Source organism: Kocuria sp. CPCC 205231 (genome assembly GCF_040980965.1).
Lineage (GTDB): Bacteria > Actinomycetota > Actinomycetes > Actinomycetales > Micrococcaceae > Kocuria > Kocuria rosea.
This window is the reverse complement of record NZ_JAVKPP010000013.1, coordinates 57,672-114,653: the sequence shown is the minus strand read 5'-3', so window position 1 is coordinate 114,653 and position 56,982 is coordinate 57,672. Positions and strand designations below refer to the sequence as shown.

General features: G+C 73.9%; 52 protein-coding genes and 2 pseudogenes (2 of these 54 running past the window's edge). 40 read left to right on the top strand and 14 right to left on the bottom strand.

Going from position 1 to position 56,982, the window contains the following annotated elements; genetic code table 11:
* Positions 1-632, bottom strand: partial view of a hypothetical protein gene (locus RF640_RS14080; RefSeq protein WP_232035298.1) — the 5' portion only. 64 nt of this gene lie to the left of the window's left edge; 632 of the gene's 696 nt are visible here — the first part of the coding sequence; the start codon lies at positions 630-632; the stop codon falls past the left edge of the window.
* Positions 633-872: 240 nt separating this feature from the next.
* On the opposite strand from RF640_RS14080, the gene RF640_RS14075 reads away from it, so the two are divergent.
* The 4 genes from RF640_RS14075 to RF640_RS14060 all read left to right on the top strand — a co-directional run bounded on the left by RF640_RS14075 (position 873) and on the right by RF640_RS14060 (position 5,841).
* Entirely contained in the window at positions 873-1,568 is a 696-nt protein-coding gene (locus RF640_RS14075) for a FadR/GntR family transcriptional regulator (protein WP_109222697.1), read from the top strand.
* Between the two features lie 185 nt (positions 1,569-1,753).
* Entirely contained in the window at positions 1,754-2,806 is a 1,053-nt protein-coding gene (locus RF640_RS14070; RefSeq protein WP_368828187.1) for an asparaginase, read from the top strand.
* Between the two features lie 56 nt (positions 2,807-2,862).
* Entirely contained in the window at positions 2,863-4,266 is a 1,404-nt protein-coding gene (locus RF640_RS14065; protein ID WP_017832251.1) for an aspartate ammonia-lyase, read from the top strand.
* 42 nt (positions 4,267-4,308) lie between these two features.
* On the top strand, positions 4,309-5,841 hold the full coding sequence (locus RF640_RS14060) for an amino acid permease (protein WP_232035299.1): 1,533 nt from the start codon (positions 4,309-4,311) through the stop codon (positions 5,839-5,841).
* A 37-nt stretch (positions 5,842-5,878) separates the two neighbouring features.
* Here RF640_RS14060 and RF640_RS14055 read toward each other — a convergent pair whose 3' ends face one another.
* Both RF640_RS14055 and RF640_RS14050 read right to left on the bottom strand, forming a co-directional pair.
* Positions 5,879-6,421, bottom strand: coding sequence for a hypothetical protein (locus RF640_RS14055; protein WP_368828186.1), 543 nt, complete (start codon positions 6,419-6,421; stop codon positions 5,879-5,881).
* 262 nt (positions 6,422-6,683) lie between these two features.
* Positions 6,684-7,076 (bottom strand): glyoxalase/bleomycin resistance/extradiol dioxygenase family protein, encoded by a 393-nt coding sequence (locus RF640_RS14050; RefSeq protein WP_017832254.1) that lies wholly within the window; start codon positions 7,074-7,076, stop codon positions 6,684-6,686.
* Between the two features lie 36 nt (positions 7,077-7,112).
* Between RF640_RS14050 and RF640_RS14045 the strand changes: the two genes are divergently transcribed.
* Positions 7,113-7,907, top strand: coding sequence for a hypothetical protein (locus RF640_RS14045; RefSeq protein WP_109222668.1), 795 nt, complete (start codon positions 7,113-7,115; stop codon positions 7,905-7,907).
* A gap of 76 nt (positions 7,908-7,983) precedes the next feature.
* On the opposite strand, the gene RF640_RS14040 is transcribed toward RF640_RS14045, so the two are convergent.
* Positions 7,984-8,286, bottom strand: a complete 303-nt coding sequence (locus RF640_RS14040) for a hypothetical protein (protein WP_126350178.1) — start codon at positions 8,284-8,286, stop codon at positions 7,984-7,986.
* Positions 8,287-8,448: 162 nt separating this feature from the next.
* Between RF640_RS14040 and RF640_RS14035 the strand changes: the two genes are divergently transcribed.
* From RF640_RS14035 to RF640_RS13990, 10 genes are all read left to right on the top strand, one after another.
* Complete coding sequence (locus tag RF640_RS14035) at positions 8,449-9,756, top strand: MurT ligase domain-containing protein (RefSeq protein WP_368828185.1); 1,308 nt, start codon at positions 8,449-8,451, stop codon at positions 9,754-9,756.
* Positions 9,757-9,767: 11 nt separating this feature from the next.
* Entirely contained in the window at positions 9,768-10,490 is a 723-nt protein-coding gene (locus RF640_RS14030; protein ID WP_336649448.1) for a glutamine amidotransferase, read from the top strand.
* A gap of 141 nt (positions 10,491-10,631) precedes the next feature.
* Positions 10,632-11,393, top strand: coding sequence for a YebC/PmpR family DNA-binding transcriptional regulator (locus RF640_RS14025; RefSeq protein ID WP_035928571.1), 762 nt, complete (start codon positions 10,632-10,634; stop codon positions 11,391-11,393).
* A 26-nt stretch (positions 11,394-11,419) separates the two neighbouring features.
* Positions 11,420-12,016, top strand: a complete 597-nt coding sequence (gene ruvC, locus RF640_RS14020) for a crossover junction endodeoxyribonuclease RuvC (protein ID WP_232035300.1) — start codon at positions 11,420-11,422, stop codon at positions 12,014-12,016.
* Positions 12,017-12,106: 90 nt separating this feature from the next.
* Positions 12,107-12,751 carry a Holliday junction branch migration protein RuvA gene (gene ruvA, locus RF640_RS14015; protein ID WP_176338222.1) on the top strand — a complete coding sequence of 215 codons (645 nt, stop codon included), beginning with the start codon at positions 12,107-12,109 and terminating at the stop codon, positions 12,749-12,751.
* Positions 12,752-12,753: 2 nt separating this feature from the next.
* Entirely contained in the window at positions 12,754-13,875 is a 1,122-nt protein-coding gene (gene ruvB, locus RF640_RS14010) for a Holliday junction branch migration DNA helicase RuvB (RefSeq protein WP_052133035.1), read from the top strand.
* Positions 13,876-13,981: 106 nt separating this feature from the next.
* Positions 13,982-14,434 carry a preprotein translocase subunit YajC gene (gene yajC / locus RF640_RS14005; RefSeq protein WP_095650942.1) on the top strand — a complete coding sequence of 151 codons (453 nt, stop codon included), beginning with the start codon at positions 13,982-13,984 and terminating at the stop codon, positions 14,432-14,434.
* 90 nt (positions 14,435-14,524) lie between these two features.
* On the top strand, positions 14,525-16,366 hold the full coding sequence (gene secD / locus RF640_RS14000; protein WP_368828184.1) for a protein translocase subunit SecD: 1,842 nt from the start codon (positions 14,525-14,527) through the stop codon (positions 16,364-16,366).
* Entirely contained in the window at positions 16,366-17,385 is a 1,020-nt protein-coding gene (gene secF / locus RF640_RS13995; protein ID WP_368828183.1) for a protein translocase subunit SecF, read from the top strand. The genes secD and secF overlap by 1 nt, the downstream gene beginning before the upstream one ends.
* Before the next feature lie 251 nt (positions 17,386-17,636).
* The gene (locus RF640_RS13990) at positions 17,637-19,922 is read left to right on the top strand and encodes a bifunctional (p)ppGpp synthetase/guanosine-3',5'-bis(diphosphate) 3'-pyrophosphohydrolase (RefSeq protein WP_229587174.1); all 2,286 of its coding nucleotides are present in this window, start codon (positions 17,637-17,639) and stop codon (positions 19,920-19,922) included.
* A gap of 17 nt (positions 19,923-19,939) precedes the next feature.
* On the opposite strand, the gene RF640_RS13985 is transcribed toward RF640_RS13990, so the two are convergent.
* Together RF640_RS13985 and RF640_RS13980 are read right to left on the bottom strand one after the other, a co-directional pair.
* A complete protein-coding gene (locus RF640_RS13985) occupies positions 19,940-20,536 on the bottom strand; it encodes a type IV toxin-antitoxin system AbiEi family antitoxin (RefSeq protein WP_368828182.1) in 597 nt (198 codons plus the stop codon).
* 91 nt (positions 20,537-20,627) lie between these two features.
* Positions 20,628-22,082, bottom strand: coding sequence for a DUF349 domain-containing protein (locus RF640_RS13980; RefSeq protein WP_244915754.1), 1,455 nt, complete (start codon positions 22,080-22,082; stop codon positions 20,628-20,630).
* A 325-nt stretch (positions 22,083-22,407) separates the two neighbouring features.
* Here RF640_RS13980 and hisS point away from each other — a divergent pair, with 325 nt between their 5' ends.
* Positions 22,408-23,766: a histidine--tRNA ligase gene (hisS, locus tag RF640_RS13975; protein WP_368828181.1), complete on the top strand. Its 1,359-nt coding sequence runs from the start codon at positions 22,408-22,410 to the stop codon at positions 23,764-23,766.
* Between the two features lie 15 nt (positions 23,767-23,781).
* Here the strand turns inward: hisS and RF640_RS13970 are convergent, their stop codons facing one another.
* Positions 23,782-25,080, bottom strand: a complete 1,299-nt coding sequence (locus RF640_RS13970; protein ID WP_368828180.1) for an APC family permease — start codon at positions 25,078-25,080, stop codon at positions 23,782-23,784.
* A gap of 144 nt (positions 25,081-25,224) precedes the next feature.
* On the opposite strand from RF640_RS13970, the gene aspS reads away from it, so the two are divergent.
* Positions 25,225-27,027, top strand: coding sequence for an aspartate--tRNA ligase (gene aspS, locus RF640_RS13965; RefSeq protein ID WP_368828179.1), 1,803 nt, complete (start codon positions 25,225-25,227; stop codon positions 27,025-27,027).
* A 167-nt stretch (positions 27,028-27,194) separates the two neighbouring features.
* On the opposite strand, the gene RF640_RS13960 is transcribed toward aspS, so the two are convergent.
* The 4 genes from RF640_RS13960 to RF640_RS13945 form a co-directional block, all read right to left on the bottom strand.
* Positions 27,195-28,454 carry a winged helix-turn-helix domain-containing protein gene (locus tag RF640_RS13960; protein WP_368828178.1) on the bottom strand — a complete coding sequence of 420 codons (1,260 nt, stop codon included), beginning with the start codon at positions 28,452-28,454 and terminating at the stop codon, positions 27,195-27,197.
* A 123-nt stretch (positions 28,455-28,577) separates the two neighbouring features.
* A complete protein-coding gene (locus tag RF640_RS13955) occupies positions 28,578-29,870 on the bottom strand; it encodes an amino acid permease (RefSeq protein WP_251355845.1) in 1,293 nt (430 codons plus the stop codon).
* Positions 29,867-31,105 (bottom strand): glutathionylspermidine synthase family protein, encoded by a 1,239-nt coding sequence (locus tag RF640_RS13950; RefSeq protein WP_095650952.1) that lies wholly within the window; start codon positions 31,103-31,105, stop codon positions 29,867-29,869. The genes RF640_RS13955 and RF640_RS13950 overlap by 4 nt, the downstream gene beginning before the upstream one ends.
* The gene (locus RF640_RS13945; RefSeq protein ID WP_152609280.1) at positions 31,105-31,533 is read right to left on the bottom strand and encodes a hypothetical protein; all 429 of its coding nucleotides are present in this window, start codon (positions 31,531-31,533) and stop codon (positions 31,105-31,107) included. The genes RF640_RS13950 and RF640_RS13945 overlap by 1 nt, the downstream gene beginning before the upstream one ends.
* A gap of 323 nt (positions 31,534-31,856) precedes the next feature.
* Here RF640_RS13945 and RF640_RS13940 point away from each other — a divergent pair, with 323 nt between their 5' ends.
* Positions 31,857-32,483 (top strand): maleylpyruvate isomerase N-terminal domain-containing protein, encoded by a 627-nt coding sequence (locus RF640_RS13940; protein WP_368828177.1) that lies wholly within the window; start codon positions 31,857-31,859, stop codon positions 32,481-32,483.
* Between the two features lie 75 nt (positions 32,484-32,558).
* Here RF640_RS13940 and RF640_RS13935 read toward each other — a convergent pair whose 3' ends face one another.
* Positions 32,559-33,158: a hypothetical protein gene (locus RF640_RS13935; RefSeq protein ID WP_176338212.1), complete on the bottom strand. Its 600-nt coding sequence runs from the start codon at positions 33,156-33,158 to the stop codon at positions 32,559-32,561.
* Between the two features lie 55 nt (positions 33,159-33,213).
* Between RF640_RS13935 and dtd the strand changes: the two genes are divergently transcribed.
* Positions 33,214-33,666 (top strand): D-aminoacyl-tRNA deacylase, encoded by a 453-nt coding sequence (gene dtd, locus RF640_RS13930; protein WP_017832278.1) that lies wholly within the window; start codon positions 33,214-33,216, stop codon positions 33,664-33,666.
* Between the two features lie 21 nt (positions 33,667-33,687).
* On the opposite strand, the gene RF640_RS13925 is transcribed toward dtd, so the two are convergent.
* Positions 33,688-34,992 (bottom strand): cation:proton antiporter, encoded by a 1,305-nt coding sequence (locus tag RF640_RS13925; RefSeq protein ID WP_368828176.1) that lies wholly within the window; start codon positions 34,990-34,992, stop codon positions 33,688-33,690.
* 181 nt (positions 34,993-35,173) lie between these two features.
* Here RF640_RS13925 and RF640_RS13920 point away from each other — a divergent pair, with 181 nt between their 5' ends.
* Entirely contained in the window at positions 35,174-36,664 is a 1,491-nt protein-coding gene (locus RF640_RS13920) for a replication-associated recombination protein A (RefSeq protein ID WP_368828175.1), read from the top strand.
* A gap of 9 nt (positions 36,665-36,673) precedes the next feature.
* On the opposite strand, the gene RF640_RS13915 is transcribed toward RF640_RS13920, so the two are convergent.
* Positions 36,674-37,630, bottom strand: coding sequence for a sugar-binding transcriptional regulator (locus RF640_RS13915; protein ID WP_035928524.1), 957 nt, complete (start codon positions 37,628-37,630; stop codon positions 36,674-36,676).
* A 68-nt stretch (positions 37,631-37,698) separates the two neighbouring features.
* Between RF640_RS13915 and RF640_RS13910 the strand changes: the two genes are divergently transcribed.
* The 20 genes and pseudogenes from RF640_RS13910 to RF640_RS13815 all read left to right on the top strand — a co-directional run.
* Complete coding sequence (locus RF640_RS13910; protein ID WP_176338210.1) at positions 37,699-39,498, top strand: glycerol-3-phosphate dehydrogenase/oxidase; 1,800 nt, start codon at positions 37,699-37,701, stop codon at positions 39,496-39,498.
* Between the two features lie 112 nt (positions 39,499-39,610).
* Positions 39,611-40,393 carry an MIP/aquaporin family protein gene (locus RF640_RS13905; RefSeq protein ID WP_031282381.1) on the top strand — a complete coding sequence of 261 codons (783 nt, stop codon included), beginning with the start codon at positions 39,611-39,613 and terminating at the stop codon, positions 40,391-40,393.
* 55 nt (positions 40,394-40,448) lie between these two features.
* Positions 40,449-41,972 carry a glycerol kinase GlpK gene (glpK, locus tag RF640_RS13900; RefSeq protein WP_035928520.1) on the top strand — a complete coding sequence of 508 codons (1,524 nt, stop codon included), beginning with the start codon at positions 40,449-40,451 and terminating at the stop codon, positions 41,970-41,972.
* Positions 41,973-42,333: 361 nt separating this feature from the next.
* On the top strand, positions 42,334-42,966 hold the full coding sequence (rpsD, locus tag RF640_RS13895) for a 30S ribosomal protein S4 (RefSeq protein WP_017832285.1): 633 nt from the start codon (positions 42,334-42,336) through the stop codon (positions 42,964-42,966).
* Positions 42,967-43,158: 192 nt separating this feature from the next.
* Positions 43,159-43,587, top strand: coding sequence for a DUF948 domain-containing protein (locus RF640_RS13890; protein ID WP_031282383.1), 429 nt, complete (start codon positions 43,159-43,161; stop codon positions 43,585-43,587).
* On the top strand, positions 43,584-43,955 hold the full coding sequence (locus RF640_RS13885) for a hypothetical protein (RefSeq protein WP_052133033.1): 372 nt from the start codon (positions 43,584-43,586) through the stop codon (positions 43,953-43,955). Before RF640_RS13890 ends, RF640_RS13885 begins: the two co-directional genes overlap by 4 nt.
* Positions 43,955-46,651, top strand: coding sequence for an alanine--tRNA ligase (gene alaS / locus RF640_RS13880; RefSeq protein WP_035928515.1), 2,697 nt, complete (start codon positions 43,955-43,957; stop codon positions 46,649-46,651). Before RF640_RS13885 ends, alaS begins: the two co-directional genes overlap by 1 nt.
* Positions 46,648-47,340: a Holliday junction resolvase RuvX gene (gene ruvX, locus RF640_RS13875; protein WP_229588678.1), complete on the top strand. Its 693-nt coding sequence runs from the start codon at positions 46,648-46,650 to the stop codon at positions 47,338-47,340. The genes alaS and ruvX overlap by 4 nt, the downstream gene beginning before the upstream one ends.
* On the top strand, positions 47,337-48,560 hold the full coding sequence (gene mltG, locus RF640_RS13870) for an endolytic transglycosylase MltG (protein WP_052133031.1): 1,224 nt from the start codon (positions 47,337-47,339) through the stop codon (positions 48,558-48,560). The genes ruvX and mltG overlap by 4 nt, the downstream gene beginning before the upstream one ends.
* Positions 48,530-49,444: a shikimate dehydrogenase gene (locus RF640_RS13865; protein ID WP_368828174.1), complete on the top strand. Its 915-nt coding sequence runs from the start codon at positions 48,530-48,532 to the stop codon at positions 49,442-49,444. Before mltG ends, RF640_RS13865 begins: the two co-directional genes overlap by 31 nt.
* A gap of 63 nt (positions 49,445-49,507) precedes the next feature.
* Positions 49,508-50,704, top strand: a pseudogene (aroC, locus tag RF640_RS13860) (chorismate synthase); the annotation flags it as partial.
* Between the two features lie 128 nt (positions 50,705-50,832).
* A complete protein-coding gene (locus RF640_RS13855) occupies positions 50,833-51,444 on the top strand; it encodes a shikimate kinase (protein WP_368828173.1) in 612 nt (203 codons plus the stop codon).
* Entirely contained in the window at positions 51,441-52,556 is a 1,116-nt protein-coding gene (gene aroB / locus RF640_RS13850; protein ID WP_109222648.1) for a 3-dehydroquinate synthase, read from the top strand. The genes RF640_RS13855 and aroB overlap by 4 nt, the downstream gene beginning before the upstream one ends.
* A 77-nt stretch (positions 52,557-52,633) precedes the next feature.
* The gene (gene efp / locus RF640_RS13845; protein WP_017832295.1) at positions 52,634-53,197 is read left to right on the top strand and encodes an elongation factor P; all 564 of its coding nucleotides are present in this window, start codon (positions 52,634-52,636) and stop codon (positions 53,195-53,197) included.
* Positions 53,194-53,604: a transcription antitermination factor NusB gene (nusB, locus tag RF640_RS13840; RefSeq protein ID WP_031282389.1), complete on the top strand. Its 411-nt coding sequence runs from the start codon at positions 53,194-53,196 to the stop codon at positions 53,602-53,604. Before efp ends, nusB begins: the two co-directional genes overlap by 4 nt.
* A gap of 71 nt (positions 53,605-53,675) precedes the next feature.
* Positions 53,676-53,837, top strand: a pseudogene (locus RF640_RS13835) (ATP-binding cassette domain-containing protein); the annotation flags it as partial.
* Positions 53,838-53,890: 53 nt separating this feature from the next.
* Positions 53,891-54,448, top strand: a complete 558-nt coding sequence (locus RF640_RS13830) for a hypothetical protein (protein WP_368828191.1) — start codon at positions 53,891-53,893, stop codon at positions 54,446-54,448.
* Positions 54,449-54,470: 22 nt separating this feature from the next.
* The gene (gene pyrR, locus RF640_RS13825; RefSeq protein WP_017832300.1) at positions 54,471-55,094 is read left to right on the top strand and encodes a bifunctional pyr operon transcriptional regulator/uracil phosphoribosyltransferase PyrR; all 624 of its coding nucleotides are present in this window, start codon (positions 54,471-54,473) and stop codon (positions 55,092-55,094) included.
* A complete protein-coding gene (locus tag RF640_RS13820; RefSeq protein WP_017832301.1) occupies positions 55,091-56,089 on the top strand; it encodes an aspartate carbamoyltransferase catalytic subunit in 999 nt (332 codons plus the stop codon). The genes pyrR and RF640_RS13820 overlap by 4 nt, the downstream gene beginning before the upstream one ends.
* Before the next feature lie 6 nt (positions 56,090-56,095).
* Positions 56,096-56,982, top strand: partial view of a dihydroorotase gene (locus RF640_RS13815; RefSeq protein ID WP_017832302.1) — the 5' portion only. 430 nt of this gene lie beyond the right edge of the window; 887 of the gene's 1,317 nt are visible here — the first part of the coding sequence; the start codon lies at positions 56,096-56,098; its stop codon lies beyond the right edge, outside the window.

Here is a 56,982-nt window from a genome sequence, read left to right as displayed (position 1 = left end):
CCGGGCTCGGGCGCGTCGTAGTCCCGCCACCGCCCCCGCGAGCTGTGCGCGCTCCAGAAGCGGTCGTCGAAGATGACGTACTGGACGTCCAGGTCCTCGGCGTGCGCGACCAGCCAGTGGGCCAGCAGCCACCCCTCGCGCCGGTTCTCCTCGGTCACGGGGCGGAAGAAGACGTCGACGGCGCGGCCGTCGTAGTGCGTCGACTCCTCGCCGTGCCCCTGGCCGACGCCGCCGGGGGCGAACCCGCCCAGACTCTGCTCTCCGAACACCTCGGTCATCGCTGCGCGCACCCGCTCGGCGCGCGGGGTCAGGCCGGTTGCGGTCAGCTGCTGCTGCGGCAGGTCGTCGGCCGCTGAGCCCCGGCAGCTCAGGCTCGCGCCGGCGTCCTCGGGCGGTCCGTCGGCCAGGCGCCGCAGCACCGCCGGGTCGAGGCCGGAGGTGTCCGGGGCCTCCACCCCGCGGGCGGCGAGCGCCACCGCGGTCGTGGCCCGCTTCGCCTCCTCGCGGTCGAGCCCGACCGCTCCGTCCGCGGTCTCGACGACGCACTCGGCACCCCAGGTCAGCCCGCCGTCTCCGGTGCGCAGGCCGCTGATCAGGCCGGGCCCGAGGAGCACCAGTGCTCCCGCCAGCATCCCGAGCACGAGAAGCAGTGCGAGGAGCGAGCGCAGGGGGCGGCTCCGGTCCCGGTCCCGGTGCGCGGTGCCGGCGGTTCTGGTGGTTCTGGCGGCGATGATGCACCTGCTTCCGCTCGGGGTGTGGGGATGCCGGCTCCAGCACAGCAGGCGGACCTGGCGAGAACCTGCACGAGACGTGCAGGAAACCGGCTCGTGGCCCCTTGACAGCCCGGTGTGATCCGTATCATGCTGGACCACATGAACCTGTCAGACAGCCGGACAGCCGGACAGCCGGTGGAGCGCTTCAGTGCGGCGGAGGCCGTCTTCAAGGACCTGCTCGCGCAGATCCGGGAGGGGCGCCTCGCCGTGGGGGAGAAGCTGCCCTCGGAGGCTGCGCTGGCCCAGGGGTACGGCGTGAGCCGGTCCGTGATCCGCGAGGCGCTGCGCTCCTGCGCGGCGCTGGGCCTGACCGTCAGCCGCACCGGCAAGGGGACGTTCGTCGTCTCCCAGCGGGTGGCCGAGGACCTGGCCCTGGGCGCGTACTCGGCCCGGGACCTGCACGAGGCCCGGCCGCACATCGAGGTCCCCGCGGCCGGTCTCGCCGCGCGCCGCCGCACCGAGGAGGACGTGCGCTTCCTGCAGGACGTCGTGGCGGCGATGGCGGCCGAGGACGACCCCCAGGCCTGGGTCGAGCTGGACACCAGCTTCCACGCCGCCGTCGCCCGGATCAGCCACAACCGGGTGTTCGAGAAGGTCATCGCCGACATCCGCGAGGCGCTCTTCCACCAGTCCGAGACCCTCAACGTGGTCGCGGCCCGCCAGAAGCGCTCGGACGAGGAGCACCTGCGCATCTTCCACGCGATCCGCGACGGCTCGGCCGACGAGGCGGAAGCCGCCATGCAGGACCACCTCGCGGCCGTGCGCGGCGCCCTCGGCGCCATCACCGGCGAGTAGCCCGCCGGCCGCGTCCCGGCCACTGTTCCGGCCTCCCGGCCTCCGCTCGAGCAGGCGCGGTCCTCGCCCTGCTCGTCCGTCGTCCTGCCCTCGACCCTGCCCTCCGTTCCGCGCGGGGCGCCCTCCGGCGCCTCCCTCCGGCGCGCGCCCCCGCTCGCACCGATCACCTCCAGCAAGGACCCAGCATGACCACCGCAGCCCTCGAGGCACCTCTGTCCACCGCCCGCCCGCAGCACGTGCCCGTCGCCGAACAGGTCCGCGACGGCGTTGTCGAGAGCGTCCACCACGGCTCGCTCGTGGCCACGGACGCCGCCGGGCGGATCCTGCTCGAGGCCGGAGACCCCCTGGCCCTCTTCTACCCCCGCTCCTCCCTCAAGCCGCTGCAGGCGGTGGCCATGCTCCGCGCCGGCCTCGAGCTGCCCGGGCCCCTGCTGGCCCTGGCCGCGGCCAGCCACTCCGGGGCGCCCCGGCACCGGGACGGCGCGCGCCGCATCCTCGCCGGCCACGGCGCGGACGAGACCCCCCTGGAGAACGTGCCCGACCTGCCGTATGGACCCGCCGAACGGGCCGCCGCCCTGCGCGCCGGCGAAGGGCCCACCCGCCTGGCCCAGAACTGCTCCGGCAAGCACGCCGCCATGGTCGCCACCTGCCGGGTCAACGGCTGGCCCGTGGCCGGCTACACCGGCCCCGGCCACCCGCTGCAGCTGCTGATCGCCCAGGTCGTGGCGGAGCTGACCGGCGAACCGCTGGGGCCCGGCAGCACCGACGGCTGCGGCACACCCCTGCACGCCGTCACCCTCCGGGGCATGGCCACCGCCTTCGCCCGGCTGGCCTCCGCCGCCCCGGGCACGCCCGAGGCCTGGGTCGCGTCCGCCATGACCGGGCACCCCGAGCAGGTGGCCGGCGAGGGCCGTGACGTCACGGAGCTCATGCGCAGGGTCCCCGGTCTGCTGGCCAAGGACGGCTTCGAGGGCCTTCAGCTCGTGGGCCTGCCGGACGGGCGCGGTCTGGCCGTGAAGATCGCCGACGGCGCCGACCGCGCCCGGATGCCGGTGACCGTGCAGGCCCTGCAGCGGCTCGGGGTGGACCCCGCAGCGCTCGCCGGCCTGGGCCGGGTCCCTGTGCTCGGCGGGGGCCGCACCGTGGGGTCGCTGCACGCCGTCGCCCTCGCCGCCGCCCGCTGTCCCTCCGCTCCGAGAGAGACCGCCCCTCGTCCCGCTGACCCACCGTCCCGCTGACCCACCGTCCCGCTGCCGTCCACCACCCCGTGACACCCGAGAGAACCGAGAGAACCATGACCGCTCCCGCCTTCCGCACCGAGCACGATCTGCTCGGCGACCGCCAGGTCCCCGCCGACGCCTACTGGGGCGTGCAGACCCTGCGCGCCGTGGAGAACTTCCCCATCACCGGCCTGCCCCTGGGCGGCCACGCCCACCTGGTGCGGGGCCTGGCGGCCGTGAAGCTCGCCGCCGCCCGCGCCAACCACGAGCTCGGGCTGCTCGACACCGCCCGGGCCGACGCCGTCGTGGCGGCCTGCCAGGAGATCCTGGACGGGCGCCTCCACGAGCAGTTCCGCGTGGACGTGATCCAGGGCGGCGCAGGCACCTCCTCCAACATGAACGCCAACGAGGTGATCGCCAACCGGGCCCTCGAGCTGCTGGGCGCCGGCAAGGGGGAGTACTCCCGGCTGCACCCCAACGACCACGTCAACCTGTCGCAGTCCACCAACGACGCCTACCCCACGGCCGTGAAGATCGCCACGATCACCGGCGTGCAGGAGCTGCTGGCGGCCCTGGAGGTGCTGGAGGACGCCTTCGCGGCGAAGGCCCGCGAGTTCCGCACCGTCGTGAAGATGGGCCGCACCCAGCTGCAGGACGCCGTGCCCATGACCCTGGGCCAGGAGTTCGGCACCTACGCCGTGATGATCCGGGAGGACCGCCAGCGCCTCGCCGAGGCGAGCCTGCTGGTCCACGAGATCAACCTCGGGGCGACGGCGATCGGCACCGGGCTCAACGCCCCGGACGGCTACGCCGCCGCGGCCTGCCGCCACCTGGCCGCCGTCACCGGCCTGCCGCTGGTCACCGCCGTCGACCTCGTGGAGGCCACCCAGGACGTCGGGTCCTTCGTGCACCTGTCCGGGGTGCTCAAGCGGGTGGCGGTGAAGCTGTCCAAGATCTGCAACGACCTGCGGCTGCTCTCCTCCGGGCCCCGGGCGGGGCTGGGCGAGATCACCCTGCCCGCCGTGCAGTCCGGCTCCTCGATCATGCCGGGCAAGATCAACCCGGTGATCCCGGAGGTCGTCAGCCAGGTCGCCTACGAGGTCATCGGCAACGACGTCACGATCACCATGGCCGCCGAGAGCGGACAGCTGCAGCTCAACGCCTTCGAGCCGATCATCGTCCACAGCCTGCACAAGAGCGTCGCCCACCTCCGGGCGGCCTGCACCACGCTCACGGAGCGCTGCGTGCGCGGCATCACCGCCAACGAGGAGCACCTGCGCGCGTCGGTGGAGCACTCCATCGGCCTGGTGACCGCGCTGAACCCTCACCTGGGCTATGCCACGGCCACCGCGATCGCCCAGGAGGCCCTGGTCACGGGCGCCGGCGTCGCGGAGCTGGTGCGCGAGCGCGGTCTGCTGACCGCCGAGGAGCTGGGCCGCATCCTGCGCCCGGAGCGCCTCGCCAACCTCACCGTCTGACCCGTCCACGAGCTCTTCCGCCACCACCCAGGAGACCGAGCCATGCCCCCTGTGTCCGTCCACCACCCGGACCGGCGCCACGCCACCCCGGCCCAGCCACCGACCGCCGCCCTCGACGTGCTCCACGCGGAGGACGAGGGCTACCACAAGGGGCTCAAGCCCCGGCAGATCCAGATGATCGCGATCGGCGGCGCCATCGGCACCGGCCTGTTCATGGGCGCCGGCGGGCGGCTGGCCAGCGCCGGGCCCGCCCTTGTGCTCGTCTACGCGGTCTGCGGCTTCTTCGCGTTCCTCATCCTGCGCGCCCTGGGCGAGCTCGTCGTGCGCCGCCCGTCCTCGGGCTCCTTCGTCTCCTACGCCCGGGAGTTCTACGGCGAGAAGGCGGCGTTCTTCACCGGCTGGCTGTACTGGCTCAACTGGGCCATGACCGCGATCGTGGACATCACCGCCGTGGCGCTGTACATGAAGTTCTTCGCCCGGTACTGGGCTCCCATCGGGGACGTCCCCCAGTGGCAGTACGCCCTGGCCGCCCTGCTGCTCGTCCTTGGGCTGAACCTCGTCTCGGTCAAGGTCTTCGGCGAGCTCGAGTTCTGGTTCGCCCTCATCAAGGTGGCCGCGCTCTCCGCCTTCCTGGTGGTCGGGATCTGGCTCGTGCTCTTCGGCACCCCGGCCGACGGCCAGGAGGTGGGCCTGTCCCTCATCGGCCAGAACGGCGGGCTCCTGCCCAACGGTCTGCTGCCGGCGGTCGTCGTGATCCAGGGCGTGGTCTTCGCCTACGCGTCCATCGAGCTGATCGGCACCGCGGCCGGTGAGACGGAGCACCCCGAGAAGGTCATGCCGCGCGCCGTGAACACGGTGATCGTGCGCATCGCGGTCTTCTACGTCGGGTCGCTGACCCTGCTGTCCCTGCTCCTGCCCTACACCGCCTACAAGGCCGGGGAGAGCCCGTTCGTGACGTTCTTCGGCTCCATCGGCGTGGCCGGCATGGACACCGTGATGAACCTCGTGGTGCTCACCGCGGCCCTGTCCTCGCTCAACGCCGGGCTCTACTCCACGGGCCGGATCCTCCGCTCGATGTCCCTGGCCGGATCGGCCCCCCGCTTCGCGGGACGGATGAACCGGGCCGGCGTCCCGTACGGCGGCATCGTGCTGACGGCGGCGGTGGCCGTGCTGGGCGTGGTGCTCAACGCCCTCGTGCCGGCCCAGGCCTTCGAGATCGTGCTGAACCTCGCCTCGGTCGGCATCATCAGCGCCTGGGCGATGATCATGCTCTGCCACCTCCGGCTCGTCTCCTGGTCCCGGCAGGGCAGGGCGGAGCGCCCCGGCTTCCGGCTCCCCGGCGCGCCCTTCACCGGCTGGCTGACCCTGGCGTTCCTCGTGACCGTCGTCGTGCTGATGGCCTTCGACTCCCCGATCGGGACCTGGACCGTCGCCTCCCTGCTGCTGCTCGTGCCGCTGCTGGTCCTCGGCTGGTACCGGTGCCGGGACCGGGTGCACGAGATCGCCGCGGCCCACGCCGCCGTCGCCCGGACCGCCCCGGCGGCCTCCGAGGAGACGGGGCCGCCCGTCCGGTAGGGCCCCGCCCCGGGGGCGCGGCATCCGCGCCCCCGGCTCACGGACGTCCGGCCCCCCGGCTCGCCTCCGCCCGGCCTGCGGCGATCTGGGCGGCCCAGCGCACCCGGAAGGGCCGCCGATCCGGGTCCGTCGTCCCCGGCGGCTCGACGGCCGGCTCCGCGGCCCCGGTGTCCGCCCCGGCGGTCTGCTGCCGGGGCCGAGGGGAGGCGTGGCGTCGGGCGGCCGCCACCGCCTCGGCGCGGCGCTGCTCGGCCTCCGCCGCGGCGCGCTGGTCCGGCGAGCGCATCGGGGTGCCGTCCTGGTGGGTCCAGGTGCGCAGGCGGGCGGCGAACCAGGCGCCTGGGTTCTCGATCCCGGTGACCGAGTCGTGGGTGTAGCGCACGCCCTGCGGGGTCCAGTCCAGGGCGTGCAGGACGTCGGCGACGGTCCACCCGGCCTCGAAGTGCGGCCCGGCCACGGCCACGGCGTAGGCGGTGGTGATCCGGCGCAGCACCAGCGCGTGGTGCTGCAGCTCCAGTCCGGCCCGCCGGAGCACCTGCTGCCGGTCACGCCGGGTCGGCGCCGTCGTCGTCGGCCGCACTGCCGCGTGGACCGGCCACAGCGGAGCTGTCCGCCGGGCCAGGGCGGCCTTGACCTCCCGCCGCTGCGCGTCGGCTCCGGCAGCGGGCCGGGGCGCGGCAGGGGCCCTCGAGGAAGGCTCCGCGCGCACGTGCGGGGAAGGGCCCGACCCCTCCGGGGGAACCGGGTCGACGTCGCGATCCACTGGCGTTGCCTCCTCTGCCGAATCGTCGGTGGTGTTCTCCGGACCAGGGGCCGGCCCGTGGGCAGGAGCCCAGGATCCCTCAGTCCGCACCGGACTGGACGACCAGCAGCATCGTGCCCTCGGGATCACGGACGTAGGCGACGGTCTCGCCCCACGGCATGGCCTCCGCATCGACAGGCACGGCCGCACCGGCCCGGCGGGCGGCGTCGAGGACGGCCGGAAGGTCCTCGACGTAGACGCACAGGTCCACCGCGTGGCCGGTCGCGGGCAGCGGGGTGTCGCCGTACCGTGCCGCCGTGGTGCCGACGCCCAGGCCCAGCTGACCGTCTCCCACCCGCAGGACGAGGAAGACCGGCTCTCCCGTCCCGGGGAACCGGTACGTCTGCACGGCGTGGAACACCTCTTCGTAGAAGGCCCCGGTGCCGACCAGATCCGCACAGTTGACGATGGGGAACAGCTCCTGCCCGGTCATGGTCCGACAGTACCGGGATGTGCTCTACTCGGTCGCATGAGCGGTGACTCCCTGCCCGAGGTCCCCACGGCCGACGACTTCCGCGCACTGGCGCGCAGCTCGCCGTGGCGGTTCACCACCGTGCACTTCACCCACCGGCGGCAGCGGGACGCCGGGAGCACTCCGGACGGCGAACCGGTCGAGGCCTGGCTCGACCGGCGGCTCGGCCGTGTGGTCGTCCGCTCCTCCGGGGGCGTCGAGGTCGCCGAAGGGCCTCCCTACGGTGCGGCGGTGAGTCTGGTGACCTGCGACGACGACGCGGAGGGCGCCGTTCCGTCACCGCCGCCGCCGGAGCCGGAGGTGGTGCTGCGCCCGGACGGTCTGGTCGCCCGGCGCCCGGAGGACTGGCACTTCGACCACGGTGATCCGATGTGGCAGGACTACCGGTGGACGGCCATGCTCGACCCGGCCGAGCTGAGCCGGGGAGTGGACGTCAGCGAGGTCGTCGCCACGACACTGCGGGGCCGCCTCACCTGGTCGGCCGCCTGCCGGCCGCTACTCGGTGCCGGCGAGGACAGGGAGAACGGCTACACCCCGCGGTGCGGGTGCTGCCCTCTGCTGGACAGTGCCGCCAGCCGGATCCACGAGTACGGCCGTGAGGACCCGACCCTCACCAGCGGCGACCTCGCCACGGTCTACCGCGTGCACCTCGACGTGCAGACGGGCATCGTCGTGGACATCACCCCGCTGGACGGCCTCGACGGCACCGGCCTCAGCAACGAGCTCCACGCCGTCGACGCACCGCTGGACCCTCCGCCGCAGGGACCGGAGCAGCCGGGCCGCCCTGCCTGAGGCGGCCGCCGTCGAGGACCTCGTGGACCGGGCCTGACCCGAGGGCACGGCGCGGCCGAGGGCCTCGACCCTCCGGTCACCGCCGCGAGGCGCGCCGGCCCAGGAGCCAGCCGGCGCAGAAGGCCCACAGGACGAGCCCGGCCACCACACCGGCCCACCCCGCCGTGGCCTCCGGGGTCACCAGGGTCATGGCCGGGAACGCCGCGTCGCCCGGCGAGGCTTCCGCGAACCACCCGAACGACGCCTCCGCCGGGTGGAGCAGCACCAGCAGCGCCCCGCCCAGCACCAGGAGACCGCCGAGACACGCCAGGACCACCCACCAGGGCGGCATCCGGCGAGGCGGAACGGACGGAGGGACGGCGGGGCCGGCGGCGTTCATGGTCCGACCCTACGGCCGGTGCGCCGCCCGTCCACAGCACCCCGCCGCGACACCGTGTCGTGCGTCGTCGTCGCCCGTCCCCCCTGCGGCCTGGGGGGACGCGCGGACCGCCCGCCCCAGGCGCACCCGGGTGCCCGCCGCCGCCGGGGCGCAGACCATAGGATGGAGCGCATGTCCAGACCCCACGTGCGCCTGCTCGGCCAAGGCATCCGGTACCTGACCACCCTGCGCGGCGGAGGCTCCGCCTTCCCCGGCCTCGTGATGGAGCGGCTGCACCCCGGGTTCGTGGCCGAGGAGCTCGCGAAGCTGCCGCACGGCGTGGTGCTCATCAGCGGCACCAACGGCAAGACGACCACCACCAAGATGGCCGTCCAGCTGCTGCGCTCGCAGGGCTACAGGGTCTTCACCAACCGCACCGGCTCCAACTTCGTGCGCGGCGTGGCCGCCGCCCTGCTCGGGGAGATGAGCCTCACGGGCCGCCTCGACGCGGACGTCGCCGTGCTCGAGCTCGACGAGGCGCACGCCGTGCACTTCGTCAAGCAGGTCAAGCCCCGCCACGCGCTGCTGCTCAACGTGATGCGCGACCAGCTCGACCGCTTCGGCGAGATCGACACCACCCGGCGGATGCTCGCCCAGATCGCGGCGGCCACCACGGGCACCGTGGTCCTCAACCGGGAGGACCCCCGGATCGTGTCCCTCGCGGAGCACGTCCCCAAGGGCACGCAGACCCGCTGGTTCGGGCTGTCCGCCCCGCTGCGGCCCATGTTCCCCTCCGACGACGACATGCGCTCGGCCGGCGGTCCCGACGCCGAGGCCGACCACGAGGCGGAGCTGGCGCCCCGGCCGGCCGCCGACGTGGAGCTGACGTCCTTCGAGGCGAACCGGGTCCGGCTCACGGTGGGCGGGGAGGCCGTCGAGACCACCGTGGAGCTCTACGGCGTCTACAACATGTACAACGCGGCGGCCGCGCTCGCGCTGGCGCTCGCCGTGGCCGGCCCCGACGCGGACCGCGCCGCGCTGGTGGACGAGCTCTCCCGCGTCACCCCCGCCTTCGGCCGCGGGGAGACCATCACCGTGGACGGCCGGCCGCTGCAGCTGCTGCTCGTGAAGAACCCCGCCGGGTTCCGCCTCTCGCTGGCCTCGGCGCGGCCGGGCGACTACGCCACGATGATCGCCATCAACGACGAGTACGCCGACGGCCGCGACGTCTCCTGGCTGTGGGACGTGGACTTCCACTCCCTGCGCTCCGGCGGCGTGGACGTGGTCTCCGGCACCCGGGCGTGGGACATGGCCCTGCGCCTGGACTACGACGAGGTCGCGGTGCGCGAGGTGGTCCCGGGCCTCGGCGACGCCCTGCGGCGCTTCGTCGCCGGGGCCGGGGACCGGCCGATGCGCGTCTTCTGCACCTACACGTCCATGCTCGAGCTGCGCCGGGAGCTGTCCCGCGTGGCCGAGGTCGCCGAGATCTGAGCGGAGCCCCCGTGACCGACCGCACCGTCCACCTCGTCCAGCTCTACCCCCGGGACATGAACATCTACGGGGACTGGGGCAACACCCTCACCCTCAAGCGCCGGCTGGAGAAGTACGGCTACGCCGTGCGGCTGAGCGACCACAACCCCGGGGACCCGTTCCCGCCCGACGCCGACCTGCTGGTGGGCGGCGGCGGCCAGGACTCGGGGCAGTTCCGGGTCCAGGAGGACCTGCAACGGATCGCCCCCGAGCTGCGGGCCATGGCCGCCGACGGCGTGCCCATGCTCGCGATCTGCGGCCTCTACCAGCTCTTCGGCCACGAGTTCCGCACCGGCGCCGGCGAGACCCTGCCCGGCATCGGCATCCTCGACCTGACCACGGTGGGCGGGCCCACCCGCCTGATCGGCAACATCGTGCTGGAGTCCCCGGAGTTCGGGACCGTCGTCGGCTACGAGAACCACTCCGGGGTCACCCGGCTCGGCCCGGACCAGACGCCGCTGGGACGGGTGCTCAAGGGCGCGGGCAACAACGGCGAGGACGGCACCGAGGGCGCCCGCGTGCACCACGTGGTGGGCTCCTACCTGCACGGGTCGATGCTGCCCAAGAACCCCGCCGTGGCCGACCACCTCATCCGCGCCGCCGTGGAGCGCCGGCTCGGCGTCTTCGACGCCGCACCGCTGGACGACACCCTGGCCGAGCGGGCCCGGGAGGTCGCGCAGGCCCGGCCCCGCTAGGGCCCCGGCCGGGGCGGCGCGCACCCGGTAGAATGGACCGGGACTTCTCCGGCCCGTCCCGGCCACCGCCGGGGCGGGCCGTGCCGGGACGACGCACGACGCGTCCCGGCCGACCGCGAACGACTTCCCGAGGAGGGACGCATGTCAGGACACTCCAAGTGGGCCACGACCAAGCACAAGAAGGCCGCGATCGACGCCAAGCGGGCGAAGGCCTTCGCCAAGTACATCAAGGGCATCGAGGTGGCCGCGCGCATGGGCGGGCCCGACACCGCGGGCAACCCGGCGCTGGACCTCGCCGTGTCCAAGGCCAAAAAGAACTCGGTGCCGGTCGCGAACATCGACCGCGCCGTCAAGCGCGGCGCCGGCCTGACCGGTGAGGTCGTCGACTACACCGAGATCCTCTACGAGGCCCGCGGCCCGCAGGGCACGGCGCTGTACATCGAGTGCCTCACCGACAACAAGAACCGCGCCGCCTCCGAGGTGCGCGTGGCCGTGACCCGCAACGGCGGCACCATGGCCGACTCCGGCTCCGTGGCGTTCCTCTTCGAGCGCAAGGGCGTCGTGGAGGTCACCCGCACCGACGGGCTGACCGAGGACGACGTCCTCATGGCCGTCCTGGACGCCGGCGCCGACGAGGTCGTGGAGCAGGAGGACGTCTTCGAGGTCGTCTCCGAGGCCACCGACCTGCCCGCGATCCGCGCGGCCCTCGACGAGGCCGGGCTCGAGTACAACAACGACGACCCGCAGTTCCGCCCGAGCATGCTCGTGGAGCTCGACGCCGAGGGCGCCCGGAAGTTCCTGCGCCTCGTCGACGCCGTCGAGGAGCTCGACGACGTGCAGAACGTCTACGCCAACGCGGACATCCCCGCCGAGGTCCTGGCCCAGCTCGACTCCGAGGACTGACCACGGCCACGCAGCGGATCCTCGGGGTGGACCCCGGACTGACGCGGTGCGGGTTCGGCCTGATCGACATGGCCGGCAACCGCACCGCGTCCTTCGTGGACGTCGGGGTGGCCGGCACGGACGCCGCCGACCCGCTCGACGTGCGCGTGCTGCGGATCTGGGAGGCCACCGAGCGGTGGATCGAGCGCTACCGTCCCGACGCCCTCGCCCTGGAGCGGGTGTTCGCCCAGACCAACGTGAACACCGTCATCGGCACGGCCCACGCCTCCGGCGCCGTGATCGCCTCGGCCGCCCGCCACGGCGTGCCGGTGGCCTGGCACACCCCGTCCGAGGTCAAGGCCGCGGTGACGGGGGAGGGGCGGGCCGACAAGGCGTCCGTGGCCCGCATGGTGGTGCGCATCCTCCGGCTCGACGAGGCGCCCCGGCCCGCCGACGCGGCCGACGCCCTGGCCATCGCCATCTGCCACGGCTGGCGCGGCGGCGGCACGGGCGTGGACGCCACGGCCCGGACCGAGACGCACCAGGGCGCCCGCCCCCTGGCCGCCGCCCGCTCCGGCATGACCCCCGCCCAGCGGGCCTGGGCCGAGGCGGAGCACCGCGCCAAGCGGGGCGGGCGCCGCTGAGCCGGCGCCCACTGCTAGAGTGGTCGTCATTCGTAGATCTGTTCGATCGACCGTGCACGGCCCCCGCCGGGCACGAGAAGGAGTTGCGCGGTGATCGCGTCCATCACGGGACAGGTCGAGCACGTCGGCCTCACCACCGCCGTCGTGGCGGTGGGCGGGTTCGGCGTCCAGGTCCAGGCGACGCCGGAGACCCTGTCCGGCCTGCGGATCGGCGGGGAGGTCCGGCTCGACACGGCGTACGTGGCCCGCAAGGACGAGTCCCCGCTGCTCTTCGGCTTCCGCAGCCCCGCCGAGCGCGAGGTCTTCGAGATCATGCTCGGCGTGAGCGGCGTGGGCCCCCGCACGGCGCTGGCGGTGCTCTCCGTGCTCGGCCCGGACGCCGTCCACCGCGCCATCGCGCAGGGGGACGCCAAGGCGTTCACCACCGTCCCCGGCATCGGCCCCAAGGGCGCCCGCCGGATCGTGCTGGAGCTGGCCGACAAGCTCATCGTCCCGGACCGTCCCGCCCAGCCGGCCCCCGCCGCCCCGATGGAGCCGTGGCGGGAGCAGGTGCTCGAGGCCCTCGTGGGCCTGGGCTGGAACGAGAAGGACGCCGCCCGGGGCATCGCCGACGCCCTCTCCGGCCGGGAGGAGCTCGCCGCCTCCGGTGACGTGCCCGCGATCCTGCGCACCGTGCTCGGGTGGCTCGGCGCGGCCAAGGCCGGGCCCCGGGTCCCGGCGGAGCGAGGGGCCTGAGCGTGGCCCGCGACGACGGCGCCGCCGTGAACTCCCGGGACCGGCTGGTCTCGGGGGAGGACGAGCCCGACGAGAAGCAGCTCGAGTCGGCGCTGCGGCCCGCGAACCTCGACGAGTTCGTGGGGCAGAAGCGGGTGCGCCAGCAGCTGTCCCTGGTGCTCGAGGCCTCGCGGCTGCGGGGCCGCTCCGCCGACCACGTCCTGCTCTCCGGTCCTCCCGGGCTGGGCAAGACGACCCTGGCCATGATCATCGCCGAGGAGATGGGCGCGCCCCTGCGGATCTCCTCCGGCCCGGCCATCCAGCACGCCGGCGACCTCGCCGCGATCCTGTCCTCCCTGACCGAGGGGGAGGTGCTGTTCCTCGACGAGATCCACCGCATGTCCCGGCCCGCCGAGGAGATGCTCTACATGGCCATGGAGGACTTCCGGGTGGACATCGTGGTGGGCAAGGGCGCCGGCGCCACCTCCATCCCGCTGGACCTGCCGCCGTTCACCCTGGTGGGCGCCACCACGCGGGCCGGCCTGCTGCCGGGCCCGCTGCGCGACCGCTTCGGCTTCACCGGCCACCTCGAGTTCTACTCCGTGGAGGAGCTCGAGCTCGTGCTGCGCCGCTCCGCCGGTCTCATGGACCTCGCGATGACCGCGGAGGGCTTCGCCGAGGTCGCCTCCCGCTCCCGGGGCACCCCGCGCATCGCCAACCGGCTGCTGCGCCGGGTGCGGGACTGGGCGCTGGTGCACGGCATCCAGCGGATCGACGCCCGCACCTCCTCCGCGGCCCTCGACATGTACGAGGTGGACACCCGCGGCCTCGACCGGCTGGACCGCTCGGTGCTCGAGGCGCTCGTGACGAAGTTCGGCGGCGGGCCGGTGGGCCTGTCCACCCTGGCGATCGCCGTGGGGGAGGAGACGGAGACGGTCGAGACCGTGGCCGAGCCCTACCTGGTCCGCGAGGGCCTGCTCGGCCGGACCCCCCGGGGCCGGATCGCGATGGCCGCCGCCTGGGACCACCTGGGCCTGCGCCCGCCCGAGCACGCGGCGTTCAAGGACCCCGGGCTGCGGGCCGCCTTCGGCGGCACGGCCGCGGCCCCGGCCGCCGAGGACGTCCCGCCGCTGTTCGAGGACTGAGCGCGGCCGCAGACCCGGGGGCTGCCTCCCGGGTGCCGTCCAGGACGCTGACGGGCCGGATCACCTACCATGGTGAGGACACCCACCACCGATCGAACGGAAGTCCGTGAGCCCGCTCCTCCTCGTCCAGTCCCTCCCCGCCCAGGCCGCCCAGCCCACGGGAGGCAGCACGGCCTGGCTGCTGCCCCTGATGCTCGTGGCCATGGTGCTCCTGCTCTGGCTGCCCATGCGCCGACAGAAGAAGGCCGTGGCCCAGGTCAAGGAGAAGCAGGCGGCCATGGGCCCCGGCACCGAGGTCATGACGAACTACGGCCTCTACGGCACCGTGCGCTCGATCGACCGGGACACCAACAAGGTGGTCCTCGAGATCGCCCCGGGCACCGCCGTGACCGTGCACCTGCAGACCGTCACCACGGTCGTCGAGGACGAGGCGGCCCCCGCCGCCGAGACCGAGGCGGCGCCGTCGGTGGTCGAGCCCGACGCCCCCGGCGCGGGATCGACCCCGGTCGAACCCCTCGACGACGACGCCCGGCGCGAGCCCGGGCAGCGCAACGACTGACCCCCCACACGGGACGACGGGCCGACCACTGGTCGGCCCGTTCCCATGCACAGGCCCGGCCTCACCGGGCCGTCGTTCGTAAGGAAGACCATGGCACTGACCACACGCAAGACCCCCGCTGACCCGGGGCCCGCCGCCCCGGACGGCCCGTCCGGGCGGGGCGGCTCGACCGCGCCGGCGCGCTCGGGGGTGCGGGCCGCCCTCTCGACCGCCCGGCGGTCCCTGATCGGGCTGGCCGTGCTGCTCGCCCTGCTGGCCGGGCTCCTGGCCTGGGGCGCGGGCACCGACCGCACCGGCTGGGGCCCCAAGCTGGCCCTGGACCTGGAGGGCGGGACGCAGATGATCCTCTCCCCCTCCCTGCAGGGGGAGGACGCCGGCCAGGAGATCACCGCCGAGCAGCTGGACCAGGCCGTCGAGATCATCCGCCAGCGCGTCGACGGCTCGGGCGTGGCGGAGGCGGAGATCGCCACCCAGTCCGGCAACAACATCGTGGTCTCCATGCCCGGCGTGCCCTCCGCCCAGACCCGCGAGCTCATCCAGACCTCGGCGCAGATGAACTTCCGCCCCGTGCTCACCACCGCCGCGGCGGAGCCGGTGCCCGAGGACCAGCGCGTCGCCGAGGACGAGGTGCCCGAGCCCACGGCCGAGCCCACCGACGCCTCCGACCCGAACTGGATCACCCCGGACCTGTTCCGGGAGTTCGAGGAGGCCGACTGCACCGTGCCGCAGTCCCCCGAGGAGCGGGAGGCCCAGGACGCCGACGCCCCGACCATCGCCTGCGAGCCCGAGACCGGCACCAAGTACCTCCTGGGCCCGGTCGAGATCCAGGGCACCGGGATCGAGGACGCGTCCTACGGGACGGCGCAGAACTCCACCGGGGTCTCCCTGAACCAGTTCGCCGTGAACCTGCAGTTCGGCCCCGAGGCCACGGACACCTTCCGGGAGCTCTCCGAGCGGCTCTACGGCATCGGCAGCGCCACGCCCGGCGACCCCCGCAGCCAGTTCGCGATCCTGCTCGACGGCCAGGTGGTCTCCGCCCCGTCGATGAACGCCGTGATCTCCGACGGCCAGGCCCAGATCACGGGTCAGTTCACCGAGGAGCAGGCGCAGTTCCTGGCCGAGCAGCTCAAGTACGGCGCGCTGCCCATGAGCTTCGACATCCAGTCCGAGCAGCAGATCTCCGCGACCCTGGGCGCCGACCAGCTGCGGATGGGCATCATCGCCGGGATCATCGGCCTGGTGCTCGTGTGCGTGTACTCGCTCTTCCAGTACCGGCTGCTGGGCCTGGTGACCATCAGCTCGCTCGTGGTCGCGGGCGTGCTCACCTGGCTGGCGATCACGCTGCTGGGCTGGTCCGCGAACTACCGGCTGTCCCTGGCCGGCGTGGCGGGCCTGATCGTGGCGATCGGCCAGACCGCCGACTCGTTCATCGTCTACTTCGAGCGCATCCGCGACGAGATCCGCAGCGGCCGCTCCATCCCCGCGGCGGTCGACCACGGCTGGCAGCGCGCCCGCCAGACCGTGCTCGCGTCCAAGGCCGTGAACCTGCTGGCCGCGGCGGTGCTGTACTTCGTGGCCGTGGGCAACGTGCGCGGCTTCGCCTTCACCCTCGGGCTGACCGCGATCGCCGACCTCCTCGTCGTCTTCCTCTTCACGCACCCGGTGATGGTCATGCTCGCCCGCACCCGCTACTTCGGCGGCGGCGGGAAGCACTCGGGGCTCAGCCCCGAGGCCCTCGACGCGGTGCCCCTGTACCGGGGTGCCGGACGGCTGCGCGAGCCCTCCGCGGAGCACGACGGGCTGACCATCGCCGAGCGGCGCCGGCGCGCGGGACGGACCGCGCCGCAGGACCCCCCGCCCGCGGCGGCACCGGACGGCGCGCCGGTCGGCGCGCCGTCGTCCGCCGCCCGCACCCCCGAGGAGAATGCCTGATGTCCCGGTTCGCAGATTTCGGCAACGCCCTGCACAGCGGGCGCACCTCCTACCCCTTCGTGGGCCGGGCCGAGCGGTGGCTCGCGATCGTGGGCGTCCTCGTGCTGCTCTCCCTGCTCGTGCCCGTCGCCAAGGGCGGCTTCAACCTCGGCATCGACTTCACCGGCGGGTCCGAGTTCACCGTGTCCGCCGTGGCCGACCCGGACATCGAGACCGGCCAGCAGGCCGTCGCCGATTCCTCGGACGCCGCGGAGGTCGAGGTCACCAACATCGCCCCGGAGACCGTCCGGGTGCGCACCGAGCAGCTCGACGACGACCAGACGCTCGCCGTCAAGGACGCCCTGGTCGAGGCCTACGGCGTGAGCGAGCAGGAGGTCACCTCCAACTTCGTGGGGCCCACCTGGGGCGCCGGCGTCACCAGCCAGGCACTGCAGGGCCTGGTGGTCTTCGTGGTCCTGGCCACCGCCCTGATGGCCCTGTACTTCCGCACCTGGAAGATGTCCGTCTCGGCGATCGCCGGCATGCTCGCCTCGGTCGCGATCACCGCCGGGATCTACTCGCTCGTGGGCTTCGAGGTCACCCCCTCGGCGGTGATCGGCTTCCTCACGGTGCTCAGCTACTCGCTCTACGACTCCGTGGTGGTCTTCGACAAGGTCCGGGAGAACACCGAGGGCCTGCTCGACGGCACGGCCCCGCCGGAGCGGGCCGGACGGAAGTACTCCGACCAGGTGAACCTCGCCGTCAACCAGACGCTCGTGCGCTCGATCAACACCTCTGTGGTCGGCATCCTGCCGGTGGGCTCGATCCTGTTCATCGGCTGGCTCGTCCTGGGCGCGGGCACCCTCAAGGACCTGTCCCTGTCCCTGTTCGTCGGGATCATCGTGGGCACCGCCGCCACCCTGTTCGTGGCCGCGCCCCTCTACGCGCTGCTGCGCCGCGGGGAGCCCGCCATCCAGGAGCAGGAGGCCCGTGCAAGGGCGTCCGCCGAGCGTGCCGCCGAGGAGGCGCTCGCGCACTAGACTGTAGCCACCGTAGGGCGGGCCGTGCAGGTGCGGACCGCCACAGCAGCACACGTCGGACCCGGACCGGGGACGAGGACAGGGGCGGCGGCCGCACGGCCGCCGCCCCGCGTGCATCGATTGGGAAGGAAGTCCCGGCCATGAGCTCGTCCGACGACGGGGCCGTCCCCACGGGCCAGAGCGCCGCACCGACGCCGCCGCGCCGCTCGGACATGGCCGGCACCCACTACGTGGTGCCCGCGTCCCGGCCGATGCTGGGCCGGGCCGTGTTCCCGGGCCGCAGCGACCGCACCCGCTCGAGCCTGTCCTACCTCTCCGGCCGGCCCATGGACCACTCGCCGATCCTCGAGCCGCTGCTGCACACCGTGCGCGCCACCCACCCCGAGGAGGACCTCGAGGTCCTCCAGCGCGCCTTCAAGGTCGCCGAGAAGTGCCACGAGGGCCAGAAGCGCAAGAGCGGCGACCCCTACATCACCCACCCCGTGGCCGTGACCACGATCCTCGCGGAGCTCGGCATGACGGGCGCCACCCTGGTGGCCGCCCTGCTCCACGACACGGTCGAGGACACGGACTACACCCTGGAGCAGCTGCGCGCCGAGTTCGGCGACGAGGTCGCCGCCCTCGTGGACGGCGTGACGAAGCTGGACAAGGTCCAGTACGGGGACGCCGCGCAGGCCGAGACCGTGCGCAAGATGATCGTGGCGATGGCCAAGGACATCCGCGTGCTCGTCATCAAGCTCGCCGACCGCCTGCACAACGCCCGCACCTGGCGCTTCGTCTCCCAGACCTCCTCCTCGAAGAAGGCGCGCGAGACCCTCGAGATCTTCGCCCCGCTGGCCCACCGGCTCGGGATGAACACCATCAAGTGGGAGCTCGAGGACCTCGCCTTCGCGGCGCTCTACCCCAAGGTCTACGAGGAGATCGTGCGGATGGTGGGGGAGCGCCAGCCCCAGCGCGAGCGGTCGCTGGCCAAGATCCGCGAGCGGATCGCCCTGGACCTCTCCGAGGCCGGCATCGAGGCGACCATCACCGGCCGCCCCAAGCACTACTACTCGATCTACCAGAAGATGATCGTGCGCGGGAAGGACTTCGACGAGATCCAGGACCTGCAGGCGGTCCGGGTCCTGGTGAGCACGGTGCGCGAGTGCTACGCGGCCCTGGGCGCCCTGCACGCGCGGTGGCGGCCGCTGCCGGGGCGGTTCAAGGACTACATCGCCATGCCGAAGTTCAACATGTACCAGTCACTGCACACCACGGTGATCGGCCCGGACGGGCGCCCCGTGGAGATCCAGATCCGCACCCACGAGATGCACCGCCGCGCCGAGTACGGCGTGGCCGCGCACTGGAAGTACAAGGACCAGGCCAACCAGGCGAACTCCGCGACCCCGAAGGCCATGGAGGGGGACCTCGCCTGGCTGAGCTCGCTCGTGTCCTGGCAGGAGGAGACCCAGGACTCCTCCGAGTTCCTGGACTCCCTGCGCTACCAGATCAACACGTCCGAGGTGTACGTCTTCACCCCCAAGGGCGAGGTCATGGCCCTGCCCGCCGGCTCCACGCCCGTGGACTTCGCCTACGCCGTGCACACCGAGGTGGGGCACAAGACCATCGGGGCCCGGGTCAACGGCAAGCTCGTGCCGCTGTCCTCGGAGCTCCAGCACGGGGACTGGGTGGAGGTGCTGACCTCCAAGTCCGAGCACGCCGGACCGTCCCAGGACTGGCTGAAGTTCGTGCAGTCCCCGCGGGCGCGCAACAAGATCCGCCAGTGGTTCTCCAAGGAGCGCCGCGAGGAGGCCATCGAGAAGGGCAAGGACGCCCTCACCCGCGCCCTGCGCAAGCACCACCTGCCCCTGCAGCGCACGCTCACCCAGGAGTCCCTGCTCGCGGTGGCGCAGGACTTCCACCGCACCGACATCAGCTCCCTCTACGAGGCGATCGGCTCCGACGTGGTCAGCGCCCAGGACGTGGTCGCGAAGATCGTGGGCGACCTCGGCGGGGCCGACGGCGCGGAGGAGGACTTCGCGGAGACCACCATCGCCACCCAGCCGGTGCGCCCGCGCGTGTCCGACTCGGGGGTGACGGTCCAGGGCGCCTCGGACGTCTACGTCAAGCTGGCCCGCTGCTGCACCCCGGTGCCGCCGGACGAGATCATGGGCTTCGTCACCCGCGGCGCCGGGATCTCCGTGCACCGCAAGGACTGCGCCAACATGCTCGCCCTCACCTCCACCGAGCGGGTGGTCGAGGTCGAGTGGGCGCCCACCCAGTCCAGCGTGTTCCTGGTCGAGATCCAGGTGGAGGCCCTGGACCGCAAGTCCCTGCTCTCGGACGTGACCCGGGTGCTCTCCGAGAACCACGTCAACATCCTCTCCGCGTCCGTGCACACCTCGAAGTCGCGGCTGGCGATCTCCCGCTTCGCCTTCGAGATGGGCGACCCCCGCTACCTGGACCACGTGCTCAACCAGGTCCGCCGGATCGACGGGGTCTACGACGTCTACCGCACCTCGGGCAACCGCCCCATCTCGGAGCCCTCCGGCCGGTGAGCCGCCCGGCCGCCCCGTCAGCGCAGGGGGCGGCCGATGGCCCGGGCGGCGCGGCGGACCCGCAGCAGCGCCGCCTGCCGGCCGGGCATCCGCTCGAAGCTCTCGAGCGCGGCCTGCACCAGCGGGGGCGGGCAGTGCAGGTGCGGGGCGTGCATGAGCTTCTCCAGGGCCGCGGTCCCCTCTTTTCCCGGCACGTGCAGGGCCAGGTCCACCGCGGTGCGCAGCGGCGTGGTGACGTGCACCGGCCCGGCGTCGTGGACGTCGTAGCCGCCCAGCGTGACCTGGTGCAGCGCCAGGCCCTCCGGCACGGGGGACATCGTGGTGCGGCGCAGCTTGTCCAGCAGCACCGGCAGGATGCTGGGGCGCCCGGCGCAGTCGTAGAACCACGCGGCGGAGAGCCGCCCGAGCACCCCGCGCCGCAGCAGGTGGGGCGGCAGCTGCGCCTCGAGCGCCGCGACCTTCACCGCCCGGGTCACCGGGCGCCCGCGCAGCACGTGCGCCTCCAGCACCACGGGCACGAGCACTCCGTCCGTGACGAGGGCCGAGAGCTCGGCGCGCGAGAACGGCCGTGCGGGCAGGTACAGGGTGTCGGGGTGCCAGGGCGGGGCGTCCATGGGCCCACTGTCGTCCACGGCCGCGGCACGGGAAAGGCCCCGCGGCGCGCTGTGGACAGCGCGGCCGCGGGGCCCTCCGGTGCGTCCCGGGTCAGCGCAGGTCGGCCGCCGATCGGCGCAGCGTCTCGAGCCACTGGCGGCTGGTGGCGAGCTCGCCCTCCAGCTTGGCCGCGCGCTTGGTGTCCCCGGTGGCCTGCGCCCGGGCCAGCGCGTCCTCCTGGTCCTCGATCTTCGACTCGAGCTGGGTGAGCATCGAGTTGGACCGTGCCTTCGTCTCCGGGTTGGAGCGCTGCCACTTCTCGTCCTCGACCTGGCGCACGGCGTCCTCCACGGTGCGCAGCTCGGCCTCGACCCGGCGCATGTGGGCGCGCGGGACCTTCCCCGCCTGCTCCCACCGGTCCAGGATGTCGCCCAGGGCGCGCTTGGCGGCCTTGAGGTCCGTGACCGGCAGCAGCGCCTTCGCCTCGGCGAGCAGCTGCTCCTTCACGGCGAGGTTGCCCTCGAACTCCTCGTCGATCCGGTCGTTGTCGGCCTTGCGCGCCGCGAAGAAGGTGTCCTGGGCGGCGCGGAACCGTGCCCACAGGGCGTCGTCGTCCTTCTTGGAGGCACGCTTGGACTCCTTCCACCGGTCCATCAGACGGCGGTACTCCGCGGCCGTGGCGCCCCAGTCGGTGGAGCCGGACAGGGCCTCCGCCTCGGCGATGAGGGCCTCCTTGGCCTTCTTCGCCTCGGAGTTGTCGGCGTCCAGCTGCGAGAAGAACGCCCGGCGGTGCCGGTCGAACGTGGTGCGCGCCGTGCGGAACCGCTTCCACAGGGCGTCCTCCGCGGCCCGGCCCAGACGGATGCCGGACTTCTGGTGGGTCTTCCACTGGTCGAAGAGCTCCGCCATCCGGGCCGAGGACTGCTTCCACTGCGTGCGCTGCGGGTCCTGGGCGGCGATCTGCTCCGCCTCCGCCACGATCGCCTCCCGGGCCGCGACGTTCTGGGCGCGCTGCGCCTCGTGGGCGGCCCGCTCGGCGGCCTCGAGCTCCCGGATCGCCGGGCGCAGGGCCTCCAGCCGGGACTCGAGGGCCTTGACGTCCCCGAGCATCTTGCGCTGGCCGACCTGCTCGGCGAGGTGGTCCACGGTGCTCTGCATGTCGGCCGAGGGCGCGCCCGCGGCCACGCGCTGCTCGAGCAGCGCCACCTGCGCCTCGACGTCGTCGAACTTCCGGGCGAAGTAGCCCAGCGCCTCGTCCTCGGTCGCGTCCGGGAACTGGCCGCAGAGGACCTCCTCGCCGTCGACGACCACGTAGACGTGCCCGTCCTCCGTGACCCGCCCGAAGGCCCGGGCGCGGGCCACGGACTCCGGGGAGGCGAGGGCCGGCGCCGCCGGGGCCGCGGCCGGGGCCGCCGGGACGGCCGCGGGCGTGGGAGCCGGGCCGGGGGAGGCCTGCGCCGGCGCCGCGGGGGCGCCCGGCCGGGGGACCCCCGGCTTCGGCACGGGTCCCGGGGCGGGGACGGGGCGGGGCGTGGGCTGGTCGTCGGATTCGAGACGTTCTGTCACCGCTGGAACTCTTTCGCTCTCGCCGGGTGCCGACCCCGGGAGCGTGCCCCGCGTCGTCGCCCGGCTTCGGACAATCGTCCTGCCCATACTACCGAGGCCGCCTGCTCCGGCCGCCGGGCGCTCCCCGGTGCCCCTGCGCCGCGCCCGGCGGGGCTCCGGACGGGGGCAGAGCGCGGGGCCGGGTCCAGGGCCGGTCCGGGTCCGGTCCGGGCGGGGCTTTGGGCCGGGCGCGCGGGGATCCCTAGGATGAGTGCGGAACCGTCGGGCCCGTCCGGGCCGGCCGTCCACCCGTCCCGCCGCCGATCCACCCGAGGAGCACGTCCCCATGGCCCGCAAGACCTCCCTGTCCGGTTTCCCCGAATGGCTTCCGGAGGAGCGTCTGGTCGAGCTGCACGTCCTCGACGTCCTGCGGGAGAGCTTCGAGCTGCACGGCTTCTCCTCGATCGAGACCCGCGCCGTCGAGACGGTCGGCCAGCTGCTGCGCAAGGGCGAGATCGACAAGGAGGTCTACGTCGTCTCCCGGCTGCAGGAGGACGAGGACGCCGCCCCCGCCGAACGCGGTGACGACCAGCTGGCGCTGCACTTCGACCTCACCGTGCCCTTCGCCCGGTACGTGGTGGAGAACGGCGGGCACCTCGCCTTCCCGTTCCGCCGCTACCAGATCCAGAAGGTGTGGCGCGGCGAGCGCCCCCAGGAGGGCCGGGCCCGCGAGTTCACCCAGGCGGACATCGACGTGGTGGGCGACGGCGCGCTGCCGTTCCGCTACGACGTGGAGCTCGCGCTCGTGATGATCGACGCCCTGTCCAAGCTTCCCATCCCGCCGTTCGTGCTGCGCGTCAACAACCGCAAGCTCGCCGAGGGGTTCTACCAGGGCATCGGGCTGCAGGACACCGCCGGGGTGCTGCGCAACATCGACAAGCTCGAGAAGATCGGCCCCGAGCGGGTCGCCCAGGCCCTGTGCGACGAGGTCGGCGCCACCCCCGAGCAGGCGCAGGCCGCACTGCAGCTGGCGGCGATCCGCACCGAGGACACCTCCTTCGTGGAGCAGGTCCGCACGCTGGGGGTGAACACCCAGCTGCTCGAGGAGGGGCTGCGCGAGCTCGCCGAGGTCGTGGGGGAGGCCTCCCGGCGCGCCCCCGGCACGGTGGTCGCCGACCTCTCGATCGCCCGCGGCCTCGACTACTACACCGGCACCGTCTACGAGACCGTGCTGGTGGGACACGAGCAGCTGGGCTCCGTGTGCTCCGGCGGCCGCTACGAGTCCCTCGCGTCCACCGGCAAGAAGACCTACCCCGGCGTGGGCCTGTCCGTGGGCGTCACCCGGCTGGTCACCCGCATGCTGTCCCAGGGGATGGCCGCGCCCTCCCGCAAGGTCCCCACCGCGGTGCTGATCTCCCTGGTGGACGAGGAGTCCTGGTCCTCGGCCCAGGACGTGGCCCAGCAGTTGCGCGAGCGCGGCATCGCGTGCGAGGTCTCGGCGAGCGCGGCCAAGTTCGGCAAGCAGATCAAGTACGCCGAGCGCCGCGGCATCCCCTACGTGTGGTTCACGGTCCGCGGCGAGGACGGCTCGCTCGCCCACGAGGTCAAGGACATCCGCTCCGGCGAGCAGGTCTCCGCCGACCCGGCCTCCTGGTCCCCGCCGGCCGAGGACCTGCGCCCGGTCGTGCGCGCCGCGGGCTCCTGACCGGCGCGGGGGAGGTCAGGGCCGCCGGGACAGCACCAGGGCGCGCCCGGCCAGGCCCACGGCGAAGACCCCGAGCATCGTGACCACGGACTGCCACGGCAACGTGAACGCCAGCACCAGGCAGCCGGCCAGGCCGAGCGCGTTGACCGCCCGGGGCGCCCACCCCGGGCGCTGCCGGAGGGTGAGCGCGGAGAGGTTCGCCAGCGCGTAGTAGACGAGCACGCCGAAGCTCGAGAAGCCGATGACCGTGCGGACGTCGCCGACCAGCACGAGCACCACCACGAGCCCGGCCACGGCCAGCTCAGCCGCCCACGGCACCCGGTGCCGCTGCGACACCGCGCCCAGCGGCCCCGGGAGGTCCCGCTCGCGGGCCATGGCCAGGGCCGTGCGCGAGATCCCGGCGACCAGCGCCAGCAGCGCCCCCAGCGTGGCCAGGGCGGCGGCCGCGGTGACGACGACGGCGCCCGCGGTCGCCGGCCCGGCCGCCCAGCCCGCCTCGCGCACCACCGTCAGGAGCGGGGCGGCCGACGCCGCGAGCCGGTCGACGCCGAGGAAGCGCAGCAGCCCGAGGCCGAGCAGCCCGTAGAGGAGCAGCGTGAACGCCAGCGCCCCCAGGACGGCCCGGGGGATGGTGCGGGCCGGGTCCCGGACCTCCTCGCCCATGGTGGCGACCCGGGCGTAGCCGGCGAAGGCGAAGAACAGGGTGCCCGCCGCCGGCAGCACGCCCCAGCCGGTCCCGTCCCACCCGGGGCCGTCCCCCGCAGGGGCCCCGCCCGCAGTGGGGCCGGTGCCCGAGAACAGCAGCACGACCACGGCCAGCAGGACCACCAGCACCGGGGCGACCAGCAGCTTCGTCAGCCGGGCGGTGCGGGTGACCCCGCCGAGGTTCACCGCCGTGAGACCGAGGACGGCGGCCACGGCGAGCAGCCGCGCCCCGGCGTCGTCGGCCCCCGTGTGCTCCGCGGCGTAGAGGCCGAAGGTCAGCGCCATCGCCGCCGCGGACGCGGTCTTGCCGGTCACGAAGCCCCAGCCGGCCACGAAGCCCGGCCACGGGCCCAGCTGCCGGTTCGCGTACACGTACGTGCCGCCGGAGGCGGGGTGGACGGCGGCCAGCTGGGCGGTGGAGGTGGCGTTGCACCAGGCGACCACCGCGGCCAGCAGCAGCGCCAGCGGCAGCCACCGGCCGGCGAACCCCGCGGCCGGGGCGAAGGCCACGAACACCCCGGCGCCGACCATCGAGCCCACCCCGATCACCGTCGCGTCGAGGGTGCCCAAGCGGCGGGCGAGGGCCGGGTGGCCGGGGGAGGTGCTCATGGTCGTCCTGTCGTCGTCCCGGCGGCGGAGGCCCGGGCTGTAAACTCGTGCACGGAACGAGAGTAGGGGTCCCCGGTGAATCCTGGGGAAACGCGCCGCGGGCGCGGCCCCGTCCGCACCTCCCGAACAACGAAGGGTTTTTCAGTGCTGCGCACCCACAACCTCGGCGCCCTGCGCGCCGAGCACATCGGAGAGACCGTCACGCTGGCCGGCTGGGTCGGCCGGCGCCGCGACCACGGAGGGGTGGCCTTCCTGGACCTGCGCGACGCCTCGGGGGTCGCCCAGATCGTGGTGCGCGACGAGGCGGACTTCCACCACCTGCGCAACGAGTTCGTCCTGCAGGTCACCGGCACCGTGGAGCGCCGCCCCGAGGGCAACGACAACCCGGCGCTGGCCACCGGCGAGGTCGAGGTCATGGCCGAGACCGTGACCGTGCTCAACACCGCCGCCGCGCTGCCCTTCCAGATCGACGAGCACGTGGAGGTCGGCGAGGACGCCCGCCTGCGGCACCGCTACCTGGACCTGCGCCGCCCGGAGCCGGCCCGCATCATGCGCCTGCGCTCCGACGCCAACCGGGTGGCCCGCGAGATGCTCCACCAGGACGGGTTCACCGAGGTGGAGACGCCCACCCTGACCCGCTCCACCCCCGAGGGCGCCCGCGACTTCGTGGTCCCGGCCCGCCTGGCCCCGGGCTCCTGGTACGCCCTCCCGCAGTCCCCGCAGCTGTTCAAGCAGCTGCTGCAGGTCGGCGGGATCGAGAAGTACTACCAGATCGCCCGCTGCTACCGGGACGAGGACTTCCGCGCCGACCGCCAGCCCGAGTTCACCCAGCTCGACATCGAGGCCTCCTTCGTGGAGCAGGACGACGTCATCGCCCTCGGCGAGCGGATCGTGGCCGCGCTGTGGAAGCTCATCGACGTGGAGATCCCCACCCCCATCCGCCGGATGACCTACGCGGAGGCGATGGCGAAGTACGGCTCCGACAAGCCGGACCTGCGCTTCGGCCTCGAGCTCACGGAGCTGACCGAGTACTTCCAGGACACCACCTTCCGCGTGTTCAAGGCCCCCTACGTGGGCGCCGTGGTCATGCCCGGCGGGGCGTCCCAGCCGCGCCGCACCCTGGACGCCTGGCAGGAGTGGGCCAAGCAGCGCGGGGCCAAGGGCCTGGCCTACGTCCTCGTCGGCGAGGACGGCACTCTCACGGGACCGGTGGCCAAGAACATCACCGAGGCCGAGCGCGAGGGCCTCGCCGCCGCGACCGGCGCGCAGCCCGGGGACTGCATCTTCTTCGCCGCCGGCGAGAAGAAGTCCTCCCGCGCGCTGCTCGGCGCGGCCCGCGTGGAGATCGGCCACCGCACGGGGCTGATCGACGAGGACGCCTGGGCGTTCGTGTGGATCGTGGACGCGCCCCTGTTCGAGTCCGCGGCCGAGGCCGTCGAGTCCGGCGACGTCGCCGTGGGCGCCGGCCAGTGGACCGCCGTGCACCACGCGTTCACCTCGCCCAAGCCCGAGTTCCTGGACACCTTCGACCAGGACCCCGAGCACGCCCTGGCCTACGCCTACGACATCGTGTGCAACGGCAACGAGATCGGCGGCGGCTCGATCCGCATCCACCAGCAGGACGTGCAGCGGCGGGTCTTCGAGGTCATGGGCATCGGCCGGGAGGAGGCCGACGAGAAGTTCGGGTTCCTGCTCGAGGGCTTCAAGTACGGCGCGCCCCCGCACGGCGGCATCGCCTTCGGCTGGGACCGCGTGGTCGCCCTGCTGGCCGGGACCGACTCCATCCGCGAGGTCATCGCGTTCCCGAAGACCGGCAACGGGTTCGACCCGCTGACCGCCGCCCCGGCGCCGATCACCCCGCAGCAGCGCCGGGAGGCCGGGGTGGACGCCAGGCCGGGGGCGAAGCAGGACGAGGACCTGAAGGCCGAGAAGGCGGCCGCGCACTAGGCCAGGGCCCCATCGGGCCGGGTCCGCCCGCTCCGGGCGGGCCCGGCCCGATGTGCTCCCGGTGCGCCGGTGCTCGGTCCGGCAGCAGCACGGCGGTGCCGAGCCCCCGCCGCAGGCCGATCCAGCTTGCGCCCCCCGCGACCGGCGTCGGGACGGATCCTCGGGCCTCAGCGCGGACACGGACGGCGGAGCTCACCCCGCAGCGGACCGGTCAGATCCCCTCTCGCGTCCTCGTCCACGGCGACGGTGTCCGCGCCCAGCCACGTCGCGGTCGTCGCCAGCTCGGCCGCCAGCTCCCCGACGACGACGGAGCGCGTCGGCCACCTCGTTGCCGCGGCGGCGTCGGGACCCGGCTCCTCGGCGAAGGCGGAGCGGACCAGGAGGACGCCGCGGTCCCGGTCGTACTTGAGGTCGACCCGGGCGACGAGGGACTCGCCGAGCAGGAACGGCAGCACGTAGTAGCCGTGGGTGCGCCGGGAGGCCGGGGTGTAGATCCCGATGCGGTAGTGCATCCCGAACAGCTCCAGGAGCCGACGACGCTCGAAGACGAGCGGGTCGAAGGGGGCCAGCAGGGCACGGGCGCCCGTGCGGCGCGGGACGCCGGCGTCGACGTGCAGCCACGCCGGGCGGTCCCAGCCGGCGACCGTGACGGGCAGCAGCTCGCCGCCGTCGACGAGCTCGTCGACAGCGCGGCGGGTGACGCGCTGCCCGAGGCGGAAGTAGTCGGCGAAGCACCGGACGGTGCCGATGCCGTGGGCGCGGGCGGAGATGCGGACGAGCTCGCGGACGGCGTCGTCCGGGTCCGGCGGCGGCTGCCCACGGACGTGCGGGGGCAGGACGCGGTCGGCGAGGTCGTAGACCCGCTCGAACTGTGCGTTGCGGCGCGCGGCGCCGAGCTGCCCGGCGTCGAAGAGGATCTCCAGGGCTGTCCTGGCGGGACTCCACCGCCAGCCCCACCCTTCCTCGGCGCGCTGCGCGTGGCGGGCGTCGACGAACGCCTCGACCTCCCGGCCCGTGAGCGGGCCGCGCTCGGCGACGACGGCACGGACGAGCTCGAGCACGCCCGGGTGGCGGGCCTCCAGCGCGTCGGGGTCCATGCCGGCCCAGCGCCGGCGGGTCCAGGCGACGAGCGGGAAGGTGGCGACGGGCAGGTAGCAGGCCTCATGCGCCCAGGCCTCGACGAGGCGGCGCGGCGCCCGGCCCGCCGCCCGATCGAGCAGGGCGGTGTCGTAGGGCCCGAGCCGGGCGAGCAGCGGCAGCAGGTGCGCCCGGGCGAGGACGTTGACCGAGTCGATCTGCAGCAGCCCGATGCGCTCCACGGTGCTCGTGACGTGCCGCATCGTCACCACCGGGGGCCGGGTGCGGTCCAGGCCCTGGGCGGCGATCGCGACGCGGCGCGCCTGGGCCGAGCTGATCGTGCGGGTCACCCGGACGACGATACCGAGACCGGCGTGCGGAGTCGACGGCATTCGCGGCCGCGCGCACGACTGCGGCCGGGGCATGGTGGTCCGGGCACCAGCGGTCCGGCAGGGCAGCAGCCGGCGAGGGGGTCAGTCGAGCAGGCTCTCCAGGTGCGGGGTGCGCTCGTGGGCGCCCGGCAGCGGCTCGCGGCCCCGGCCCAGGAGGAACCACAGCGGGACCACGAGCAGCGCGAGCACCAGGCCCACCCACACCCACGAGGCGGTCAGCGCGTACTCCGCGCCCGTCAGCACGAGGGCGACGGCCATGAGCGCGGCGCCCAGCACGCCGAGCGCCCGCGCCGCGGCGGTCCGCCCGAGCTTCGCCACCGCGGCGCAGGCCAGGCCGTAGTAGAGGGCCACGAGCACCGAGATGATGCCGATCGAGTCGTCGAAGAGCGGCCCGGAGAACGCCATCCAGGCGGCGGCGACGGCGGCGGTGGTCCAGGTGGCGAAGGACAGGGACCGGAAGCGGCGCGGCAGGTGCCCTCCGCGCGCCATGGACATCAGGCCGCGGGAGGTGGGGATCATCGTGGTGCCGATGGACGCCCCCGCCGAGACCGCCACGAGCGCGGCCAGCAGCGGAGAGGCCACCGAGGACCCCGGGGCGTAGGCCCAGCCGATGGCGGCGTAGGCGGCCGCCACCACGCCCAGCGCGACCCACGCCGAGACCCGCGGGGCCCGCTGCGTGGTGGACTCCTCGGTGAGCGAGAACGTGGAGTCCCACCCCCAGTACAGGAACAGGGCCAGCAGCACGGCGGCCGCCACGTCCCCGGCCGAGACCCCGGTGCCGGCGGCGAGCTCCGCGGTGCCGTAGAAGCCGGTCCACTCCCCGTCCTCGCCCGTGCCGGGCGGCAGGGCCGGCGCGGTGCGCACCGCCCACACCAGCACGCCCACCCCGATCAGCTGCAGGACGGCCAGGACCCACTGCACGGCGGCCGAGACCCTGATCCCCGTGGCGGACACCGCCGCGAAGGCCGCCATGAGCAGGGCGGCCACGGCGGTGGTGGTCCAGGGCCCGGCGCCGATCCCGAGGGCGAACAGGGCGGAGTCGGCCGTGACCCAGGCGAGGGAGGCGAGCACGAGGGTCGCCGAGAGCCACAGCCCCCACCCGCCCAGGAACCCGGCGAATGCCCCGTAGGCCTCCCGGGCCCATCGGTAGACGGTGCCCTGGTCCTCGTAGAGGGCGTCCAGGCGGGCGAAGCAGACCGAGACGACCACCATGGGGAGCACGGCGCCGACCAGCACCACGGGCGTCCAGGCGCCGACCAGGGCGTGGATGAGGCCCACCGTGACCACGGCCGAGTACAGCGGGGCGATCGAGGTGGACCCGATGACCGCGGAGGTCGTGGTGGAGATCGACCGGGGGAGCAGGTGGGCGGTCACAGCAGACCCTTCTTGTCGATGACGTTGGGCACGAACCGGCAGTAGTAGTCGGTCAGCGGGCCGTCCGACTCGCGGATGCCGATGCCGGCCGCGCCCGCCTCGCCCACCACCCACGAGCCGATGACCGGGTGGTTGGGGGCGCCGTCGGAGCCCGGGAAGTTCCGGATGGGCGTGTAGGCCTGCCACACGTCCAGCGGGGACGGGTGGGGGTGCTCGGAGCGGATCCGCACGTTGCGGGCGTGCATCTCGATGCCGTCCCCCTCGCGGCCGAACACGGGCTTGCGCACCCACTCCCGCAGCTCGCCGGGCCCGTCCGGGTGGGCGGCCAGCAGGTTCTCGTGCCCGGGGAAGCACCGCCACAGGGCCACGAGCAGGAGCTTGTTGGACTGGAACATCTTCCACGCCGGCTCGTACCAGTGGTGCATCCGGGTGGGGTCGTCGAGCACGAACGCCCCGGGGCCGTCGTCGACCATGTGCTCCCACGGGTGCAGGGCGAAGATCTCCTCGATCGGGCCGACCACCACGGGGTCGTCCACGTCCCCGGTCGCGTGCACCCAGCCGCCGGACCCGGTGTCGTAGCGGACGTCCTCGACGGGCAGCAGGACGGCCCGGTAGCCGGCCTCGACCGCGGTGTTCGCGATGACGGCGGCGTTGGCCGCGTCCTCCCCGGACTCCTCCTCCCGGGTGTAGGCCACGTGCAGGGTCTTCGTGGCCGAGTACGGCAGCCGCTGCCGCCACCGGTCCACGAGCATGGGCCACAGCCCGTTGAGCTGGTCGAACTCCGGGTGGTCCTCGCCCAGGCCCGGGAACAGCGCCTCCATGCGGCTCCACTGGCAGATCGCCCCCTCGACCAGCCCGGTGGGGGTGTCGCCGTTGAGCTCGAGCATCTTCGGCGGGCCCGTCCCGTCCCAGGCCAGGTCGAAGCGGCCGTAGACCGAGGGCTCCCGCAGCCGGAGGGAGTGCTGGGCCAGCTCGAAGGCCGCCTCCGACAGGCCCAGCGTGCCCAGCGCGCCGGTGGCCAGGTACCGGGCGGCCTCGGCGCACATCCGGTGCAGCTCGTCCGTGACGGACTCCAGCTCGTCCACCTCGTCGGGGGAGAAGACGTAGGCGGCCGTCTCGTTCCAGTACGAGAAGGACCGGCCGTCGGGCCGCTCGGTGCGGGCGTAGGTGAGCCCCTCGGCGCGGACGGTGCGCTCCCAGCCGGGGCGCGGCGCCAGGCCGTCGATGCGCCGCATCAAGAGCCCCAGCCGCTCTTGGACCCGCCGAAGCCGCGCGAGACGCCGCTCTTGCCCACGGCGGCCCCGTCGCGGGGCAGACCGCGGGCCACGGTGGCCGAGCCCGGTGGCCGGCCGGTGCTCCAGCCCGCCGCGGACGACACCGGTGAGCCCACGGCGGGGACGGCCGTGGCCCGGGCGGAGCTCATGAGCACCCACATCGGGAAGAAGCCGCCCACCCGGGGCCCGCGGTCGTCGTCGCACTCCTCGTCGTCGACCCGCACGGGCTCGGCGCCGCCCTCGCCGTCCGGGTCCTCGACGCAGATCTGGGCGTAGTCCGAGTCCACCTCCTGCACGTCCTGGGCCTCCTGCCCGCAGCCGGTGAGGGCGATCGTCAGGGCGCCGATCGAGGCGGCGGCCATGGTCCGTGAGGAGGGGCGGGGCGGCATGCGGGGCCTTCCGGGACGAGGACGGGACGGGGTCGGTCGAGGGCTGAGGTGGCGCCGGTCCGGCCGGCGCGGTCCGCACGGCGGCGCCGGCGCACCCGGCCCGCCCGTGCGGGGTCCTCCGAGCGTACGACGTCCCGGCCCCGTCCGGGCGCCCCGGCCCGGCCCGTGTCCCGGGCGCCGCCGGCGCCCGGGACACGGAGGAGCGGGCGCAACCAGGCGCAACATCGGCCCTCCCGCCGTCGCCGCGCAGTAGGCTTCGGGCACCTCCGGGGCCGGATCCCGCCGACCGGACCCGCCCCCGCGCCGAGCACCCAGGGGAGCCCATGAGCCGTGATCCCGCCGCCGCCCGCACCGCCCTCCTCGACGCCGGGGCCTGGTTCGCCGACCTCGTCGGGGAGATCCGCCCGCACCACTGGACCCGGCCGGGCCTGGGCGCCTGGGACGTCCGGGCGCTCGTGGGGCACACCCACCGCGCGCTCGTCACGCTCGGCACCTATCTCACGGTCCCCGCCGACGACGAGACCGGCACCGGCACGGCCCAGTACTACGCGCTCTCCGCCGCGGCCACGGACCCCGCTGAGGTCGAGGCCCGGGGCGTCGCCGCCGGCCGCGAGCTCGGCCGGCATCCGTCCGCCACCGTCCGGGCCTCGCTGGACCGGGCCCGGGACGCCCTGGCGCAGGTGCCCGTCGACGAGGACCCGCTGATCCGCACCCTGGTGGGCGGCACCCGGCTGCGCGCCTACGTGCCCACCCGCACGTTCGAGCTGGCGGTCCACGGCCTGGACGTCGCCGGGGCCTGCGGGCTGGACCGGAGACCCCCCGAGCACGTCCTGGCCGACGCCGGACGGACGGCGCTGGAGCTCGCCGCCCACGGCGGGCACCTGCCCGGGGTCCTGCTGGCGCTCACGGGCCGGCGGCCGCTGCCCCCGGGCTTCTCGGTCCTGGGCTGAACCGATCGGGGCTGCACCGACCAGGGCTGCACCGACCGGGGCGCCGGTCCTGGGCGGAAGCGGCCCGGACGCCGGTCAGAGCACCGTGTGCGCGACCGACGCCCAGCCCAGCGCGACGAGCACGCCGATCAGGGCGCCGACGACCGTCTGCGCCGGGGTGTGGTCCCCGGTGCGCACCCGCGAGACGGCCAGCACGACCGGCACCGGCGCCGCGGCCAGCGACGCCCACGGGGTGCTGAGGACGCCGAGCCCCACGGCCCAGCACGCGGCCATCGCCACGTGGGCGGAGACCTTCCACCACAGGGTCACGACCAGCAGCACCAGCAGGCCCAGCAGCACGAACGCCGTGGTCACGGGCACCACCGGAGGGACGCCCAGCGCGAGCTCGGCGACCACCACGAGCGCCGTCAGCACCCCCGTGGCGGCGTAGACCGGCAGCCGCTGGGCCCGGGCGCGCACGAAGTGTCCGTCCACCCGCCCGCGCCGGGCCAGCACCCGCAGCACGAGCATCGGCAGCGACGCCACGACCACCGCCGTCCCCAGGCCCCACATGGCCCCGGGCCACCCGGCCCCCGACCAGCCGGCGAGCACCAGCAGGGACAGCACCAGCGGGGCGGGCGCGAACACCTCGGCCACCAGGGTGCTCGGTCGGGGCGTGCTGCGCGCGGCGGTCATGGGTCGAGGCTAGCGGGGCCCCGGGTGCGCCCGGTCCTGTGGTGGACTGGGGCCCATGCGCATCGTTCTGCAGAGAGTGGCCCGGGCCGCCGTGACCGTCGGAGGAGAGGTCGTGGGGGCCGTCGAGGAGCCGGGGCTGCTGGCCCTGGTGGGCGTGACCCACGACGACGACGCCGCGACGGCCGCGAAGCTCGCCGAGAAGACCTGGACGCTGCGGCTGCTGGAGGGCGAGCGGTCCTGCGCCGACCTCGGCGCCCCGGTGCTCGCCGTCAGCCAGTTCACCCTCTACGGCGACGCCCGCCGGGGCCGGCGCCCCTCGTGGTCGGCCGCCGCGCCCGGCCCTGTCTCGGAACCCGTGTTCGAGGCGTACGTGGCCGCGCTGCGGGAGCTCGGCGCGCGCGTGGCGACCGGCCGCTTCGGGGCCGCGATGCAGGTGGAGCTCGTCAACGACGGCCCGTTCACCCTGGTCCTGGACAGCGCCGAGCTGGAACGGCCCCGGCGGGGCTGAGACCGGGGCCGGCGCGGGCCGTCAGATCGCCGTGCGGGGAGCGGCCTCCTCGGAGCCCGTCTCCTCGCGGGCCTTCCGCTCCCGGGCGCGGTCGAGGGCCGCGATGACGGGCCCCGCGGTGACCCCGTGCAGCAGGACCGAGCCGACGACCACCAGCCCCACGAAGCGCCACAGGGCCTGGTCCTCCGCGGCGAACTCGCCCTCGGTCAGGGCGTAGGCGAGGTAGTAGATCGAGCCGATGCCGCGCACGCCGAAGAAGGCGAGCACGCCGCGCTCCCACGGTCCCGTCCGGCCGCCGAGCAGACTGATCCACCCGGCGAGGGGGCGCACCAGCAGCAGGAAGGCCGCCGCGACGAGCACCTCCCGCCAGGTCAGCCCGGCGAGCAGCCCCCGGGCCACGGCGCCGCCCAGGAGCACGAGCACCACCACGGTGAGCAGCCGCTCGAGCTGCTCGATGTAGCTGTGGAGCACGCCGTGGGCGCCGTGCACCCGCTCGCCCGCCCGGATGGTCACCGCGCACACGAACACGGCGACGAAGCCGTAGCCCTCGACCATCTCGGTCACACCGTAGGTGAGGAAGGTGGCGGCCAGGGCCACGAACCCCTCGGTCTGCGCGGTCGTGCGGACGCTGTCGAGCGGGGAGCGGAAGAAGAGCCGCCGCAGGAGCAGGCCCACCAGGACCCCGGCGAGACACCCGACCGCGATCCGCCAGGCCACGTCCACGCTCAGGAAGTGCGGCAGCCACGCGCCGGGAGCGGTGCCCACGACGCTCAGGGCGATGGCGAGGTAGACGAACGGGAAGGCCAGGCCGTCGTTGAGCCCCGCCTCCGAGGTGAGCCCGAAACGGACCTCGTCCTCGCCCTCGAGGTCCTCCTGCGACTCGGAGGGCTCCCCGACCTGCACCTCGGAGGCGAGGACCGGGTCGGTGGGGGCCAGCGCCGCGGCCACGAGCACGGCCCCGGCCGCGCTCAGGCCCAGCACCGACCACCCGAGCAGGGCCGCCCCGAGCAGGCTCAGGGGCATGGCGATCCCCAGCAGCCGCCAGGTCGTGGCCCAGCGCCGGAAGCCCAGCGGGCGGTCCAGGGCCAGCCCGGCGCCCATCAGCGAGACGATCACGCAGATCTCGCTCAGGTGCAGGGTGACGGCGATGTGGGCCACCGGGTCCGGGTCGGGCAGGGTGTCGGCCACGGCGAAGACCACCGCCCCGGCGGCCAGGAACACCATGGGCATCGACACGGGGGCCCGCACGAGCAGGCGGGGCAGCAGGGCGGCCGCGAACACGGCGAGCCCGGCGGCGGCGAAGAGCAGACTCGGGGCCTCGAACACCGGTACCTCATTCCTGGAACGGCCGGGCGGGATCCCCGGTGGACCCCGCGCCGCAGCGGCTGTGGCCGTCGCCGGGCGGAGCGCGCCCGCCGGCGGCACCGACGTGATCAGCGTGCTGATCGTACGCCCAGCCTCCCCGCTTCCGACAGGCCGCGACGGGCGCAGCCGCTAGCCTGAGGGGGTGACCGGCTCCCTCTTCGACGACCTCGACGCCCCCGACCCCGGTCCCCTCACCGATGGGGACGGGGCGGACCGCACCGCCCGCCCCGCCGGCCGGGCGCGGCGCTCCCGCTCCCGGGCGCCCCTGGCGGTGCGGATGCGACCGCGCCGCCTCGACGAGATCGTGGGCCAGCAGCACCTGCTCAAGCCCGGGTCTCCGCTGCAGGTGCTGGCGGGGGAGGACCGGGGCCCGGCGGGACCGTCGTCGATCATCCTGTGGGGGCCCCCGGGCACGGGCAAGACCACCCTGGCGCACGTGATCGCCCGGGGCGTGTCCCGGAAGTTCGTGGAGCTCTCCGCGATCACCGCCGGCGTCAAGGACGTGCGGAAGGTGATGGACGAGGCGCTCACGGACCGGGACCTGCACGGGCGCACCACGGTGCTGTTCCTCGACGAGATCCACCGCTTCACCAAGGCCCAGCAGGACGCGCTGCTGCCCGGGGTGGAGAACCAGTGGGTGGTGCTGGTCGCGGCCACCACGGAGAACCCGTCCTTCTCGGTGATCTCGCCGCTGCTCTCGCGCTCGCTGCTGCTCACGCTGCAGCCGCTGGAGCGCGCCGACATCGGGGCGCTGCTGGACCGGGCCGTCGCCGACCCCCGGGGACTGAACGGCGAGGTGGAGCTCTCCGCGGAGGCCCGCGAGCACCTCCTGGACCTGTGCGGCGGGGACGCCCGCAAGGCCCTGACCTCCCTCGAGGCCGCCGCCGGGGTCGCGTTCTCGGAGCAGCCGGACGGCCACGACACGGACGGGGACACCGGCGGGGGCGACGGCGGGGACACGGACGGGGGCGACGGCGGGGACCGCGCGCGGCCGGTGCCGGTGATCACCCGGGAGCACGCCGAGGAGGCCCTCGACCGGGCGGCCGTGCGCTACGACAAGAACGGCGACCAGCACTACGACGTGGTCAGCGCGTTCATCAAGTCGATCCGCGGCTCCGACGTCGACGCCGCGATGCACTACCTGGCCCGGATGATCGAGGCGGGGGAGGACCCGCGGTTCATCGCCCGCCGGCTCATCATCTCCGCCTCCGAGGACATCGGCACCGCCGACCCGACCGCCCTGCAGACCGCGGTGGCGGCCGCCGAGGCCGTGCAGCTCATCGGCATGCCCGAGGGGCGGATCCCGCTGGCCCAGGCCGTGGCGCACCTGGCGACCGCCCCGAAGTCCAACGCCGCCTACACCGCGATCAACGAGGCGATCGCCGACGTCCGCGCCGGCCGGGCCGGACCCGTCCCGCTCCACCTGCGCGACGCCCACTACCCCGGCGCGGGCCAGCTCGGTCACGGCCGGGGCTACGTCTACTCCCACGACGAGCCCAACGGCGTGGCCGCCCAGCAGTACCCGCCCGACGAGCTCGTGGGCACCGACTACTACCGGCCCACCGAGCACGGCCGCGAGCGCGAGATCGCCCACCGCCTCGAGATCCTGCGGGGCATCGTCCGGGGCCGGTGACCGCCGGGCTCAGCGGCCGAACAGGTGGCGCACCACCGACGCGGCCGTGCGCTCGTCGATGAGCAGGTCCGTGACTACGCCCGCCCGCAGGGCGCCCACCACGCCCGGCACCTTGTGGTCCCCCGCCACCACGCACAGCCGGCGCGGGATCCGCCGCAGCTCCATGGGCGTGGGCCCGCTCGCCCGCCGGTTGTAGTCGATGTCGGCGTAGGTCCCGTCCTCCCGCAGGAAGACCGTGCACACGTCGCCGACCACCCGGTGCGCGGACAGCTCCCGGAGCGCGTCCTCCGGCAGGTAGCCGCTGGTGTACACCTGGGAGATCATCGGGCCGCGGAAGGCCCCCACGCTGAACACCGCCAGGTCCGCCGCGTTGCGCACCGCCAGCACCCGCCGCACCGAGGACTCCTGCCACATCAGCCGCCGCGTCTCCTCCTGGTCGAAGAACGCGGGGGTGGGGAAGGGCAGCAGCGCGGCACCGAAGGCCGCCGACATCTGCCCGAGCAGCGCCGAGGACTGCGCCGCCCCCGTGGAGCGGGCGCTGACCGCGCCGTTCATCTGCACGACCACCGCGTCCCGTGTGGCCTTCGGCTGCAGGTGGCCCCCGATCGCGGAGGTCGTGATCCCCCAGGCGACCGCCAGCGTCATCCCGTCCCCGAACCAGTCGCCCAGCAGCCCCGCCGCGGCCCGGGCCACGGACTCCAGCCGCTGCGGCTCCGTGGCCGTGCGCGGGGTGCCCGCCACGTGCACCGTCACCCCGAAGGCCTCCCGCAGCCGGTGGGACAGGTCGTGTCCCGCGTCCGGGGGAGCCGCGAGGCTGATCCGCACGATGCCCCGCTCCCGGGCGGCCTGCAGCATCCGCGAGACCGTGGGGCGGGAGACCCCGAAGCGGTCCGCCACCGCCTCCATCGTCATGCCCTGCACGTAGTACAGCTCCGCCGCGTGGTGGAGCTCGGCATCACCGTGCATGTGACCCACCCTTCCCTGCACGTCCGTTCATTTGCTTTGAGCATAGGTGCAACCCAGGACAGAGTGTGATGCAGAGCACCTTCCCGCCCGCAACCACCCGCCCCGAGGAGTTCCCCACCATGGCCCACCCCACCCTCTCCAGCGCCGAACGGGACCGCGCGCTCGCCGAGTTCTCCGACGGCCCCGAGCTCGACGTCCTCGTGGTCGGCGGCGGCATCACCGGCGCCGGCATCGCCCTGGACGCCGTGACCCGCGGCCTGCGCACCGGCATCGTCGAGGCCCAGGACTGGGCCGGCGGCACCTCGCAGTGGTCCTCCAAGCTCGTCCACGGCGGCCTGCGCTACCTCCAGCAGCTCGACTTCAAGCTCGTCTCCGAGGCGCTGCGCGAGCGCGAGCTGCTGCTGGACTTCCTCGCCCCCCACCTCGTCAAGCCCGTGCCCTTCCTCTACCCGCTGACCCACCGCTTCTGGGAGCGGCCCTACGTCACCGCCGGGATCGGCCTCTACGACGCCCTCGCCCACATCGGCGCCAAGGTCGCGACCCTGCCCTACCAGCGGCACTACAGCTTCAAGGGCGTCCAGCGGGTCTTCCCCGACATCAAGCCCGGCTCCATGGTCGGCGCCGTCAAGTACTGGGACGGCCAGGTCGACGACGCCCGCCTCGTCGTCACCATCGTGCGCACCGCCGTGCGCTACGGCGCGCTCGCGGCCAACCGCACGCGGGCCGTGTCCTTCCCCACGGACGAGACCGGCCGGGTGGTCGGCGCCACCGTGCGCGACCTCGAGACGGGGGCGGAGCACACGGTGCGGGCGAAGACCGTCATCGCCGCCACCGGGGTCTGGACCGAGCAGACCCAGGACCTGGCCCACGCCGAGGGCGGGCTGAAGGTGCTCGCCTCCAAGGGCATCCACATCATCGTGCCCCGCGAGCGGATCCGCGGCGAGAGCGGGCTGATCCTGCAGACCGAGAAGTCCGTGCTCTTCATCATCCCGTGGGCGCGGTACTGGATCATCGGCACCACCGACACCCCCTACCACCAGGACCTCGTCAACCCGGTGGCCACCGCGGAGGACATCGACTACGTCATCGACCACGCCAACGTGGTCCTCGACCGGCCGCTCACCCGCGAGGACGTGATCGGCACGTACGCCGGGCTGCGGCCGCTGCTGCAGCCCGGGACGAAGAAGGGCGGCGGGGACGCCCAGTCCACGAAGATCTCCCGCGAGCACACCGTGACCGAGGTCGCCCCCGGGCTGATCACGATCGCCGGGGGCAAGCTCACCACCTACCGGGTGATGGCCGAGGACGCCGTGGACCTCGCCCTGGGGGAGGAGCGGGCCAAGGCCGTGCCCTCGGTCACCGACCGCACTCCGCTGCTGGGCGCGGAGGGCTATCTCGCGCTCCGCCACCAGGCCGGCAGCCTGGGCGCCCGGCACGACTGGAACGAGGAGCGGGTGCAGCACCTGCTCGGCCGCTACGGTTCGGCGATCACCGAGATCGCCGAGCTCGTGGCGGACCGCCCCGACCTGGGCCGCCCTCTGGAGGGGGCCCCGGCCTACCTGCGGGCGGAGATCGTTCACGCCTGCACCCACGAGGGCGCGCTGCACCTCGAGGACATCTTCGACACGCGCACCCGGCTCACGTGGGAGCAGGCCCGCCACGGCCTCGACGCGGTCGAGGAGATCGCGGACCTCGCGGCCGAGGCCCTCGGCTGGGACGACCGGCGGCGGGGGGCCGAGGTCGAGGCCTACCGGCTCCGCTGCGCGGCGGAGGACGAGGCCGCGAGGACCCCGGACGACACCGCGGCCGCCGCCGCACGGGCAGCGGCCCCCGACGTCCTGGAGCTCGTGCGCCCCTCCGAGGCCTGAGCGCCCACCCGTCCCACCGAGCCCCGTCCCCCGACCCCACCCCCCACCGGCCGTCCCCGACGGACGGCCGGTCCACCCAATCCGCACCACCTGAGGAGTCGCAGTGCTGTCGATGTCGAACGCAGTGGTACAGGCCGTCGCGCCCACCGTGCCCATCTCCCTGTCCACCGTCTTCTGGTCCGAGGTCGCGGGCACCGCGATGCTGATCCTGCTCGGCGCCGGCGTGGTCGCCAACGTCGCACTGCCGAGGTCAAAGGGCCTCGGCGGCGGGTTCCTGATGGTCAACTTCGGCTGGGGCCTGGCGGTGTTCGCCGGCGTCTACGTCGCCTGGCAGTCCGGCGCGCACATCAACCCCGCCGTGACCGTGGGGCTGTGGGCCAGCGGCGCCGAGGAGTACGCCCCGGGGGTGGCCGTCACCCTCGTCAGCACGCTCGTCTACTTCGCCGGAGAGCTGATCGGCGCCTTCCTGGGCGCCGTGCTCGCCTTCCTCGCCTACAAGAAGCACTTCGACGAGGAGATCGACGCGGCGACCAAGCTCGGGGTCTTCGCCACCGGCCCGGCCGTGCGCTCCTACGGCTGGAACGTGGTCACCGAGGTGATCGGCACGTTCGTCCTCGTCATCGTGATCCTGCTCTTCGGCAACACGCCCTCGGAGATCGGGCCGCTGGCCGTGGCGCTGCTCGTGGTCGGCATCGGCGCGAGCCTCGGCGGGCCCACGGGCTACGCCATCAACCCCGCCCGTGACCTCGGTCCGCGCATCGCCCACGCCGTGCTGCCCATCCGCGGGAAGGGCTCCAGCGACTGGGCCTACGCCTGGGTCCCGGTCGTGGGCCCGCTCATCGGCGCCGTGCTCGCCGGCGGCTTCTACCAGCTGTACGCCAACGTTCCCGCCTGACGCCCGCACCACCACCGACCCGTCCACGACACCACAACGAAGTGAGGGACCACCCATGAGCACCGACACCAAGTACGTCATGGCCATCGACCAGGGCACCACGAGCTCCCGCGCGATCATCTTCGACCACCGGGGCACGATCGTCAGCACCGGCCAGCTCGAGCACGAGCAGATCTTCCCGCGCGCCGGCTGGGTGGAGCACGACCCCATGGAGATCTGGCGCAACGTCCGCAAGGTCGTCGCCGACGCCGAGGCCTCCGCCGAGATCAACGCCCGGGACCTGGCCGCCGTGGGCATCACCAACCAGCGCGAGACCACCGTGGTCTGGGACCGCACCACCGGGGAGCCCGTCTACAACGCCATCGTCTGGCAGGACACCCGCACCCAGAAGATCGCCGAGGAGCTCGGCGGGGAGGCCGGCCCGGACCGGTACAAGGACCGGGTGGGCCTGCCGCTGGCCAGCTACTTCTCGGGCCCGAAGGTCAAGTGGATCCTGGACAACGTGGACGGCGCCCGGGAGCGGGCCGAGCGCGGGGACCTGCTCATGGGCAACACCGACTCCTGGCTGGTGTGGAACATGACGGGCGGCGTGGACGGCGGGGTGCACGTCACCGACGTCACCAACGCCTCGCGCACCATGCTGATGAACCTGGCGACCCTCGACTGGAACGAGGAGATCTGCGCGGACATGGGCATCCCCACGTCGATGCTGCCCGAGATCCGCTCCTCCTCCGAGGTCTACGGCAAGGGCCGCACCCGCGGCTTCCTCAAGGACGTGCCGATCGCCGGCATCCTCGGCGACCAGCAGGCCGCGATGTTCGGGCAGGCGTGCTTCGAGAAGGGCATGGGCAAGAACACCTACGGCACGGGCAGCTTCGTGCTGATGAACGTGGGCACCGAGGTGGTGCACTCGGAGAACGGGCTGCTGAGCACGGTGTGCTACAAGATCGGCGACCAGGACGCCGTCTACGCCCTGGAGGGCTCCATCGCCGTGACCGGGTCCCTGGTCCAGTGGCTGCGCGACAACCTGGGCATCCTCTCCTCAGCACCGCAGGTCGAGTCCCTGGCCGCGTCGGTCGAGGACAACGGCGGGGCCTACTTCGTCCCGGCCTTCAGCGGCCTGTTCGCCCCGTACTGGCGCTCGGACGCCCGCGGCGCCCTGGTGGGCCTGACCCGCTACGTCAACAAGGCCCACATCGCCCGGGCCGCCCTGGAGGCCACGGCCTACCAGTCCCGCGAGGTGGTCGAGGCGATGAACGCCGACGCCGGGGTGGACATCATCGAGCTCAAGGTGGACGGCGGGATGACCGCCAACGAGCTGCTCATGCAGTTCCAGGCGGACCAGCTCGGGGTCCCGGTGATCCGCCCGGAGGTCACCGAGACCACGGCCCTCGGCGCCGCCTACGCCGCGGGCATCGCCGTCGGCTTCTGGTCCGGGACGGAGGAGGTCACCGCGAACTGGGCCGAGAACAAGCGCTGGGAGCCGCAGATGGAGGACGCCGAGCGCGGCCGGCTGTTCCGCAACTGGCAGAAGGCCGTCACCAAGACCTTCGACTGGGTGGACGAGGACGTCGACTGACCGCGTCCGCGCCGAGGGCTCGTGCGCCGGAGCGCCGTCCGGGACTCCCGGGCGGCGCTCCGGCGCGCCGGGACCGGGACGGGGGCCGGCCCGCACCGCGAGCACCCCGGGGCGCGCCACGGCCCCGCACACGCTATAGTGGGACGTCGGCCGGCAAGGCCCGTGCTCCCGCACGCCCGGCGCACCGCCTCAACCACGGTGCGCGGCGCGCGGCCACGGCGCTTGCAGGACAGGAGGATTGCGGCTGATCCTCACCTCTCCGGCGGGACCGATCCCGTCCTCGGAGGCCGGACCGAACAGAACACGCTCCCCCCGCACCGCACGCCGGACGGGGGAGGGCACCGCATTGTGAAAGGTAAACGTGGCTAACAACACGCGTGCGCGCCGCCAGGTGCGCAAGTCCCGCGCCCTCGGGATCGCCCTGACCCCGAAGGCCGAGAAGTACTTCGAGCGCCGTCCCTACGGCCCCGGCGAGCACGGCCGTGCCCGCCGGAAGGCAGACTCGGACTACGCCGTCCGGCTGCGCGAGAAGCAGCGTCTCCGGGCGCAGTACAACATCCGCGAGAAGCAGATGCACATCGCCTACGTCGAGGCCAAGCGCCAGGAGGGGCAGACCGGTGAGAACCTGGTCGCCCTGCTGGAGTCCCGCCTGGACGCCCTGGTCCTGCGCTCCGGCTTCGCCCGGACCATGGCCCAGGCCCGCCAGATGGTCGTGCACCGCCACATCCTGGTGGACGGTGAGCGGGTGGACCGCCCCTCCTACCAGGTCAAGGAGGGTCAGCTGATCCACGTGCACGCCAAGTCGGAGAAGATGGTGCCCTTCCAGGTCGCCGCCGCCGGCGCGCACCAGGCCGTGCTGCCCGACACCCCGGGCTACCTCGACGTGCAGATCGAGAAGCTGCAGGCCAAGCTGGTCCGCAAGCCCAAGCGCGCCGAGGTCCCCGTGACCTGCGAGGAGCAGCTCGTGGTGGAGTACTACGCCCGCATGGCCTGATCCTGCGGGCTCCTGCCGCCGGGACCCCCCGGGGCAGGGCCTTCCCTGCGGAGAGCCCGCGGCGCCTGCGCCGCGGGCTCTTCCGTTCGGTACAGTTGATCCCCGGGCACCGCGCCGGTGCCCGTCCCCGCACGCCCGGGCGGTCCTGCCGCCCCGGCCCCCCGACCCGACCAGCAAGGAGCGCGCCGCCCCATGACCGGTGGAGAAATCGCAGGACTGCTCGCCGCGGGGGTGTTCGCCGTGCTGGTGCTCCTGCTCGCGGTGCCGATCCTCAAGCTCGGCAAGGTCTTCGACGAGCTGCGGCTGACGATCCGCTCGCTCAACAACGAGACTGTCCCCCTCATCGACGAGGTCACCCGCACCGTCTCGACCACCAACTCGCAGCTCGAGAAGGTGGACGGGATCACGACCAACGTCTCCGACGCCTCCGCGAACGTCTCCGCGCTGTCCTCCCTGGTGGCCTCCACCGTGGGCCAGCCGCTGATCAAGGTCGCCGCGTTCTCGCACGGCGTCCGCCGGGCGTTCACGGGCGACACCGCGCCGCACGGCTCCCACCGGGCCGACCGCTTCGGGGCCGCCGACGAGCAGGCCCCCGGCGCCCCGGGGGAGGACCGGCCATGAGCTTCTGGGGCCGGCTCGCCCTCGTGGCCGCCGGCGGCGTGCTCGGCGCCGCCGCCACCCGCCTCGCCCGATCACCCGGCCAGGACCTCTCCGTGCCGGGCGGGGCCGGCGCCGCGCGCACCCCCCGCCCCGGGGACTGGCGCTCCCGGCTCTACCGCTTCGCCGCCACCGTGCGCGCGGGCATGGACGAGCGCGAGGCCGAGCTGCGCGAGTCCTTCGGCGTCGCCGCCCCCCGGCCGCAGACCGGCCGTCTCGACGCCGGTCGCACCGCCCCGCCGGTGCTCGACGGCACCGCCGCCCCCCGCGCGGCCGGGGCCGCGGCGGAGCCCACCGACCCCTCGACCGAACGCGAAGGAAAGCACCGGTAATGCTCTCTCAGGAAATCACCAAGCGCTGGCTGGACTACTTCGAAGGCCAGGGCCACACCGTGGTGCCCTCCGCCTCGCTGATCTCCTCCCAGCCGGGTGCCATGTTCACGATCGCGGGCATGGTCCCGTTCATCCCGTACTTCCTCGGCCAGGAGACCGCCCCCTACCGGCGCGCCACGTCCATCCAGAAGTGCATCCGCACCCTCGACATCGACGAGGTGGGCAAGACCGCCCGGCACGGCACGTTCTTCCAGATGGCCGGCAACTTCTCCTTCGGCGACTACTTCAAGGAGCGCGCCATCCCCATGGCGTGGGAGCTGCTCACCAGCCCGCTCGAGAAGGGCGGCTTCGGCCTGGACCCGGACCGGCTGTGGGTGACCGTCTACGAGGGCGACGAGGAGTCCTACACGCTCTGGAAGGACACCGTGGGGGTGCCTGCCGAGCGGATCCAGCGGCTGGGCCGGGACGAGAACTACTGGGACACCGGCCAGCCCGGTCCCGCGGGCCCCGACTCCGAGATCTTCTACGACCGCGGCCCCCGGTACGGCCGGGAGGGCGGCCCGGCCGTCGACGACGACCGGTACATCGAGATCTGGAACCTCGTCTTCATGCAGTACCAGCGCGGTGAGGGCTCGGGCAAGGACTACGAGATCCTGGGCGACCTCCCCGAGCAGAACATCGACACCGGCCTCGGCGTCGAGCGCCTGGCCATGCTGCTCCAGGGCGTCGAGAACTTCTACGAGACCGACCAGGTCCGCCCCGTCCTGGACCGGGCGTCCGAGCTCTCGGGGAAGCGCTACCACGGCTCCGAGAAGCCGGGGGAGGAGGGCTACGACGACGACGTGCGGATGCGCGTGGTCGCCGACCACGTCCGCTCCTCGCTGATGCTCATCGCGGACGGCGTGAGCCCGTCCAACGAGGGCCGCGGGTACATCCTGCGCCGCCTGCTGCGCCGCGCGATCCGCGCGATGCGCCTGATGGGCGTCACCGAGCCCTGCCTGCCCGTGCTGCTGCCCGCCTCCCGGGACGCCATGCGCGGCGTCTACCCCTACGTGGCCGAGGACTTCGAGCGGATCTCCCGGATCGCCTACGCCGAGGAGCGGGCGTTCCTGAAGACCATCGAGTCCGGCACCACCCGGCTCAACGAGGCCGTGGCCGGCGCCCGGCGCCAGGGCCAGGCCGTCTCCGGCGCGGAGGCCTTCGCCCTGCACGACACCTACGGCTTCCCCATCGACCTGACCCTCGAGATGGCCGCGGAGGCCGGGGTCGCGGTCGACGAGACGGCCTTCCGCGGTCTCATGGAGGAGCAGCGCCACCGCGCGCAGCAGGACGCCCGCGCCAAGAAGGGCGCCCACGCCGACCTCTCGGTGTTCCGCCGGCTCGTCGACGAGGGCGGCTCGGTGTTCACCGGCTACACCCGGCTCGGCCACGAGACCGTGCTGCGCGCCCTGCTGCAGGACGGCGTGACCGTCCCTGCAGCCTCGGCCGGGGAGCACGTCGAGGTCGTCCTCGACGAGACGCCGTTCTACGCCGAGGCCGGCGGCCAGGCCGCCGACCGGGGCACCATCAGCGGCGACGGCTTCGTGCTCGAGGTCACCGACGTCCAGCAGCCCGTGAAGGGGCTGTCCGTGCACCAGGCGGTCGTGCGCGAGGGTGAGGCCCTTTCCGGAGCCACGGTGCTCGCCCAGGTGGACGTCGCCCGCCGGCGCGCCGCCGAGGCCGCCCACACCGGCACCCACATCGTCCACGCGGCCCTGCACGACATCCTCGGCCCCGAGGCCGTCCAGCGCGGTTCCTTCAACAAGGAGGGGTACCTGCGCTTCGACTTCGCGTGGGGCGAGGGGCTCGCCGAGGCCCAGCGCCGGGAGATCGAGGAGGTCTCCAACGCGGCGATCCACGCCAACCACGAGGTCGTCACGCAGGAGATGGCTCTCGACGAGGCCAAGGCCATGGGCGCCATGTCCCTGTTCGGCGAGAAGTACGGGGACCGGGTGCGCGTGGTCGAGCTGAACGGACCCTGGTCCCGGGAGCTGTGCGGCGGCACGCACGTGGGCGGCACCGCCCAGATCGGCTCCCTCACCCTGCTCACCGAGCAGTCCGTGGGCTCGGGCAACCGCCGCGTCGAGGCGCTCGTGGGCCTGGACTCGTTCCGCCACCTCGCGGCCGAGCGGACCCTCGTGCACCAGCTCACCGGCATGCTCAAGGTGCAGTCCTCCGCGGAGCTGCCCGAGCGCCTGGCGGGCACCCTCGAGAAGCTGAAGTCGGCCGAGAAGGAGCTCGCGGTCCTGCGCCGGGAGAAGCTCCAGGCGCAGGCCGGCGCCCTGCTCGACGGCGTGCGGGAGGTCGGCGCCGTAAAGGTCCTGACCCACGACATGGGCGAGGTCTCCGGGGCCGACGACGTCCGCTCGCTCGCCCTCGACCTGCGCGGCCGGATGACGGCGGAGCCGTTCGTCGTCGCCGTCACGGGCACGGCCAAGGGCCGTCCCCTGGTCCTCGTGGCGACCACCGAGGGCGCCCGCGCGGCCGGGGTGCAGGCCGGCCGGCTCGTGCGCACGGCCGCCAAGGTCCTCGGCGGCGGCGGCGGCGGCAAGGACGACATCGCCCAGGGCGGCGGGCAGGACCCGGCCAAAACGGGGGCCGCCCTGGACGCGGTGCTGGCCGACATCGCCCGGGCGACGGGCGGCGCCGCCGCGTGAGCGACGCCTACGCCCGGGGACGGCGGATGGGGGTCGACGTCGGCCTCGTCCGCGTCGGGGTCGCCCTGTGCGACCCCGACGGCATCCTCGCCACGCCGCTTACCACGCTGCGGCGCGACCCCGACCCCCGGAAGGGCTTCGACGTGAAGCTGCTGGCCGGTCTGGTCCAGGAGCACGACGTCGTCGCCGTCTACGTGGGGCTGCCCCGCAGCCTCGACGGCGGGGAGAACGCCTCGACCGCGATGGCGCGCGACTACGCGGAGGCCCTCGTGCGGCGGCTGCGCGTGAAGGGCCGCGACGTGCCGGTGCGGCTGGTCGACGAGCGCCTCAGCACCGTGGACGCCCACCGGGCGCTGCTGGAGGCCGGGGTCGCCCGCCGCGACCACATGGACAAGGTCGACCAGGTGGCCGCGGCCACCATCCTGCAGAGCGCCGTGGACCGGGCCAGGGCGACCGGGGCGGAGCCCGGCGCGCCGGTGGAACCGCCGGTCCCCGGCGCCGCGGCACCCGCCGTCCCGCATAATGGGGGTGACCGCGACGGGCAGGGTCCGGCCGCGGCCCGCCGCGGGGAGTCGTCCACCGGAGCCGGGAACACGGCCGAGGACACCGCCGAGGACACCGCCGGAGCGCCCGACCGGGCGCGTACGGCACCGTTGACGACCACCGATCCGGACGGAGAGCATTCGTGAGCGACGATCCGTACGACCAGTCGGCGCCCCGCCGACCCGAGGCGCCCCGGGAGTCGTCCGGCGGCGGTCTGGGCAGCCTCCTGGACGCCCCGTCCTCGAGGGAGCCCTCCACGGGCCTGCGCGGCGTCTTCGAGCACGAGGAGCTCACCCCCGAGCAGGTCAAGCGGCGCCGGCGCCGCGGCCGCGTCTCACTGACCACGGCCATCGCCCTGTTCCTGCTCGCCGCGCTGATCACGGTGTCCGTGCTCGGCTCCACCTTCCGGTGGTTCGAGGTCCGCGACTACCGCGGCGACGGCAAGGACCCCGTGACCTTCTCCGTGGCCGACGGCGCCACCACCGGCCAGATCGCCGTGGCCCTCGAGGCGCAGGGGATCGTGGCGGACGCCGAGACGTTCGTCGAGACCTACCAGGAGGAGCACGCCGAGCAGTTCATCCAGCCGGGCGAGTACGAGCTGCGCACGGAGATGAGCTCGGAGGCCGCCGTGGACGCGCTCATGGAGGAGGACGAGGCCACCCACTACGCGGCGGTCAACCGGACCCTGCGCATGACCGACGTGTTCGGGGTCCTCAGCGAGTCCACCGGCATCCCCGTCTCCGAGTTCGAGGCCTACCGGGAGGACACGGCGACGTTCGGGATCCCGGACCGCTTCCCCACCCTCGAGGGCTGGCTGCACCCGGGCGAGTACCGGTTCCCGCTGGACGCCACGGCGGAGCAGATCCTGCAGACGATGGTGGACCGCACCCGCACGACCCTCGACGACAACGGCATCAGCGACGAGGACCAGATCTTCGAGGTGCTCACCATCGGCTCGATCATCGAGTTCGAGGTCCAGCCCGAGCACTACGACGTGGTGGCCGGCGCGATCGAGAACCGGCTCGAGAACCCCGACGGCGAGACCTCCGGTTTCATCCAGTCCGACGCGTCCGTGACCTACGGCCTCGACCGCCGCAGCTACGACTTCTCGGAGGAGGAGCGCCGCGACGAGTCCAACCGGTACAACACCTTCGCCAACCCCGGCCTGCCGGTGGGCCCCATCGGCTCCCCGGGCGACGCCGCCATCGCGGCGGCCGCCGACCCGCAGGACAACGACTACTACTTCTGGGTGACCGTGGACCTGGACACGGGCGAGACGAAGTTCGCCGAGACCTACGCGGAGCACCTGGGGTACGTGGAGGAGTACAACCAGTGGTGCAGCGAGAACGAGGGCCGGTGCGGGTGAGTCCCGCCCGCGCCGCCGTGGTGGGCCACCCCATCGGCCACTCGAGGTCCCCGGACCTGCACCGCGCCGCGTACGCGGTGCTGGGCGAGGACGTGCACTACGACGCCCACGACCTGGTCGAGGAGCAGCTCCCGCCGTTCGTCGACGCCCGCCGGTCCGATCCCGCCTGGCGCGGGCTGTCGGTGACGATGCCCCTGAAGTCGGTGGCCGCCGCGTGCGCGGACGAGCTCACGGTCCTCGGGGCGGCGGTGGGCGCGGTCAACACCCTGCTCTTCCGCCCGGACGGGACGGTGCTCGGCCACAACACCGACGTCACCGGCATCGTGGGCGCGGTGCTCGCGGCGGGCACCGTGCCGGCCGTCCCCCGGGCTGCCGTCCTCGGCGGGGGCGGCACGGCCACGGCCGCCGTCGCCGCCGCGCAGCGGCTCGGGGCCGCCTCCGTGGACGTCTTCGTGCGCTCCGCCACCCGCGCCGGGCGCGCCGTCGAGGCGGGGCGCCGGCTCGGGATCCCCGTGCACCTGCGGGCGTGGGACGAGGCGCCGGGCCTCCTGGCCGCGTACGACGTGGTCGTCTCCACCCTCCCGCCGCACGGCGCGGACGAGCTGGCGGCGCAGCTGGAGGCCGCCGCCCCGACCACCACGGGCGTCCTCCTGGACGCCGCCTACGACCCGTGGCCGTCGGCGGTGGCCGCGGTCTGGTCCCGGGCCGGGGGAGCGGTGGCCCCGGGACTCGATATGCTGATCTTCCAGGCGGTGGACCAGATCCGCCTGTTCACCGGCCGCGATCCGGGCACACCCCTGCCCCGCGAGCAGGACGTGGTCGCCGCGATGTGCGCGGCCGTGGGGCGGCCCATCCTCGCCGCCCCGTCCCTGCCCCGCACCTGAGACCTGTCGGCGGCCGCGCCCCGCGGGGCCCTGTCGCCGAGACCCCGAACGGAAAGAGTTGTTATGTTGCGTTGGCTCACGGCCGGCGAGTCGCACGGCGAGGCGCTCGTCGGGATCATCGAGGGCGTCCCGGCTGGGGTGAGCCTGACCAGCCAGGACGTCCGCGACGCCCTGGCCCGCCGCCGGCTCGGCTACGGGCGCGGCGCGCGGATGAAGTTCGAGCAGGATCAGGTGCGCCTGCTCGGCGGCGTGCGCCACGGCGTGACCCAGGGCGGGCCGGTGGCGATCGAGATCGCCAACACCGAGTGGCCCAAGTGGCGCGAGGTGATGTCCGCGGACCCCGTGGACCCGGAGGTGCTCGCGGGCCGCGCCCGCAACGCCCCCCTCACCCGCCCCCGCCCCGGCCACGCGGACCTCACCGGCATGCAGAAGTACGGCTTCGACGAGGCGCGGCCCGTGCTCGAGCGCGCCAGCGCCCGGGAGACGGCCACGCGCGTGGCCCTCGGCGCCGTCGCCGCGAAGATCCTCGAGGCCGTGGGCGTGCAGCTCGTCTCCCACACCACGGCCGTGGGCGCCGTCAGCGCCCCGGTGGACGCCGCGCGCCCGCTGCCCTCCGACGTCCCCGGCCTCGACGCCGACCCCCTGCGCTGCTTCGACCCCGCCACGGCGGAGGCCATGGTGACGGCGGTGGACGCCGCCCACAAGGACGGGGAGACCCTCGGCGGCGTCGTCGAGGTCCTCGCCTACGGGCTGCCCCCGGGGCTCGGCTCGTACGTGCACTGGGACCGGCGGCTCGACTCGCGCCTGGCCGGGGCCCTGATGGGCATCCAGGCCATCAAGGGCGTCGAGGTCGGGGACGGCTTCCTGACCGCCGCCCGGCCCGGCTCCGAGGCCCACGACGAGATCTCCCGCGGCGCCGACGGCGCGGTGCGCCGCGTGAGCAACCGCGCCGGCGGGATCGAGGGCGGCATGTCCATCGGTGACGTCCTGCGCGTGCGCGCGGCCATGAAGCCCATCGCCACCGTGCCGAAGGCGCTGCGCACCGTCGACGTCGCCACCGGCGAGGCCGCCCGCGCCCACCACCAGCGCTCGGACGTCTGCGCCGTGCCCGCCGCCGGGGTGGTCGCCGAGGCGATGGTCGCCCTCGTGCTCGCCGACGCCGTGACGGAGAAGTTCGGCGGGGACTCGATCACCGAGACCGCCCGCAACAAGGACGCCTACCTCGCCGCGATCCCGGAGTCCCTGCACTCCGCCGGCGAGCTCGGGGCCTTCGGGGACGACGCCGCCGCGGCGCGCGACGACCACATGGGCGACCCCCTCGTGGCCCCCGCCGAGACCGGGGCCCCCGCAGATGCGGCCGCGCCCGCCGAGCCAGGGGAGGCCCAGGCGTGAACGCGCAGTTCCCCGCCCCGGCCGACGCCGCCGAGACCCCGCAGCGGCCCGTGGTGCTCATCGGGCCCATGGCCGCCGGGAAGTCCTTCCTGGCCCTGCACATGTCCAAGTTCTACGGCTACGACTTCGTGGACGCCGACCAGGTCATCGTCTCCCGGTACGGGGTGATCTCGAAGATCTTCGCGGAGCACGGCGAGAAGTACTTCCGCGACCTCGAGGCGGACACCGTGGCCGAGATCCTGCGGGACCCGGACCACGCCAACGCGATCTTCTCCGTGGGCGGCGGCGCCCCCACGACCCCGTCCACCCGCGAGCTGCTGCGCCACGAGCTCGTCGCCTACCTCGAGGTGGACACCGAGACCGTGCTGCCCCGGATCAGCGGCAACCGGACCCGCCCCATGCTCCAGCCGGACCCGGAGCGGCGCTGGCAGGAGCTCTACGAGTCCCGGCGCGCCTGCTACGAGGAGCTCGCCGACATCACCCTCGACGGCCGCGGCAACCGGCCCGTCGCCGAGATCGGCGCCGACCTCGAGGCGGAGCTCACCCGCCTGCGCTCCGCGCGGAGCGCCGGCGGCACCACCGACAGCACCCAGGAGGCCCAGGCATGAGCGAGTCCGCTCCCCGCACCGTCACGACCATCCCCGTCACCGGGGAGCGCCCGGCCGAGAACTACGACGTCCTCGTCGGCCACGGGTTGCTCGGCGAGGTCCCCCGCGTGCTCGGCGACCGGGTCCAGCGCGTGCTCGTCATCCACCCGCGGGCGCTGCGCAGCACCGGCGACGTGGTCATGGAGGAGCTGCGCGGACAGGGCTACCAGGCGTTCACCGCCGAGATCCCCGACGCCGAGGAGGGCAAGCACGTCCAGGTGGCGTCCTTCTGCTGGCAGGTCCTCGGGCAGAACGACTTCACCCGCTCGGACGCGATCGTGTCCGTGGGCGGGGGAGCGGTCTCCGACCTCGCGGGGTTCGTGGCCGCCACGTGGCTGCGCGGTGTGCGCGTGGTGCACGTGCCCACCACCCTGCTCGGCATGGTCGACGCCGCCGTGGGCGGCAAGACCGGGATCAACACGGCCGAGGGCAAGAACCTCGTGGGCGCCTTCCACCCGCCCGCGGCCGTGCTGTGCGACCTCGACACGCTGCGGACGCTGCCCGAGAACGAGCTGCTCACCGGCATGGCGGAGGTCGTCAAGTGCGGCTTCATCGCCGACGAGCGGATCCTCGAGCTGATCGAGGACCACCCGGAGGCGGTGCGCGACTCGCAGTCCGAGGTGGTCCGGGAGCTCGTGGAGCGCAGCATCCGGGTCAAGGCCGAGATCGTCTCCGGCGACCTGCGCGAGGCCGGCCGCCGGGAGATGCTCAACTACGGGCACACCCTCGGCCACGCGATCGAGCACAACGAGCGCTACCAGTGGCGCCACGGCGCCGCGGTCTCGGTGGGGCTGGTCTTCGCCGCCGAGCTCGCCCGCACCGCCGGGAACCTGGCCGACGACGTCGTCGAGCGCCACCGCAGCATCCTCGCCTCCCTCGGCCTGCCGACCGCGTACCGGTGGGACCAGTGGCCGCGGCTGCTCGAGGTCATGAAGCGGGACAAGAAGACGCGCGGGAACCTGCTGCGCTTCGTCGTCCTCGACGCCGTCGGCCGGCCCCGCGTGCTCGAGGTCCCCGACCCCGCGATCCTCTTCGCGAGCTACCAGGAGATCGCCGAGGGCGCGCCCAGCTAGACTGGTCCGCGGTCCGGGACGACACCCCCCTGTCCGCGCCGACCTGCCGACTTCGCAGACAACCAGAGAGAGAACCTGTGGCTACGACCAACGACATCAAGAACGGCACCGTCCTGAAGCTGGAGGGCAACCTCTGGAACGTGATCGAGTTCCAGCACGTGAAGCCGGGCAAGGGCGGGGCGTTCGTGCGCACCAAGATGCGCAACATCACCTCTGGGAAGGTCGTCGACAAGACCTTCAACGCCGGTGCGAAGATCGAGACCGCCACGGTGGACCGCAGCGAGTACCAGTACCTGTACCAGGACGGCGCCGACTACGTCTTCATGGACAACAAGACCTACGACCAGATCACCGTCCCCGGTGAGGTGGTGGGAGACGCCGCCAACTTCATGCTCGAGAACCTCAACGTGACCATCGCGCTGCACGAGGGGGCCCCGCTCTACATCGAGCTGCCCGCGTCCGTGGTCCTCGAGATCACCTACACCGAGCCGGGCCTGCAGGGCGACCGCTCCACCGGCGGCACCAAGCCCGCCACCGTGGAGACCGGCTACCAGATCCAGGTGCCGCTGTTCCTCGAGCAGGGCACCAAGGTCAAGGTCGACACCCGCACGGGTGACTACCTGGGCCGCGTCAACGAGTGAGCGCCCGGGGCAAGGCGCGCCGGCGCGCCGTGGAGATCCTCTTCGAGGCCGAGCAGCGTTCCGAGGACGCCCGCGAGGTCATGGAGCGGCGCCGGATGCACAGCGACTCGCAGGTCTCCCCGTACGCCGAGGAGCTCGTCCTCGGCGTCACGATGCGCCGCGGTGAGCTCGACGAGTACCTCGAGACGTACTCCCAGGGCTGGACCCTCGAGCGGATGCCCGCGGTGGACCGCAACGTGCTGCGCGTGGGGGCCTGGGAGCTGCTGTTCAACGACGACGTCCCGGACGGGGTCGCCGTGGCCGAGGCCGTGAGCCTCGCCAAGGAGCTCGCGGGCGACGACTCCCCGCGCTTCGTCAACGGTCTGCTGGGCCGGCTGCAGCAGATGAAGCCGACCCTGCTCGGCTGACGGGGCCGGCGGACCCCGCCCGGGGCGCTACCATTTCCGGGACCACGACCGTGCGTCCCGGGGAGGTCCGCATGACAGCTCCCGCGCTGCGCCTGCAGGGCGTCTCGAAGCACTACGGGACCGTGCGCGCGGTCGACCGCGTCACCCTCGAGGTCAGCCCGGGGGAGGTCTACGCGCTGCTGGGCCTCAACGGCGCCGGCAAGACCACCGTCATGCGGACGGTCCTCGGCATGGTCCGGCCCTCGGCCGCGGGTGCGGCGACGCGCACCGCGAGGGGCCCGCGGCCGTGCTCGGCGACGCCGGCGCCGCGGACCGCCCGGACGCCGTGGCCGCCGCCCTCGTCCACGGCGGCGTGCCCCCCCCACCGGCCTCGCGGTGGTCCGCGAGGACCTCGAGGCCTACTTCCTGCGCCTGGTGGGCGCGCAGCACCGGCAGGAGCGCCCCGGTGACCGGTGAGCCGGCGGCCGCCCTCGGGGCGGAGGGGCTGAAGCTGCGCCGCTCCAGCGTGCCCTGGGCCACCGCCGGGGCCGTGGCCCTCACCGTCCTCGTGGCTCAGGTGCTCGCCGCGGTCGGCCACGGCGCGTGGTACCCCTGGGCCGTGCCCGCCCTCCTCGCCGGGACGGCCGGCCCGGACGCCGCCGGCGCCGGTCCGGGCGGCGTCCTGGGCGTCGCGCTCGTCGCCCTCGGCTCCGCCGCGGCCACCGCCGCCTGGTGGGAGCGGGCCGACCACAGCGCCCAGCCCGGGCGGGGTCGCCGGGGGAGGCGGGCGTCACACCGGGCCCGGGGCGTCAGGGCCGCTGTGCTAGTTTGGGGCGAGCAAGCAACCTTTAAGTCCGTCCTGTGAGGCGGGGAAGGAGGCGGCACCCATGAACGACGACACCTCCGCGGCCGGTCCCTCGACGGGACCCGCCGCCGCGCGCGTCATCCTCTCGGCAGCCGACATCGACCGCGCCCTGACGCGCATCGCCCACGAGATCCTCGAGGCCAACAGGGGCAGCTCGGACCTCGTCCTGCTCGGCATCCCGCGCCGCGGCTACCCGCTGGCCCAGCGGATCGCCGCCAAGATCGCAGCCTCCGACACCGGCTTCGACGCCGCCGCGAGCCTCGGCCAGCTCGACGTCACGATGTTCCGCGACGACCTGCGCAAGAATCCCGCCCGCGCCCCCCAGCCGACCCGCATCCCCGTGCAGGGCATCGACGGGCGCACCGTGGTCCTCGTCGACGACGTCCTGTACTCCGGGCGCACCGTGCGCGCCGCCCTCGACGCCCTCGTGGACGTCGGCCGGCCCCGCGTGGTCCGCCTCGCCGTGCTCGTCGACCGCGGCCACCGGGAGCTGCCCATCCGCGCCGACCACGTGGGCAAGAACCTGCCGACCTCCTCCCAGGAGAAGGTCCGGGTCCGGCTGGCCGAGACCGACCCCGAGCCCCGCGCGGCGGAGAACGCCGACTGCGTGGTCATCGAGACCACCGTGCCGGGAACCGGCGCATGAGGCACCTGCTGTCCACGAAGGACCTCTCCTACGACGCCGCCCTGACGTTCCTGGACACCGCGGACCAGATGGCCGCCGTGGGCCAGCGCTCCGTCAAGAAGCTCCCCGCGCTGCGGGGCCGCACCGTGGTCAACCTCTTCTTCGAGGACTCGACCCGCACCCGCATCTCCTTCGAGACGGCCGCCAAGCGCCTGTCCGCGGACGTCCTCAACTTCTCCGCGAAAGGCTCCTCGGTCTCGAAGGGGGAGTCCCTCAAGGACACCGCCCAGACCCTCGCGGCGATGAGCGCCGACGCCGTGGTGATCCGGCACTCGGCCTCCGGCTCCCCGCAGCAGCTCGCGGAGTCCGACTGGATCGACGCCGCGGTGGTCAACGCCGGCGACGGCACCCACGAGCACCCCACGCAGGCCCTGCTCGACGCCATGACCCTGCGCCAGCACCGTGCCCGCACCGAGGGCCGCGAGAGCACCCGCGGGCTCGACCTCGAGGGCATGCACGTGGTGATCGTCGGCGACGTCCTGCACTCCCGGGTGGCCCGCTCCGACCTGTGGCTGTTCACCACCCTGGGCGCCCGGGTCACGTTCGTGGCCCCGCCCACCCTGCTGCCCGTCGGCATCGCGGACTGGCCGTGCCGGGTGGTCTTCTCCCTCGACGAGGCCCTGGACCCCGCCCCGGACGCGGTGATGATGCTGCGCGTGCAGCGGGAGCGGATGCACGCCGCGTTCTTCCCGACCGCCCAGGAGTACGCCCGGGAGTGGGGGCTCACCCCCGAGCGGGTCGCCGCCCTCGACGCCGCCGGGGCCGCCACGGCGATCATGCACCCGGGACCCATGAACCGCGGGCTGGAGATCTCCTCCGCCGCGGCGGACTCCCCGCGCTCCACGGTCCTGGACCAGGTGCGCAACGGCGTCTCCGTGCGGATGTCGGTGCTCTACCTGCTGCTCTCCGGCGACGACCTCGACCCCACCTCCACCCCGCACCCCCAGGAGCGCTGACCTCTCGTGACCTCGTACCTCATCCAGGGCGCCCAGCTGCTCGGCGAGCAGACCGCCGACATCCTCGTCGAGGACGGCGTGATCCGGCGCATCGGCCCCGACCTCGCCGCGGACGCGGGCGACGCCCGGATCCTCGACGCCGCCGGGCTCGTGGCCCTGCCCGGGCTCGTGGACATCCACACGCACCTGCGCGAGCCCGGCCGGGAGGACGCCGAGACCGTCGAGACCGGCACCCGGGCGGCCGCGCTCGGCGGCTACACCGCGGTCTTCGCGATGGCCAACTCCGATCCCGTGGCGGACACCGCCGGTGTGGTGGAGCAGGTGCACGAGCTGGGCCGCTCCGCGGGCTGGGTCGAGGTCCGTCCCGTGGGCGCCGTGACCGTGGGTCTGAAGGGCGAGCGGCTGTCCGAGATCATGGCGATGGCCGAGTCCCGCGCGGGCGTGCGGATGTTCTCCGACGACGGCATGTGCGTGCACGACCCGGTGCTCATGCGCCGGGCCCTGGAGTACGTCAAGGGCTTCGACGGCGTCGTGGCCCAGCACGCCCAGGAGCCGCGGCTGACGGAGGGCGCCCAGATGAACGAGGGCGCCGTGTCCGCCGAGCTCGGGCTGACGGGCTGGCCCGCCGTCGCGGAGGAGGCCATCATCGCCCGCGACGTGCTGCTCGCCGAGCACGTCGGCTCCCGCGTGCACATCTGCCACCTCTCGACCAGGGGCTCCGTGGACATCGTCCGCTGGGCCAAGCAGCGCGGCATCGACGTCACCGCCGAGGCCACCCCGCACCACCTGCTGCTCACCGACGAGCGGGTCCGCAGCTTCGACCCGGTGTTCAAGGTCAACCCGCCGCTGCGCACGGACGAGGACGTGCACGCCCTGCGCGCGGCCGTGGCCGA

What these genes read in the sequence shown, in the direction of transcription:
- RF640_RS14075 (WP_109222697.1), top strand. Translation starts at nt 873, where the DNA reads ATGAACCTGTCAGACAGCCGGACAGCCGGACAGCCGGTGGAGCGCTTC.
- RF640_RS14070 (WP_368828187.1), top strand. Translation starts at nt 1,754, where the DNA reads ATGACCACCGCAGCCCTCGAGGCACCTCTGTCCACCGCCCGCCCGCAG.
- RF640_RS14065 (WP_017832251.1), top strand. Translation starts at nt 2,863, where the DNA reads ATGACCGCTCCCGCCTTCCGCACCGAGCACGATCTGCTCGGCGACCGC.
- RF640_RS14060 (WP_232035299.1), top strand. Translation starts at nt 4,309, where the DNA reads ATGCCCCCTGTGTCCGTCCACCACCCGGACCGGCGCCACGCCACCCCG.
- RF640_RS14050 (WP_017832254.1), bottom strand. Translation starts at nt 7,076, where the DNA reads ATGACCGGGCAGGAGCTGTTCCCCATCGTCAACTGTGCGGATCTGGTC.
- RF640_RS14045 (WP_109222668.1), top strand. Translation starts at nt 7,113, where the DNA reads ATGAGCGGTGACTCCCTGCCCGAGGTCCCCACGGCCGACGACTTCCGC.
- RF640_RS14040 (WP_126350178.1), bottom strand. Translation starts at nt 8,286, where the DNA reads ATGAACGCCGCCGGCCCCGCCGTCCCTCCGTCCGTTCCGCCTCGCCGG.
- RF640_RS14035 (WP_368828185.1), top strand. Translation starts at nt 8,449, where the DNA reads ATGGAGCGCATGTCCAGACCCCACGTGCGCCTGCTCGGCCAAGGCATC.
- RF640_RS14025 (WP_035928571.1), top strand. Translation starts at nt 10,632, where the DNA reads ATGTCAGGACACTCCAAGTGGGCCACGACCAAGCACAAGAAGGCCGCG.
- secD (WP_368828184.1), top strand. Translation starts at nt 14,525, where the DNA reads ATGGCACTGACCACACGCAAGACCCCCGCTGACCCGGGGCCCGCCGCC.
- secF (WP_368828183.1), top strand. Translation starts at nt 16,366, where the DNA reads ATGTCCCGGTTCGCAGATTTCGGCAACGCCCTGCACAGCGGGCGCACC.
- RF640_RS13990 (WP_229587174.1), top strand. Translation starts at nt 17,637, where the DNA reads ATGCTGGGCCGGGCCGTGTTCCCGGGCCGCAGCGACCGCACCCGCTCG.
- RF640_RS13985 (WP_368828182.1), bottom strand. Translation starts at nt 20,536, where the DNA reads ATGGACGCCCCGCCCTGGCACCCCGACACCCTGTACCTGCCCGCACGG.
- hisS (WP_368828181.1), top strand. Translation starts at nt 22,408, where the DNA reads ATGGCCCGCAAGACCTCCCTGTCCGGTTTCCCCGAATGGCTTCCGGAG.
- RF640_RS13970 (WP_368828180.1), bottom strand. Translation starts at nt 25,080, where the DNA reads ATGAGCACCTCCCCCGGCCACCCGGCCCTCGCCCGCCGCTTGGGCACC.
- RF640_RS13950 (WP_095650952.1), bottom strand. Translation starts at nt 31,105, where the DNA reads ATGCGGCGCATCGACGGCCTGGCGCCGCGCCCCGGCTGGGAGCGCACC.
- RF640_RS13945 (WP_152609280.1), bottom strand. Translation starts at nt 31,533, where the DNA reads ATGCCGCCCCGCCCCTCCTCACGGACCATGGCCGCCGCCTCGATCGGC.
- RF640_RS13940 (WP_368828177.1), top strand. Translation starts at nt 31,857, where the DNA reads ATGAGCCGTGATCCCGCCGCCGCCCGCACCGCCCTCCTCGACGCCGGG.
- RF640_RS13935 (WP_176338212.1), bottom strand. Translation starts at nt 33,158, where the DNA reads ATGACCGCCGCGCGCAGCACGCCCCGACCGAGCACCCTGGTGGCCGAG.
- dtd (WP_017832278.1), top strand. Translation starts at nt 33,214, where the DNA reads ATGCGCATCGTTCTGCAGAGAGTGGCCCGGGCCGCCGTGACCGTCGGA.
- RF640_RS13915 (WP_035928524.1), bottom strand. Translation starts at nt 37,630, where the DNA reads ATGCACGGTGATGCCGAGCTCCACCACGCGGCGGAGCTGTACTACGTG.
- RF640_RS13910 (WP_176338210.1), top strand. Translation starts at nt 37,699, where the DNA reads ATGCAGAGCACCTTCCCGCCCGCAACCACCCGCCCCGAGGAGTTCCCC.
- RF640_RS13905 (WP_031282381.1), top strand. Translation starts at nt 39,611, where the DNA reads ATGTCGAACGCAGTGGTACAGGCCGTCGCGCCCACCGTGCCCATCTCC.
- glpK (WP_035928520.1), top strand. Translation starts at nt 40,449, where the DNA reads ATGAGCACCGACACCAAGTACGTCATGGCCATCGACCAGGGCACCACG.
- RF640_RS13890 (WP_031282383.1), top strand. Translation starts at nt 43,159, where the DNA reads ATGACCGGTGGAGAAATCGCAGGACTGCTCGCCGCGGGGGTGTTCGCC.
- RF640_RS13885 (WP_052133033.1), top strand. Translation starts at nt 43,584, where the DNA reads ATGAGCTTCTGGGGCCGGCTCGCCCTCGTGGCCGCCGGCGGCGTGCTC.
- alaS (WP_035928515.1), top strand. Translation starts at nt 43,955, where the DNA reads ATGCTCTCTCAGGAAATCACCAAGCGCTGGCTGGACTACTTCGAAGGC.
- aroB (WP_109222648.1), top strand. Translation starts at nt 51,441, where the DNA reads ATGAGCGAGTCCGCTCCCCGCACCGTCACGACCATCCCCGTCACCGGG.
- pyrR (WP_017832300.1), top strand. Translation starts at nt 54,471, where the DNA reads ATGAACGACGACACCTCCGCGGCCGGTCCCTCGACGGGACCCGCCGCC.
- RF640_RS13820 (WP_017832301.1), top strand. Translation starts at nt 55,091, where the DNA reads ATGAGGCACCTGCTGTCCACGAAGGACCTCTCCTACGACGCCGCCCTG.